This window comes from Aeromonas bestiarum, from assembly GCF_000819745.1.
Lineage (GTDB): Bacteria > Pseudomonadota > Gammaproteobacteria > Enterobacterales > Aeromonadaceae > Aeromonas > Aeromonas bestiarum.
This window is the reverse complement of record NZ_CDDA01000038.1, coordinates 1-57,671: the sequence shown is the minus strand read 5'-3', so window position 1 is coordinate 57,671 and position 57,671 is coordinate 1. Positions and strand designations below refer to the sequence as shown.

Genomic DNA, 57,671 nt, shown 5'->3' with positions numbered 1-57,671 from the left:
ACTGACAGTGTATTCGGCTAACTCGCTGAGACGCTAGACGAATGTCCCCCGCTCTTCGGCGTCTCTCCTGCCATTTTGTAGCCCGCCGCGAAAAATGAAAAATCTGTCTGCCTAAAACGAAAAACCGTGCCCTTGGTACTTTTATCAAACTTGGTGGCACAGGAATCGCCGAGTTTGATAAGCCCGTTAAACCGGCATTAAACCTCTATCTCATAGGTCGGTAAGTCCGGCGCCTCCCCTGCCAGCTCCCCTCACCTGTAAAATGCCTTCTTGCCGATGGCTACCCCGACACCGTGCACTGTGACGGTGCCCCCCGCCAACGTATCCAGGGGGCGTGGTACTGGTCATGGCTGTCACGGTACCGACCAGCAGCGGGTCGGCACCGGGTACCAGTTCCAGGAATCGCTTGAACAGGTTCATACAAATCGCTCCACGCTCAGTTGCTGGCGCACCGTCATGGCCTTGTTCTGCAGTGCAGCGGAAACCCTGACGCCCCGGTTGTAGCTCTTCCAACCATCCACCGCGAGCAACGCCCCCGGCAGAATGAGACCGGTGTCTGCAGATAACGGCAGCTCAATGGTCTGGGTGCGCTTGGGCATGGTCTTGGCCAGCCCCACCACGCCCTGGGCGCGGGCCGCCATCACGTCGTACACCAGCGGATGGGTGATGCTCTGGGCCAGTTGCTCGCCCGCAGTGCCTTGCCGCACTACCCGCGCACTGATGTCTTGATGGCCACCGCTGACCCAGATACCGTTGGCCGCCTGCCCTGGCGGGAAGTCAGTGCCCAGGGTGGTGATGGCGCGGGGGATGGCCACATCGAACGGGCGACCGTCGCGGGCCTTGAAGGGGCTAACCGGCAACAGCTGATACCAGCCATCGCCTTGGGGGGTGAGTTGCGCATCGAGCACCGCCAGCCGCTCCCCGCTGACGGGGTTGGCTTGGAGGATGGCCACGAGGGGCGCTGAGTATGGGATCTTGGATATGTTCATGCCGCCATAGTGCGGCGGCATGAAGGGAGGTGGGGTTTATGGTGGGTTAAAAGAACTATATAGGTGCGTTCAATTATTGAGCCATATCACAAAAAGCTTATTAACCTGGAACTCAGCGTTGAACTTTACTTGGCTACCCCAATGTAGATAGAGCCCGTTTGGGCTCAACATCTCACGAGGTTACAATGCATCAATTTTCATACATGCCAATCTTAAAAGGCAAACGAGCTGAGTTTAAAGCTTTGACACAGCTATCAACAGATATCATTGAACAGATTCGACCACTCATTGAGATCGAACCTGTTCCTCATGACCCTGATACAGAGATGCCGGATAAGAGTTACACCGAACTTCTTACCGGATATGGCGCCAAACTAGCACAAGCATGGCCTAATCAGACACCACTGTTACTAGATGGCAACTTGATTGACGAAGAGGATATTGATGCTGATGAAGCACACCCACTGATTGTGGCTATTCATCAAGCAAGAGAGTCTGGGGTATACATTGTTCCTGTGACGTCACCAACCCGTTCACAACTGTACAAAAATGCAGTACAAAGTGTACTTACTGATGAAGTTTGTTTACGCCTACAGATTGCGGACTTAATGAATCCACAATTAATAAAAAATTACATTGATGAGATTGGCATCTCATTAGAGAAGATAGATATTGTTATTGACCTACATAGTTCGTTAGATGATTCCAACTTACAAACTTCAGCTCTGGTCGCGGTAGGTGGAATAAATAACCTTCCATACCTACAAGATTATCGTAGCATTACTCTAGCTTCTGGCTCATTTCCACGAGACTTATCACTGATTCAAGTTGGTACGGCACAAATTCCTAGGCTTGAGTGGGATCTTTGGAAAAACGTAGCTAAGATGCCAGGGTTAAATAGAAGTGTAGTCTATGGCGACTATGGTGTACAGCATCCAGAATATACTCGTTTAGCGACTAGGTTCCCAAGCGTCACAGCAAGTATTCGATACACTACGGATGATTACTTTCTTATTTTCAGGGGAAAAGTAGCCCGGGTTCATGGTTATGAACAATATGCCGAGCATTGCAAAGAGCTTATTAGCAGGCCCGAGTATCCAGGCCAACATTACTCAGAAGGAGACCTAGATATCTGGAAATATGCTCATGATGAGGTGAAGAAAACTAATGGGGATATAACGTACGGAAGTGCTGAGGTATGGAGAAGAGTTGCAGCTAATCATCACATTACTCTTGTCGTGCGCCAGCTCTCCAGCCAGATCTGGCCTTCAAGGTTATCCTAACTACATCACGTAATTGGGACATATCAAGTTCTGTGGCTAACAACTGCCATAATACTCGGCGAGGCTTATTTCTTAAGCCTCGTTCAAAGCCATACCCTTGCAAGATATTAATTACTTCTTCTTTCCAAAGAAGAGTGGCAAGAGCTAATTTGTCCTGATCTGGGTTTTGACGCTCTTTTCTCAGCGTTTTTAAATGCACTGCCCCCCTGAGACCAAGCGTTGCTAACTTTACTCCCCACCAACTAGGCAGCAAGGGCAAAGCTTTATCGGCATGATTATCCGCAACAACTAAGGTGACCCGATCCATGACGGCTGAATAATGCTGTATTTGAGCAGGCAACCGCTCCAAGGTGTCTGATGCACTCTTCAATTCATAACCGTGAAGCCTGCCATTCAATACTGCAATGTCAACCCTACAAAGCCCCTGGTTTAGCGAGAACTCATCAATAACCAGCGTATCAGGATCCTTATGGTGCTCCATCAGGATTTTTTTGTGAACTGCTCGTCTTACATCTATGTCGCGCATCTAACAACTCACCCTCCTGTGAATAGAGCCGCAGAATGATAGGCCCCATCCGGCCAGTGTCAATACATCATAAGTGTACATCTATGAGTAAGTGAACATAGTCACATCCAAACTGTGATCCCACAATAGGACTATCCACGTTCAAATTCAGTGTTTAACACTGTTTAAATTTGCCTCCCGCAAGCTCCAACGACCAAGCCTAGTCATGCATGCTCCCTAGGGACACACGCAGACATAGCACGTCACACACGCTCGGGGATGACATACCCCTCCAGCGTCTCCAGCACACTTTTCCGGTCCGCTTCCGACAACCCCAGATAAGGGCGCTCTGGCAGGTTGATCTCCTCGCGACCGAACTGGTGGGCGGCACCGTATTCGAACGGAGTGCCGAAATAGAGGGTCTGGGGTTCGGCCTGATAGTTGAGGGTATCGCGCAGGTCGTCGTTGAGGCGTAGCACCTCATCAGCATGGCGTGGCTTGCGGGTGCGGTACTTGTCCGAGAGCGGGGCCCAGGGCTCGCCTTCCGGGCTCTCTTGCGCATCCCAGCGATCCCGGTGGGAGAGTTGCAACCCCTCACCGATATCAGCCAGGGGTTCGCTGAGATCACCTGTGCGTTGGTAGAGGCGGGCCAACAGCTCGTGGGCATCTGCCACCCCATGGTGGCTGATGGCGATAAAGCTGCCCACCATCAGATCTCATCCTCGAAGGTGGTCATATAGTGCAGCGCTTCCTCATCCGCATTCACCATGGCGGCCTCCCAGAGATCCCCCATCAGGTCGGCTTCCGCATCACGGGCTTGCTCGCATAGCGCATCCAGCGCCTTGGCTTGCGCCAAGGTAAAGGGGCCATCCTTTGCCAGCAGGGCACTGGCTTGTTCCAACAAGGTCATCCTCTTTCTCCTTTGCCACTGGCAGCCGTGGCCTGGGCCAACATGGCCTCCACCCGTTTGGCCAGCTCGGGGAAATGCGCCACCATGGCGTCCCTGGCCAATACCCAGGCGGCAAACGCCTCGGCGGCGGCCTCCATCCTGGTCTTGCCGGCATACTCGGTCAGCAAACCAACCCCAGTCAAATTCGGTTCACCGGCCCAAAAGTGGACCTGATGTCCCAGTTCGTGCAGCCAGGTCGATACCCGTTGTGCCGACTCACCTTGCCTGGCCCCCACATTGGCCGACACGCTCCAATGACGGCGCAGGGTCTCACCGCTGGTCCCTCTTGGCTGCCATTGTCGGGGACCGCTGTTGCCCTTGGCATCCGCCACCACCTCGGTGACCGCCGCTTGCACCGCCTTGATATCGACCGCCTTAAAAGTATCGCCCCCCTTTACCTTGATAACCAGATGACCCCAACCTTTGGCGGTAAAGCCATTGGTCATGCTGGCGCGGCGAGAATGATAGAAGGCACGCACCAGGTAAGCATCCTTGCCCAGATACTCGGCAATGGCCGGGGCAACCTTGAGCCCGGCCGCCCCTTTGCCTATCTCGGTATGCTTGATAAACAGGGCCTTGACCGGGTGCGCCTTGAGGAAGGCTGCCAAGGGCTCGCGCTGAAGGGCTGGCAACTGGGCCAGCAGGTCACTCAAGCCCTGCGCATTCACCCCCTTGACACTGGAATAGGCACTCTCCACCAGCCGTTCCGGCAGCCGCTCGGCCAACGCTGGCTTGGCGGCCTCCCGATTGGCAACGGCCTTGGTCAGGGCGGCCGGGGTCTGCGGCCGGTAATCAAAGCCGGGGTCTATGCCTTTGGGGAGCTTGTGCAACTCCCCGGTGGCCTTGTCCACCCACTCATAATCGCCGTCGTCCGGGGCCTTGCCGACCACCAAGCCGCGCCGCTTGAGGTCGGCTGCCGAGAGCAAGAACTTCTTGCACTTGCAGCCATAACCGTTGCTCGGGGAATGGGTATTCCACCAGGGGTGATCCACCGGCAGCACCAGGTTGTTCCACTTGAGGTGCAACTCCCTCGGGTGCTCGGAGTCCCCATGGCGATAGAGGGCATACCTGGTGCTTGAGCCGCGGCTCCAATCCGATGTTGCAGGCCTCCGCCAGCAACACTGCGCAGATACAGACAACCAGCCCCTCGGCTCGGGCATTGGATTCGCTGACATGAGTAAATTCGTTGGCGAAGCCGGTATGAGCATGTATCTCCAGCAACAGCTCAGTGAGATCCACGCTGGGCAGCAAGGACTCTATCTGCTGGGATACGGGGTCAGTATTACTACCTCTATCTGATTGAGGACATTTACAGCCGCAAGGGCATGGGCTGGGAGGTTCATGAGCAAGGGCGCTGTGAGCTGGCGGCAGCCGCTGGGGCGTAGAGGCTAGCCGGTTTTGGCAAGCTGCGAATTCGTTTCGAGCGACGGCTGGATATCCATCTCGCCTTGCTGACGCTGGCTTGTGCCGTTATCTGCCTGCGCTTTGTTGAGCGGTTTTGTTAGTGGCTCCAAATGTTCTCACTCGGCTCGCTGCCGAGGGGCTCCCTCGCGCCTTTTCTCACCCAAACCGTATCGAGTCTCATCTTGTGGTGTAAAACGATGCATTGCCAGGCTAATGGTGCGCATCAAGTTGAACTGGGAGATAAGTCTGGTAGCTCTGTTATGAACAATGCCTGTCCATGCTATTTCCTGATGGTGAAGGGGCGCCCAAATCTTCCTGCATCTGCGGATCCCAATGAGGGGGTGCTACCTGCCCACACCAGATGGCGAAGGCATACCCGGGCGAAGCGTTTTTGGCAAATTGCGCCGTCAAGGCGCAGGGATATGCCAATACGGGCGGGGGGACTCTCTGCCACATTAGGTGTCCCGGACCGGCGCAGGGAGGCGCCAGCAGCGTGACTACACCGGCACGGGCATCTACCCCAACCATGGAGAGTCCTATGCTTGCACTAAAACCCCTGGCGTGTCTGTTGTTGGCTGGCTGGGCCACCGCCCTGGCCGCCACCGAGGCCCCCGTCTCCCTGCCCTCGCCCGCCATGGTGCCGGCAGATCTGGCCGGCGCCGAGCACGGCCAGTCCCTCGCTACCCTGCCGGCGCCGCGGTTGCACCGCCTGCTGCCGCCGCCCGCCGCCCCCGAGCTGGCGCAAGATCCCCACGTCCAGCGCGACCGGGAGCCCGACTGGCGCGCCCAGGCCCAGAGCCTGCTGGTCGAGGGGGGCGATTGCCGCGATCCGGCTGGCTTCCTCGACAAATCCGGTGCTGCCCTGGCCGACTACCTGGAGGGCCTGCCCGAGGTGTCGTGCACCTATGGCCTCTTCTCTCTCACGGCGGACGACGGCGCCCGCATCTATGACACCGCCAACCTGCTGGCGGTGGCCGGACGGTTGCAGGCGCGCGCCGCCGACTATCAGGGCAGCAGCCGTAGCCTCGTCAATCTGGTGCTCTATCTGCGCGCCGGCTATTACAATGCCATCGCCCGCGATCTCTATCCGGAGCCACCGCTCACGGTACGCGACGCGATCCGGGTCGGCCTCGATCGGCTGCTGGACAACCCGGCCCTGTTCATCCCCAACCCGGACGCGGGCAGCACGATCGGGGAGAGCTTCACCCTGATGACCAATCTCCATGATGAGGCCTATTACCTGCCGCGCCTCAAGCCCCTCATCGCTCGCTTCACCAATCGAGACGGGCAGCCGGATGCCGCCGATGCCCTCAAGCACTGGGAGGTGGGGTCGGGTTACACCGGCCTGCTGACCGTCCTGTTCATGTCCCATTACCGCGCTGAGGGGCGCGCCCTGGCCGAGCAAGACGGCAGCTACGCCGAGGCCCTGTTCGCCTTCGTGCAGGGCAACCAGGCCGCCCTGCTCGGCACCAGCTACGCCTACCAGCTCACCGACAGCCTGAACGAGGCCCTGCGCTACATGCAGTATCCGGCCCACTTAGCCGCGTCGCGGGCCAGGATCGAGCAGATCCTGGCAAAGAGCAGTCTGGATGGTCCCGGCGCCGATCTCTGGTTAGTGGCCGCCAGTGCCGTGAAATACTATGACAATGCCCGCTGCGCCGAGTACGGCACCTGTGACTTCGAGCAGCGGCTGGCCGACATAGTGCTGCCGATCAACCACGAGTGCGGGTCGACCCTGCGCATCCGAGCCCAGGGTATGACAGAGCAGCAACTGACCGAGAGCTGCGCAGCCTTGGCCAACGAGGAGCAATACTTCCACCGCATGCTGAAGACCCAGAACCGGCCACTGCCGGGCGACGTCAACGACGCGCTGGAGGTGGTGGTGTTCGACGACTACGCCAACTACAGCCGCTACGCTGGCGTCATCTACGGCATCGCCACCGACAACGGCGGCATGTATCTGGAAGGGGATCCCGACCAACCCGGCAACCAGGCGCGTTTCATCGCCCATGAGGCTTCCTGGCTACGCCCCCGGTTCTCGGTGTGGAATCTGGAGCACGAGTATGTGCACTATCTGGATGGCCGTTTCAACATGGCCGGCGACTTCGCCCGTGCCATCAGCCAGCCCACCGTCTGGTGGATAGAAGGTCTGGCCGAGTATCTGTCCCTTGGCAACGACAACGCCAAGGCGATCGAGACGGCCCAGGCCGGCACCTATCCCCTGTCGACCATCTTCGGCAACACCTATGGCATGAACGACTATGGGACCCGCGCCTACCGCTGGGGCTATATGGCGGTGCGCTACATGTTCGAACACCACAGGGACAGGGTGGACGATACCGTGACCAGATTTCGCGCCGACGACTATGACGGCTACTGGTCGACCATGCAGGATCTGGCCTATGACGACGACTTCGCCGCCTGGGTGCAGACGGCCACCACGGCCGGCCAGCCGCCCGAGCCGGATTGCGGCTATCCCGACGATCAGGTCATCGACGCGACCTGTGCCCGCACCGGTATCGCATCGGATGACATCCGCTACTTCTACGTCTTCGTGCCCCAAGGGACAACGCTGCTGACGGTGCAGACCCGAGGTGGCAGTGGCGACGCCAACCTCTATGTCATGCACCAGGGCTGGCCGAACCGGGACAGCTACGATCAGGACTCGGCCAATGGTGGTAACAACGAGACAGTCACCATCCAGGCCCCCGAGGGCGGCACCTACTACCACATAGCGGTGGACGCTGGTGCACCCTACCGGGATCTGAGCCTCAGTGTGGGGTTGGCTCAATAGGTGAGTACGACGCGCCGCACCGGCGGCGCGTCAATTCCCCCGGCGCAGCAACTGCCGGTACTGGCGTGGAGACAGGCCTGTCAGAGCTCGAAACTGCCGCGACAGGGCGCTCTGATCGCAAAAACCGCACCGCAATGCGATGTCGGCGATGGCCATATCACTGCCCTTTAGCCAGTTGATCGCGATGTCGATGCGAGTCTTGGTGATGAACTGACCGGCGGAGAGCTGGAAGATCCGCCTCATGCGCCGCTCAAACTGGGCGACTGATACTCCGGCCCGTCGTGCCAGCGATTCAATACGCAAGGGGGTGGGATAATGAGTCAGGATGTGATCGACCGCCTCGACGAAGCGATCGTCGATGAAGCCGGCCCGGCTCGGCTCGTGCAGATCGCGTGACATGCATACCAGGCCTACAATAGCGCCACCAGCATCGCGCAGCGGCTCCTTGTTGGTCAGGCACCAGCCGGGGCTGCGGTCGTTAAACAGGGTCAGATCGAGATTGTCCACTACGGGCTCACCGGTGCCAAACAGACGCTCGTCCTGGGCCTGGTAGCGCGCTGCCATGTGGGGTGGGAAGATCTCGTGGGCCGTCTTGCCGATGGCATCATGCCGGCTCGCCAGGCCACAGCGCTCAGTACAGGCCTCGCTGATGCTCACATAGCGGCCGGCCCTGTCCTTGATGGAGAAGACAATGTCCGGAGCCCGATCGAACAGGGCCTCGAGGCACCGCGCGTCGGGTAGCGCCCGAAAAAACTGCTGCCGCCAGGTATCCAGATCGGCGCGCAGATGCCCAGGACTGGGGGGCAGCCACGCCGCGAGGGCGCTGGGAGTCTCTCTCATCGTCAACTTCCTTGTTGGTGTGTCCGTCCGAATCTCTTCGGCCAGTGTAGCAGCCTCCAGTATGGGCTGTTCCGCCCTGTGCCATATCCGGCTCGCACACTCAGGTGCCACCGTCGTCCACGCTCTGTGGCATAGCCATCTACCGGGCCCACCGAGTGCGACCACGCCTTCGCCTGACCCGGTAGGGTCAAGGGCCGGCGGCAAGACTCCACTCCACCCAAGGGGCTCAACATCACGGGCTTGGCAGTAAGCGTCAGGCCAGTACCGATGGCAAGCTGGTGACCGAGTCATTCAAGGATGACACCCGTAACGGAGTATGAATCGTGGGAGCCGGGTCATGGGGATTTGAACCCGCATCCCGAGAAGTGCGTCGCGAGCGCTCGAAGTAGCCGGAGACCTGGCCGGCTTTTTCGCGGGGTAGACAGGTAGGCCTCAATGGCAAAATGTGCGGTGGCTTGTTCGCCAGTAACACCTAAGCTCTTTTCACTAAAAACAAATTATATAAAATCAATAACATGAGTTATGGATTCAGCCTCCCCAGCATTGGAAAGGGCCACTTCGCAAGAAGTGGCCCTTTTATTTGTGTCCGGTTTCCATCCTATGTCGAACGATTGAGCCTTTACTGACGGTGCATTCGGCTAACTCGCTGGGATGTTAGACGAATTCCTCGCTCTTCGGCGCCGCACCTGCCATCTGCACCGTTTTTTGCCGGGAGCTCGCCCTCCATCCTGCACGCCAGACGGGGAATAACACGGCGCTTGGCCCTGCCGCTTATTGTGTCTCCCCTGCCTGGGCGCAGACCCAGTCGACAAAGGCCTGGATCTTGGGGCACTGACGGTTGGGCAAGGTCGCTATGTAGTAACGCTGCTCGCAGCGCACCTCCATGCCAGGGAAGGGGGCCACCAGTTCATGTCTGGCCAGCCGCTTGCTCACCAGATTCTTGCGGCCCATGGCGATCCCGGCGTGGTTCATGGCGGCGATAATGGCGAGATCGGAACGATCGAACCCCATGTTTGACTGGCAGGCGTCGAGGGAGATGCCGCACTGGCGGGCCCAACTGCTCCACTCGTCGCTGTCCGAGTCATGGCCCCAGGCCTGCCTGTCGTGCAGCAGGCGACAGCGAGACAAGTGGTCAGGCTTGTCCAGCAACCCATGCTGCTCGGCATATTCGGGGCTGCACACCGGCACCATGTACTCATCCATCAGCGGGTGGATGGCGAGCCGCTCCGGGGTCTTGTCATCGAAATAGATAGTCAGGTCTATGCCATAGCCGTGCAGATTGATGTTCTCGTTGCCTGTCATGACGTTGAGATCGATCTGGGGATGCAGGCGAGAAAAATCCGCGAGTCTGGGCACCAGCCAGCACTGGGCAATGGAGGGGCGGGAATAGACGGTCAGGGAACCGGACAGTTCCTGATGCCTGATCTCCAGGATCTCTTGGTTGATGAACTCGAGCGAGGACTTGAGCGCCCAGAAGACTCTTTGCCCCTCTGCGGTCAGCATCACCTTGCGGTGAAAGCGCTGGAACAGCTTGAAACCAAGCTCATCTTCCAGCGCACTGATCCTGTGGCTCACTGCACTCGGGCTGAGCGCCAGCTCATCCGCCGCCAGGGCAAACGAGCTGTGACGGGCCGCCGCCTCGAAGGTATGCAGCTTGGATAGCTGATAACCGTTCAGCAGTTTGTTTCTCGATACGTAGTTGTCTTCGGTATACATCTGGCACGCCTCTTCGCCCCCAAAAAACGCACAGATGATAGCCAGAAAACCTGCCTTTGGATGCAACCAAAAAACCCAAATCCCATCAAATCCGATAAATGTGATGGATGTGGCACCTTTGCATCAACACAGATCATCCAAGACGCCATTTTCATCATTTGTCAGCCGCCCGTCATTTTCATTCAATAGGCGCCTAATCATCATTCATGACACATAGAGGCGCAGTATGAATTCTGAAGTGTGGGTCGTCGGTACCTTGCTGACTAGCATCATTCTGATTGTCTTCACCATAGTGAAGGGCAAGGTGCATCCTTTCCTCGCTTTGCTGCTGGCGAGCTTCTATGTGGGCACCATGATGGGGATGAACCCGGTCAAGATGGTCAACGCCATGGAAGAGGGCATAGGCGGCACCCTGGGCTTTCTCGCCGCCGTCATCGGCCTTGGCACCATACTCGGCAAGATGATGGAGGTATCGGGGGCGGCGGAACGCATAGGTCTCGCCCTGCAAAAGTGCCGCTGGCTCTCGCCTCAGGTGATCATGGTGCTGGTTGGTCTGGTGTGCGGCATCACGTTGTTTGTCGAAGTGGGAGTCGTGCTGCTCATTCCGCTCGCCTTCTCCATCGCCCGCAAGACCAAAACCTCGCTGCTGACCCTGGCCATCCCGCTCTGCACCGCCCTGATGGCCGTGCACTGCATAGTGCCGCCCCACCCGGCCGCGCTCTACGTCACCAATCAGCTGGGTGCCGACATAGGTTCCGTCATCATCTATGGCCTCGCGGTCGGGCTCTTTGCCTCCCTGGTGGGCGGCCCGCTGTTTCTGAAGCTGCTCGGTAAACGGGTGCCGTTCAAGGAGGTGCCCGCCGCCTTTGCGAATATAGAGGCGCGCGACGAGGCAAGCCTCCCGACCTTAAGTGCCTCCCTCTTTACCGTGCTGCTGCCCATACTGCTGATGCTGGCCAAGACGGTGGCCGAGCTCAACATGGATCACGCAAGCGGTCTCTATACCCTGCTGGAGTTCATCGGCAACCCCATCACCGCCATGTTCATCGCCGCCTTCACCGCCTACTACGTGCTGGGGATCCGTCAGCAGATGAAGATGGAAGGGCTGCTGAACCAGACCGAACAGTGCTTCTCCTCCATCGCCAATATTCTGCTGATCATAGGGGCAGGCGGTGCCTTCAACGGCGTGCTCAAGGCGAGCGGCCTGGGGGACAGCCTGGCGACCATTCTCTCCCAGCTGGACATGCCCCCCATACTGCTGGCCTGGCTGGTGGCCATAATGCTGCACGCCGCCGTGGGCTCGGCCACCGTCGCCATGATGGGTGCCACCGCCATCGTCTCCCCCATCATGGTGCACTACCCGAACATCAGCCCCGAGATCATGACGCTGGCCATCGGCTCCGGCGCCATCGGCTGCACCATGGTGACCGATTCCCTGTTCTGGCTGGTCAAGCAGTATTGCGGCGCCACCCTGAACGAAACGCTCAAGTACTACACTACCGCCACCTTTGTCGCCTCCCTGATGGCGCTGGCCGGTACTTTCCTGCTCTCCTATATCGTGTAACAAGACCGAGACATCCCATGAAAAACATCGACGTCCAACAACTCATTACCCAATTCCCGCTGGTGCAATCCCTGATCGCACTCGAGCCCGTGACCTGGTTCAACCCCAAGGCCAGCACGCTGGCGGTTGGCCTGCTCCATGTGGGGCTGGATGGCAGCGATGTGGCGGATGCCTCCGCCCGGCTTGCCCGCTTCGCCCCCTACATGTGCGACGCCTTCCCCGAGACCCGCGCCAGCAAGGGCATTCTGGAGTCCGAGATCGCCGCCATCCCGGCCATGCAGGCAACGCTCAATGCGCGTTACGGCGTCGAGGTGACCGGCAAGTTGCTGCTGAAAAAAGACAGCCACCTGCCCATCTCCGGCTCCATCAAGGCCCGTGGCGGCATCTACGAGGTGCTGACCCATGCCGAACAGCTGGCGATCAAGGCCGGGTTGCTCCGCGAAGAAGACGACTATCGCAAGCTGTTCACGGACGAGTTTCGCCAGTTCTTCGGCCAGTACAGCATTGCCGTGGGCTCCACCGGCAACCTCGGCATGTCCATCGGCATCATGAGCGCCAAGCTCGGCTTCACCGTCACAGTCCACATGTCCGCCGATGCGCGGGAGTGGAAGAAGCGCAAATTGCGTGAACACGGGGTCATAGTCGTGGAATACGCAGAGGATTACGGGGTGGCGGTGGAGCAGGGTCGCAAGGAGGCCGAGCGCGACCCCAACTGCTTCTTCATCGACGACGAGAACTCCCGCACCCTGTTCCTCGGCTACTCGGTAGCGGGTGAGCGGGTGAAAAAGCAGTTCGATGATATGGGCATCAAGGTGGATGCCGAGCACCCGCTGTTCGTCTATCTGCCTTGCGGTGTGGGCGGCGGCCCCGGCGGCGTGGCCTTCGGCCTGAAACTATCGTTCGGGGACCACGTCCACTGCCTGTTTGCCGAACCCACTCACTCCCCCTGCATGTTGCTGGGGGTCCACACCGGATTGCACGATGCCATTGCGGTGCAGGATCTGGGCATCGATAACCTCACCGCAGCCGATGGCCTCGCGGTAGGACGCGCCTCCGGCTTCGTCGGCCGCGCCATGGAACGGCTGCTCGATGGCTTCTACACCCTGAGCGATCAGGAGATGTATGACCTGCTGGGGCTGCTGGCACGGGATGAACAGATCAGGCTGGAGCCCTCGGCGCTGGCCGGCATGCCGGGTCCGTGGCGCGTGGCGGCTGATCGCGAGTGGCAGACGGAGCGCGGCATCGATGCCGCTACCCTGGCCCGGGCTACCCATCTGGTATGGGCCACCGGCGGCGGCATGGTGCCCGCCGAGGAGATGGAAAAATACCTGGCCACCGCCAAAATTTGATCTTTTTTCACCCAACAAACCCGCCACCCTGGCGGGTTTTTCTCTTCATGGATCAGCAAGATGGCACACCCTTTGCCCTGAGCGTGAGCACCTCACCTCTCCTCCTTCGGCCGCCAATCCCCCCAAGTTGGTTATTTTGTGATAGGATAGGGACCGTTTTTTGACATCTGCGCCCCGTTAGCACCGTTATCCGGCGAGATCGCTACCCAATCCGGCGATAACAACGAACAGAGGTGCGCAGGAAAACAGTGACCTGGTTGAGTCAGGTCTGGCAGCAGTCGAGAGACTTGTCTGCCAAACGGGCAACCACCAAGGGCACCTTAGATAAGGAGATCGGGCAATGAAACAATATCAAAGCTGGCTGGGACAATATCTGATGAGTCGCCGCGATGGAGATCACGCCATGGCATCCGAGCTCGCCAACTCCATCTGCGAGTTCTGGCAGACGCAGGGCGATGAAGCCGAAAGCAGCAAGTGGCAACAGCTCTATCAACAGCACGTGGAAAAGACCACCTGATCACAGGTGCACCTTCAGGCCAGCGGCCTGTCACCCATAAAAAAACCGGCGCTCATGGCGCCGGTTTTGCATTTCAGTCTCACCGCTTACATCTGATCGACCATGTCCTGGGCGAACTGGGAGCAGGAGCGCAGGGTGGCGCCTTCCATCAGTCGCTCGAAGTCATAAGTCACGGTCTTGTTGGCGATGGCCGCTTCCATGCCCTTGATGATGAGATCGGCCGCTTCGACCCAGCCCATGTGGCGCAGCATCATCTCGGCGGAAAGGATCAGCGAACCCGGGTTGACCTTGTCCTGACCGGCGTATTTCGGCGCGGTGCCGTGAGTCGCCTCGAACAGGGCCACGCCGTCACCTATGTTGGCGCCAGGGGCGATACCGATGCCACCAACCTGGGCGGCCAGGGCGTCGGAGATGTAGTCACCGTTGAGGTTCATACAGGCGATGACGTCATACTCGGCCGGGCGCAGCAGGATCTGTTGCAGGAAGGCGTCGGCGATGACGTCCTTGACCACGATGGTCTTGCCGGTTTTCGGGTTCTTGAAGGAGCACCAGGGGCCGCCGTCGATGAGCTGGGCATCGTACTCTTTCTGGGCCAGGGCATAGCCCCAATCCTTGAAGGCACCTTCGGTGAACTTCATGATGTTGCCCTTGTGCACCAGGGTCACGGAGTCGCGATCGTTGTCGATGGCATACTCGATGGCGGCACGCACCAGACGCTCGGTACCGGCCTTGGACATGGGCTTGATGCCGATGCCGCAGGACTCGGGGAAGCGAATTTTCTTCACGCCCATCTCGTTCTGCAGGAAGGCGATGACCTTCTTGGCTTCGTCGCTGTCCGCCTTCCACTCGATACCGGCGTAGATGTCTTCGGCGTTCTCGCGGAAGATCACCATGTCGGTCAGGTCGGGACGCTTGACCGGGCTCGGAGTGCCTTCGTAGTAACGGACCGGGCGCAGGCAGATGTAGAGATCCAGCTCCTGACGCAGGGCCACGTTGAGGGAGCGAATACCGCCACCGACCGGAGTGGTCAGCGGGCCCTTGATGGCCACGCAGTATTCACGAATGAAATCCAGGGTTTCGGCCGGCAGCCAGGCACCTTCGCCATAGATATGAGTCGACTTCTCGCCGGTATAGATCTCCATCCAGGCGATCTTGCGCTCGCCTTTGTAGGCTTTCTCGACCGCGGCATTGACCACATTCAACATGGCCGGGGTCACGTCCACACCTATGCCATCCCCTTCAATAAACGGAATGATCGGATGGTTGGGAACCTGCAGCTTGCCGTTGGCATCGACTGTGATTTTCTGGCCCTGGGTCGGGATAACTACTTTGCTTTCCATCGGCATCTCCTAACTTCCGTTTGTTATCAATCTGTAAGTTGCGCGCGGCCATCTTAGCCCATTCGTTTTCATAATCAAATGGCGAGCACGCATGTCAGACCATAGTCGAGTACTGGATCACAATGCGTCCAGCCTGCCTACCCCGGATCCACAGCGGCCCCGCCAACGCCTGACTCACGCAGGTTCCAGCGGCATCCCAGCTTATCCCACCAGCCCCTCGCCCTGCCCCTGTGGCTGACTCAGGGAGCGGTACTGGGAAGGGGTCAGCCCGGTCTTTTGTTTGAACACCCGGCAAAAATAGTTCACATCGCCGTAACCGCAGCGGCTCGCCACCTCTTCCAGCCGAAACCGGTACTTTTTCAGCATGAACTTGGCCCGATCGATCCGCACCCAGCTGATGTAATCGGCCAGGCGCATATGACCCTGCTCGCGAAACAGATGGGAGAGATGGCTGGCCGAGACGTTGAAACGGTGGGCGATGGAGTCGCGGGTGATGGGGCGGTGAAAATTTTCCTGGATATAGATGCAGATCCCGTGAAACAGGTCCGCCCCTCTTGGCCGCTCGGCGGCGGACTCCGCCAGCAGCTGGCGGGCACTGGTGAGCAGCGCCTGCAACAAGTGGTTGTCGGTGGGGGAGCGGCCGGGATCCTCGGTCAGCACGTTGAGCGCCGCCAATATGTGTTCGATCACATGGCCGGCCCGCGCCATTATGCTGTGCTTTTGCACGTCGAAAAAATCGGGGTCTTCCCGCCGCTTGCTCACCAGGCTGAACCCCAGCTGGCGCTTGCCAAACAGCAGGCTCAGCACAGAGCAATCCGTGGTCCACAGCGGCTTGTTCCAGCCATTGGGAGGTATGTAGAGCGCCTGCCCCGGCAGCACGCTTATCTCCTTGCAGCCCTGCTCCTTGTCCCAGATCTGGTTGAGGTATTCGCCGCTGAACACCAGTTCGAGGCGGGGAAAGTTGACCTGATAGCTGAAACCGGGCGGCACCCCCTGATCCTGGGCAAACCAGATCTGCTCGAAGGGGGCCTGCTCATGAAGGGCGCCATCGAGCAGTTGGCTGAAGATAAGTGACATGCTGATCCTGATCAAAAGTAGAGAGGCAAGCGGTTGCGGCGGCAAAGGCCGCCCATGTTATAGTCCGGTCCGCAGCAGCAATGCCACCCTTTTCTTCACCCGACTTTCTTCACACCAAATGAGGCGTCCCTTATGAGCAGTCGCGATCTGTCCTCCTTTCTGCCCTCTTTTTTGTTAATGCAAAATCCGATTCAAGGTTACGACTGGGGCAGCCATGACGCCCTCACCACCCTGTTCGGCATCCCAAATCCGGCGGGCAAACCCCAGGCCGAGCTGTGGATGGGCGCCCACCCCAACGGCTGTTCAGAGGTGATGCTGGCGGGCAGTGCCCAGAAGCTCTCGGCGGTGATCGACGCGGCCCCGGCCGCCGCGCTGGGTGAGGCTACCGTCACCCGTTTCGGCAGCCTGCCCTTCCTGTTCAAGGTGCTGTGCGCCGAGAAGGCCCTCTCCATCCAGGTACACCCAAGCAAGGCTCAGGCCGAAGCCGGCTTTGCCAAGGAAGAAGCCGCCGGCATCGACCCCAAGGCAGCCAATCGCAACTACAAAGACCCCAATCACAAGCCGGAGCTGGTGTTTGCCCTCACCCCCTATCAGGCGATGAACGGCTTTCGCGCCATTCCCGCCATACTGGCGCTGTTCGAGCGGGTCAAGCTGGCAGCCATCGCCGATCTGGTCGCGGCCCTTGCCGCCAACCAGAACGAAGCGGGCCTGCAGCACTTCTTCCACCAGCTGCTGATTTTACAAGGGGCGCGCAAGGAAGAGGCCCTGGCGGGCCTGCTGGCCTATGCCGCCGCGCACCAGGATGAGGAGACCTTTGCGCTGATCACCAGCCTGGCCGCCCAGTACCCTGGGGATGTGGGACTCTTCTCGCCGCTGCTCTTGAACGTGGTGACCCTGCAACCGGGTCAGGCCATGTTCCTCGATGCCTGCACCCCCCACGCCTATGTGCGCGGCACCGGCCTCGAGATCATGGCCAACTCGGACAACGTGCTGCGCGCGGGTCTCACCCCCAAATACATAGACGTGGCAGAGCTGCTGGACTGCACTCGCTGCCTGCCCAAGCCGGACGACCAGATCCTGCTGGCCCCCCGCGTAGAGGGTGCGGTGCAGCACTTCGACGTGCCGGTGCCGGACTTCACCTTCAGCGTCTATCCGGCGGGCGAGCATACGCTCACCACCGCCAGCGCCGAGATCCTGTTTGCCATCGATGGCACTGTGACGCTCAAGCAGGGCGACGAGACGCTGCGCCTCGAGAAGGGCCAGTCCGCCTTTGTCCCTGCCGCCACCGGCCACTACCAGCTGCTGGCCGAAGGCCGGGTCGCCCGCGCCGGCAACCGCTGCTAAGGCGTGAACCCGGCACGGGTTCAATGACTGGATAAACCAACAAGGGCACCATCGCCCGGCCAATAAAAATCCCCCACCTCCCTTGCGGGCTGTGGGGGTTTTTATTATCTGCTTGACCGATGGCCATCACGATAGTGGCCGTCGGCGGGCTAGTGTTCTGCCGCTTCCGGCTGGGGCGCTTCTGAACGCTCCCGTTCCCGTTGCAGTTCATCGACCCTGGCTTGCCATTTGTCGTGGGCCTGTTTCTGGCCTTGTGACTCAAACTCCTGGCGCATGGTGTCGATCTCTTGGTCAAGTTTTTCCATCAGGATGTCTCCTTACATCATAGGGTTACACACTGGCTGACGGCACTGTTGGCCAACCTGCTCCCTGATTGGACACCGATCCCGCCTGGATTGTCCAACTAAATAAACGATTGATTATGCAAAAGCTAATCTAAAAATCAGCTAAAAGCCTCTTGTGAGGCCATGTGAAACCATCCGGACCCGGCGTGATGAAATCATAAATTTCCTTTTATTATCAGTATATTGAAATCAAGCACATCAGTTTTCTCACCGCCCTCATCGAGGGCAGCAGGTTATGCACATTTTTTTCACGCGGCTCGGCCAGGCCGGTCTCTCTCCCCTTGCTGATGTGCACTTTGGCTCCCGGGCCGCACTTTTGCCAAGCGGCTCACATTTCAAGAGGTGACAAGGGCGCACAAATCTCCATCCATGCTTGCCGGTTCAGGGGGATCCTGTCCCGCCATCTCTTTATTCTCATCTAGCTGACAAACCCAAGCGTCTGTTTTTAAACAGCTTTAATCAAACATTGGCCAATACCATGGCATAAACAAAAATGCGAACCGGCTCACAGGGTGAGGGGACTGACACAAAAATCCAGTAAAGGGCACATATATCCGATTTCGGTGACATGGCTTGGGAGAAACAATAGGCAGGTCAATCATTTGCTCCATTCGTTACTCATATCACCAGGGCTCGCAGAGCCAGGAGACACCTATGCTCACCACCTTGATAGATGAAGGACTGATCTGCCTCGACATAGCGGCCAACGACAAGCAGGGACTGTTTGTCGAACTGGCCGCCCGGCTCAAAGCCTGCGGCAAGATAGGCAATCAGGATCAGTTCGTGCGCGACCTCTGGGCACGGGAAAACCTCGACAACACGGGTTTTGAACAGGGGGTTGCCCTGCCCCACGCCAAAAGCGAAGCCGTGTTGCAGCCCGCCATCGTCATCGGCATCAGCCGGCAGGGGATCGACTATGGCGCCGAAGATGGACTGCCCTCCAAACTGTTCTTCATGATTGCCTCCCCGGCGGGCGGCGCCAATCACCATATCGAGGTGCTGGCCGAGCTCTCCACCAAGCTGCTGGAACCCGGCTTTATCCCCCGGATGCAGGCGGCCACCAGCAAGGCCGAGGTGCTCAAGCTGCTGGCAGCCACGGCGCCTGTCGGCCTAGCCGGCAAGCAGCCGGTGCGCGCCGAGGCAGCAGCTCAACCGAAAGCCAGTGCACCTGAACCCCAGGATCGCAACATCAAGGCCCAGCTCAACACCCTCAAACAGCACCTGCTGTTTGGCACCTCCCACATGATCCCCTTCATAGTGGCAGGGGGCGTCTTGCTGTCGCTCTCCGTGATGATGAGCGGCAAGGGCGCCGTGCCCGAGGCGGGCGTGCTCAAGGACATGGCCGACATGGGGATAGCAGGGCTCACCCTGTTTACCGCCGTACTCGGCGGCTACATAGCCTACTCAATGGCGGACAAACCGGGCCTGGCGCCCGGCATGATCGGCTCCTGGATAGCGGTGCAGCAGTTCCACACAGGTTTTCTCGGCGCCATCCTGGTGGGTTTCATCGCCGGGCTCATCGTCAATCAGCTCAAACGCATCAAGCTACCGGACTCCATGAGTTCGCTGGGCTCCATCTTCATCTACCCGCTGATCGGCACCTTCCTGGTGTGCGGCATCGTCATGTGGGTGATAGGTGCGCCCATCGCCGCCATGATGGAGGGGATGAACCACTGGCTCTCCAGCATGGCGGGCTCCGGCAAGGTGATGCTGGGCGCCATCCTGGGCGGCATGACCGCCTTTGACATGGGCGGCCCGGTCAACAAGGTGGCGACCCTGTTCGCCCAGACCCAGGTCAACACCCAGCCCTGGCTGATGGGCGGGGTCGGCATCGCCATCTGCGTGCCACCGCTCGGCATGGCGCTGGCAACTTTGCTCTCACCACGTCGCTACAAGAAGGAAGAGCGTGAAGCGGGCAAGGCGGCCGCCATCATGGGCATGATCGGCATCAGCGAGGGGGCCATTCCCTTTGCCGCCGCCGACCCTGTGCGCGTCATCCCAGCCATAGTCGCGGGTGGGATCGTCGGCAACATCACCGGCTTCATGATGCACAGCATCAACCATGCCCCCTGGGGCGGCTGGATAGTGCTGCCTGTGGTGGAAGGCAAGATGGGTTATATCCTGGGAACCGTGCTCGGCGCCCTGACCACGGCCCTTATCGTCAACCTGCTGAAAAAGCCGGTGACCGAGGATGAGACAGTGACAGCCGACGATAGCGGTTATCAGATCATCGAAGCGGAAGGGGAAGCGGACGTGCTCGCCATCACCGCCTGCCCGTCCGGCGTGGCCCACACCTTCCTCGCCGCCAAGAGCCTGCAAAAGGCGGCGGCCAAGGCCGGGATCAAGCTGAAAGTGGAGACACAAGGCGCCAACGGCATCATCAACCGCATCAGCGCCAAGGACGTGGCCAACGCCCGCTGCGTCATACTGGCCCACGATGTGGCCATCAAGAACCGGGAGCGCTTCGCCAATATCGAGGTCATCGATGTGAAGACCAAGGAGGCCATCCACAACCCGGAAGGGCTGCTGGCCCGCACCCAGCCGGGCAGCAAGGTGGCCTGACGAGGGCACTTTATCTGATGTACAACAGGAGGGGCCCAAGGCCCCTTCGTTTATTTCCATCCATAGATTCTCAATGCCAGGCAGGAGCCAAGCACCAACCCGCTAGCCGTTACCCGGACGGGGATAGCGCCCTCACCCTAAGGATCGATAAGATAGGAGCCATATTGTGCCTTCGCCTGCCAGCCGGCCTTGCGACCGCACATGGACGGAGCCTTGCACAACATGGAATTGACGGACGTACTGCTCACCCTGGCGGGTCTGGTGACCGCCGGCATCATCCTCAAGAATCGCGCGGTAACCCAGCCTGACTGGGACAAATTGCCCACCCTGCCCGAGTACCTCGCCCGCCATCCAGAATGCGCCACCGACGATAGTGAAAACGCCAGCTGCTGTGCCTGCGGTTCCCACAAGGTGCTGTTCAGCCCGCTGACCGGCGTCGGTGATGACCGCCTGCGTCACACCTGTCTTGCCTGCGGCAAGGTGCTGTTTCGCAGTCGCGCCATTCTCTGACAAATTGAGGTATCAAGTAGATAGGTGAAGGAACGTCCAGTGAGTGACCGAACAGCCGCAGCCCGTTGGCGCTGGCTTCGCCAACATGTGAAGACATTGCGCACTTCTGAGCAGGAAGCCGAAGACAAGGGGACGACTTGGCGCTTCGCGGGATTAGTCATGGCGGCCATTCCTGCCCTGACAGCAGCGACCTACCTCTTGGGTATGGCCTATCACTATGGCTATACCCTGGCGTTTGGGCTCGACTATGCCGAGTTTTCTCCGCCGGCAGATTATCTTCTGGCCTTTGGCCTCCTCTCTACTCTCAATATGCTTAAACCCTGGATGTGGCCTGTATTGGGTAGCATATTCACAATTTTTTCAGTGGCCATCGCCCTTATCATCTGCCCCCGCTGGCGAATTCATCTCACATGGCTGTGGCAAAGCTCAATGTTCTATCGTTGGCTGATCAAAAGAGCGAAAAAAATTGGGCGCTACCCAGCACCCTTTCTTTTCCGAACACTTGTCTGGCTAGGAGACAACTACAACAAGTTCGCCTTCCTGTTTTTAGCAGTGCTGTTACCTATTTGGCTAGCTCTGGCCTTTTTCCTTCGAGGTGCCTCAGAAGCACAAAGCCAAACAACCCGCCTCGAACAAGGCAAGTGGCCGCTTACCGAGGCCCATAGTCAGTCTCCTCTGCTGGGGGATGAGCCCCATATCCGCATTGCCTGCAACGGCTCTCACTGCGCCTACCGCCTCAAGGGGGGCGATACCCTGATCCTGCGCTTCGATCAGATAGAGCAGACCCGTTACAAGCCCGAAAAGGCGGCCTCGAAATAACAACCGCCGCCCGAGGGCGGCGGTTCTCTATCCGGCAAGCAGCTCCTGCAGCGCCCCAATCAGGGCATCGAGTCCCTGATCCACCTTCCCAGCGGCTGCTGACCCGGATGCAGCAACCGGAACTTGCCCCCAAGCGCCATATCATCACCCCCAATCTGCAAAAACGAGAGTCGGCCTGAGGTCACGATTTTTCCCGTCCATATCCTTGCAGCCCTTGCAGGCCTCCTGTCGTTAAAGGGAGCAAGGGAAGATTATTGGGCTGCGTGTGTCCGCTGCAGGCTGAGGGTCATACCTATGCTCATGCGATCGCCGCGGCCGAGCAAGCGCAAACCGGGGTGACCGGCCACGTGATGTGCATTGGCGGCGTGACTCTGGGGCTCCAGACAGATGAAGCCACTCGCTTCATCGGGCTGATAGAGCATCAGGAAGGCGCACTCGCTTGAAACCAGCAGGTGCTGCTGGCGGGCCGGATGATCGATCTCGGCCTGACCGCGCCAACCACCGTAACAGTGGTTGAGCCACCCTCGCGGCGGCTGCCACTGGCGAAAATCGAGCTGGGGCGCCAGTCTACTCGTCCAGTCGGTCGGCAGATGATCCGGCCCCTCCTGCCAAACGCCGCTCGCTAGAAAGCGAATGCGGGTCTGCTCGTCGCGCCAGAAGAAGGGGTGGAAACCCGCGCCGTAAAGGCAGGGGCTCTCCCCAAGATGGGTCAGGCTGATCCGTGCCACCAGGCTCGATCCCTGCAGGCGGTAATCGATCTCGGCCAGATAGAGAAAAGGGCCATTCTGGCTGGTGAGCTGCAAGGTCACCGAGCTGTCGGTCAACGCTACCGGTTGCCATGGCTGTAGCCAGCCATCTCCATGCAAAAAGAAGTCGGGATCGAGCTCGCTCGCAGGCAACGCACATACCTCTCCCCATAGTTCAAACCGGTTACCCGCCACCCGATTGGCCAGCGGCAACATGGGAAACAGGGCGCTCTGCCCGGGATGCCAGGGCTGCGCAGGGTCAGTGTCTCGCAGCAACGGGCGTCCTTTGTCATCCTCCAGGCCCAGCAGGCAGGCCCCTTGTGCAGAGACCCGCATCCGAAGATGCGGGTTGCTTAATGTGTATACCGTCATGCCGAGGCGCTCGCCTTGGTCGGAGTCAGTTCAACCTTGCCTTGGGCCAGCTGGGCTTCCAGCGCTTCCAGCGTCACCCCCTTGGTCTCGGGCACCTTGCGATAGATAAAGATGAGACCGGCGAAGCAGATGAAGCCGTAGAGCAGGAAGCTGCCTGCAGCACCCAATCCGGCATTGAGCAGCGGGAAAGTGTAGGTCAGTACGAAACAGGCAATCCAGAGCGCCAGGGTACCGGCCGACATCGCCAGCCCGCGCACCCGGTTGGGGAAGATCTCCGAGAGCAGCACCCAGGTGACTGGCGCCAGGGTCAGGGCATAGATGGCGATCGCCGCCAGCACCAGCAGCAACACCGGCAGCCCCAGCATACCGCTGGCATAGGCAGCCGCCATCATGCCGTAGATGATGGTCAGCCCCGCCGAGCCAATCAGCATCAGTTTACGACGACCGATCTTGTCCACCATGGGCAGCGCAATCAGGGTAAACAGCAGGTTGATAAGACCTGTGGCGACGATGGATTTGAGGGTGCTGTTGATGTCAAACCCTGCGGAGGCGAAGATCTCCTGCGCATAGTTGAAGATGACGTTGATGCCGCACCACTGCTGGAAGACCGCCAGCACAATCCCGATGATGAGGATGGGGCGCACTGAGGGTTTGCCCAGCTCCGCCAGCGACACCTTGTGGCTCTCTCCCACCAGGGTCTGACGGATATCGGCCAGAGTCTGTCTGGCATAGGCATCACCGCCAATCTTGCCGAGCATGCGGGAGGCCTTCTCATACTGACCATCTTTGGCCAACCAGCGCGGCGACTCCGGCACGAAGAACATCAGCACCAGAAACGCCAGGGCGGGTACCAGTTCGGCACCGAACATCCAGCGCCAGCCGGACTGCCCATTCCAGGTAGCCAGAATATCGGCCTGAGTGGCGTTGCTCGCCACCGGATCGGCGATCATCAGGTTGACCAGCTGGGCCGCCAGCACCCCGAGGACTATGGTGAGCTGGTTGATGGCAACGAACTTGCCCCGCTTGTCGGCCGGGCTTATCTCGGCGATGTACATGGGGGAGAGTGCCGAAGCCAGACCGATGCCGATCCCGCCGATGATGCGATAAACCACAAACAGATCGAAGTTGCTGGCCGCAGCCGTGCCCCACGCCGAGATGGTGAAGAGGATGGCGGCCAGGATCAGCGGCTTCTTGCGACCGAAGCGGTCGGCTGACCAGCCGGAGATGGCGGCCCCCAGCACGCAGCCCACCAGCGCCGAGCTCATGGCCCAGCCGGACTGGGCCGGATCCGTGATGGCAAAATAGGCCTCATAGAAGGGCTTGGCCCCGCCAATCACGACCCAGTCATAACCAAACAGCAGGCCACCGCAGGCGGCCACCAAACAGATCATCCAGATGTAGCTCATATTGAGCCCATTCGTATCCAATTGATTTTTCGTGCGTTCCATGACTCATCCTTATCATCTTGTCGATTGTAGGGTGCAGTGGCGCCCCTCACCGTGGCGGGGCGCCGGTTTTTGTTATGAGAGTTATGAGGTGAGTGACAGCTCGCGGCAGATCAGGGCAAAGAGGTGCCCCTTGTCGTGGGCCGGGTTGAGGGCGAGCAGCTCTCGCAAGGTCTGTTCACAACCATCCCGCTGACCCAGCCCCAACAGGCCGAGCGCCCTGACCAGCAGGCAGTGCTGGCGATGTTTGTGCTGCGGGTCGTCATCCAGCACTATGAGGTCGGGCAGTGAGACGGCGAAGAAATCCGCCTCAACCCGCTCGCCCATTGCCTGCTCGGCCCAGGCCACCATTCCCTCGAACAGACGCTGCGCCTCCGCAACCCGGCCAAGTCGTGCCAGTGCCATGCCCTGATAGAAGAGGTAATCCACCGGCTGATCGTTGTAGTAACGGCTGGCCCCCAGCGACCCCTGACCGAGACAGGCCTGTTGCAGGCACTGGGCGGCCAGACTCTGGTTGTCACGGGCAAGGTGGCAGAGCGCCAGCAGGTAGTGGATATCGTTGTCGGTTTGTCCCACCAGACGCCCCTCCCCCAGATTGAGGGGGTAGTGCAGCGCCTGTTGCAGCAACGGGATAGCCTGCTCGTGGCGTCCCTGAGTCATCAATGCCAACGCCCGGCGCTGCTGGTTGATGAGGTACTGACCGGTCACCTTGCCCTCGCCCCCCTCCCAGGGGTGGAATTCGCGCAGCCGCAAGATCTCGGCCGCCGCATCCAGTTGTCCCGTGATGTGATAGAGGCTGAGCAGTTCGGCGGTCAGGTCGTCGCGCTTGAGGGCTACCTCACGATGCGCCTCCAGCAGCGCCAACCGCTCTGCGGGGGCCATGGCGCAGCGCTTGTGCAGCTGATCCAGTTCAAACAGCAGACGGGCATCATCCGGCTTGAGGGCAAAGGCCCGGCTCAGACACTGCTCGGCCGCCACCGGATCGCCGCTCTTGTTGAAGTGATAGATGCCGAGGTTGCGCCAGGCCGGGGCAAACCCGGGCGCCAGCTCGCACACCCGCTGCCACAGGGCGATGGCTTGCGGGTAGCTGCGCTTGCTGTAGTGGAAGCAACCCAGCAGATAGCTGGCAAACCAGCTGTGGGGCAGCTGCGCCAGCATGGCCACCTCGCCAAGGGTATTGGGGAAGCGCACCTTGCGGCCAAATGCCTGCTCGGCCCGAGCCAGCAGGGTATCTTGCGCCTCACCTTCCGGCAGCAGCGCGGCCTGGAACAGCAGCGGCAGGGTCTCTTCCACCGGTATTTTTGAGAGCAGTTGCTGCGTCAACTCGGGGCGCCCCAGCGCCAGCAGATTGCTCGCCAGGAAACAGAGGTTCACCCCGCGCCCGTTGCACAGGGTGCGCAGCGCCTCGAGATCGTTCGGCTGCTCGCTTGCCAGCCAGCGCAGGAAGGCCAGCTGATAGTGGAGTGGATAACGGACTCGCTGCTTGTCGATATAGGCGAGGGCCGCCGCCCGCTGGCCAGACTCCAGCAGCGCCAACCCTTTGAGGGCGATGGCACCGTAGTGGGTGCCGTTAACCGCAAGACTCTTCTCGACAAAGGGCAGTGCCTGCAGCGGATCACGGCGCACCATGGCGATGCGGGCCAGCCCAAGGAAGCCACTGTCGCGGCAGTTGCCGCTCCAGGTCGCCTTGTAGAAGTCATCGAAGGCGGCATCGAACTGCCCCAAACGCTCCTCGATATGGGCCCGCAGCAAGCTCGCCTTGCCACACTGGGGGTTCTTGTTGAGCCGATGGGCACGGACCAGCGCCTGATTGACGTAGGCCAGCGCCTGCTCATAGTTGGCGCGGTTGTACTCCAGGGTTGCCAGCGCCAGGTTGCAGCGATAGTCGCCACTGTCTAGCTCCAGAGCCCGCAGGTAGTAATCAAAGGGCGAGCGGCTGGCGTGCAGATACTGCTCAAGATGCTGGCCGATGAAGTAGAGCTCATCGACCGAATCGAGATTGACGGCTGGCTCCGGTGCCGTGGCCGGATCTGGCAGTGCCTCGCCCTCGGGCTGATGCTCGAGATAACTCAAGATCGACTGGCCCTGCTCATCCAGCAGGCGTACCTGCAAGCGTCCCTCGCTGGTGATGGCCTGCGGCTCAAGCCAGGCCTGACCCGGTTGCAACTCCAGCGTCTGGGTGAACAGCACGCCCCCCTCGTCGCTCACCTCGAAGCTGGCGTGGCACAGCGGCGCAATCGCGTAGGCGCCGCACAGCAGACCCTCATCGGTGCGCTCCAGCTTGATGGCGGCGCGGGTGTTGGCATTTTGCAGGGTGCCGAGGGTGTTGTAGGGAAGGAAGTTCTGCACGAACACCTTCTCCTCCCCCGCATCCAGCCAGGTGAAGTCGGGCTGGTTGTCGGTGTAGACCCCGGTCATCAGCTCGATGTAGGGGCCGTTGTGGTCGGTCAGGTTGCGATCCCAGGCCAGACCGAAGTCGCAGTTGCCCCAGCTCCACTGCTTCTTGCCAGGGGATACATGGTGATCCGCCACGTGCAACAGGCCGCCCTGCTCGTCATGGCAGTAGGCGCCGACGAAGTCGTAGTCAGACTTGTCCGCCATGTAGGAGGTGGGCACCGGAATGTTGCGGTAACGGGAGATATCGACCCCGGCTGAGTAGTCCACCTTGTAGTAGGTGCCGCGAGCGATAGGGAAGGCGCTGACATCGCGTTTGCCGTGGTCATAGACGGCGGTGACATCGGGCGGGAAGACGCTCTGATGGGCATCGCCCCCCTTCACCGCCGGGTTGGACCACCAGAGGAAGTGGCGCGGCGTGTCGTTGCCGTTGAACACCTTGCCGGTGATCTCGATGAGCGCCTTGTCGGGATAGAGGGTAAAGCCCGCCATCACCTGCAGACCGCGCATCGGCTCCACCTCGCCAAGCCAGACGGTCTTGGCACCACCCTCGTGATCCGCAATGGTGAAATCCACCGGCATAAAGGTGGTAGGCCTGTGGTGCTGCGGCCAGTTGAACTCGATGCCGCCGGAGATCCAGGGCCCCACCAGCCCCACCAGCGCCGGTTTGATCACTTCGTTGTAATAGACGAAATCCCGCTGCATCACCTTGTCGTAGGCACGATGGATGCGGCCACCCAATTCCGGCAGCAGCATCACCTTGATAAAGTCGTTCTCCAGCCAGACCGCCTGATAAGACTTCATCTGCTTCTGGCCGGTCAGGGTGTCGATCACCCCATAGGGATAGACGGCCCCCGAGGAGCCCTGATAGACCCGCTTCTCGAGAAACATGGGGTTGGGATCTTCGGCGCCCACCTCATAGGTCGGCAGGGTGACGGCCTCTACCCAGACTCTTACATCAGCTCTCATCAATCTCGCCTCATTCAACATTTATTAGTAAACGTTTCGATGAGGCCAGTTTAGAATGGCGATGACAGCGATTTTCGCTTAAAGATCACGCAATACAGTAAGCGGAGTTTAGTAAACTGATGATCATCGGCCTGAACAACCAGAAGGTACGCCACCACAACAAGCAGGTGCTGCTGGCGCTGCTCTACCAACTCAAGGAGGCAAGCAAGTCCACCCTGGCCCGCCACTGCGAGCTCTCCATTCCGGCGGTCAGCAAGATCCTCGACGAACTGGTGGCCGACGGTGCCATCAGTCACAGCGAACAGAACCTCTCATTACGCGGCATCAATGGCGGCAGTTACCGCATCGCCAGCGGCCAGGGGGCCATTCTCTGCCTCAATATCAGTCCCACCAGCCTGGAGAGCATATTGGTGGACAACCTGATCACCCCGCTGGATGAATTCATCGGCCAGAAGATAGCCCCGCAGACTCCGGATGAGCTGCTGCGCCTGATCGAGGCGCACTACTACCAGCACAAACGCCGCCACAAGGGGCTGGCGATCCGGTTGGCTCTGGCGGTACACGGGCAGGTCAACCCGGCCACCGGGGTGTCGCAAACCATGCCACAAGCCCCCTGGCACGCGCCGGTCGAGCTCAAGTACCTGCTGGAAGAGCGTCTCGGCTGCGAGGTGATGGTGGATAACGACTGCATCATGCTGGCGCTGGCCCAGAAGTGGCAGGGCCGGGAAGGAAACGGGGATTTTTGCGTCATCAACGTCGACTACGGCATAGGGTCAGCCTTTATCATCAACGGCCAGATCTACCGGGGTGCTCTCTTTGGCAGCGGCCAGATAGGCCACACCATCATCAATCCGGACGGCAGCGCCTGTGCCTGCGGCCGCTACGGCTGCCTGGAGACGGTCGCCTCGCTGTTTGCCATCAAAAAACGGGCCCGGGTGTTTCTCAAGCAACAAACCAGTGCCGACAACCCGGCGCTGGCGGGGGTGGAGCTGGATACGGCCCAGCTGCTCGCACTCTACCATCAGGGAGATGCCATGATCCGCGCCCTGGTGGACGAAGGGGCCCGCGCCATTGGCCTGAGCCTCTACAACTTCCTCAATATCCTCAACATCAACCGCATCTGGCTCTATGGCCGCAGCTGTGGCTTTGGTGAAACCTGGCTGCAGACCATCATCCACCAGACCGGCGCCAATCCGTTCGATTGCAGCGATGCGGTCAATGCAACCCAACTGCGCGTCGGCACGCTCAACCGCGCCCAACAGGTGATGGGCATCGGCTATCTCTATGTGGAGCGGGCACTGGAACGGCGCAGCGATGCCAGTGTCCCTGGCTGACAAGCAGAGATAGGACGCAGTCCCCTGACTGGCCCCGGTCGCCGGAAAGGTGATCCCGATCCCGATCGGCAAACTCCCTCTGGCGCGGGGGTTGAGAGCCAAGTGGGGAGGAATATGATGGGCGCCCCACTATCTTCACAAGCCTGCACGAGCGCCATCATGACCAGCCAGCACGACCAGAACCCGCCAAGTGAAATCCATCGCTGTGACAAATGCAGGGAGCGCACCCGCCATATAGTGGTACTGGTGCCACGGGATCACAGCCAGGATGTGATGCCCAAAGACCCGCGCAAAGCCTTCTGGCAAGCCTTTCGCTCCAGCAGCCTGACCAATGCGGTATTCGGCCAGACCCTCGCCTATCAGGCCACCCATGTAAAACATCTTATCTGCGAACGCTGCGGCGAGAAGTTTCTTGAGTATTGAGGCCCAGAGGGCGGCGCCCCCGGACAGTCACCTGCACAGAGCAAGATAAAAGCGAGATAAAGATGAAGTTTGTCGAGATGGACCCCGATCAACTGCCGCTGGCGCTGCTGCTGGAAGCAGATCACGCAGAGCAGCGCATTGCCGCCTATCTGCCCGGCGCCTGGGGCTTTGCCGCCCTGGCAGGCAATGAAATGAACGAGGTGGTGGGAGCCTGTGTGGCCGGTCTGGTGGGGGAGCAAGCGGCCGAGATCTTCAATATCGCCGTTGCCCCCAACCGCCAGCAGCAAGGCATCGGCTCTGGTCTGCTGCGCTTCGTGCTGACCAACCTGGCCGGGAAAGGGGTACACCGTGTCGAGCTCGGCACCGGCAGCTTCGGCCATCAGCTCACCTATTACCAGCGCCACGGCTTTCGCGTGGATGGCGTCATCAAGGATCACTTCCTTATCCACTACCCGGAGCCCCTGATGGAGCAAGGCATCCAGCACAGGGATATGCTGCGGCTTTCGCTGGCGCTGGATCCTAATACCCCACTCTTCAACGGCTAGTCACCCGCTGGCACAGGGGCCACCTGACAGCAGCTAATCCATCTTTCTTATCAAGCAATTTGTTGATCTGTGGCTGGTTTTTATCAGCCTCTTGTTTTGCCACCAAATCACCTCGGTTAAGATGCCCACTTGGCAACCATTCTTGCAGAGACACATCTGTGCAGCCGTTTCGCCATCCACCACATCGCCGGATAACCGCAGCAGGCTGGAGGCTGTAATCCACGGGCGGTAGCGTGGGGTTTGTAGGTTGGCGCAGAGCGCAGCGAAGCCCAACAAGCGAGATATTGAAAAACATCGCGAACGTCCGATTACGCTGCACTAATCGAACCTACAGTTCTGCATCGATTTTGGCAACAACGCCAATAACAGCCGAAGATAACTTTCAACAACTGCTGGTGTGGGCATCAGAATATAGGCAGCGAGCCAGTAAAAGCTCCCGCCAATTCTATCACGAGCTGTTTGATCGATTCCCAAACAACAAGCGCCGTTTCACGACTCACGCAGAGGTAAATCTCTATCTTAACCAACTAGTACTAACCATAGAGTTTGAGCGCTGGTCACAACTACAGTGATTAGTTCTTGTGGAGGATAAATATGGGGCACAGAACAGAGTTAATATGTGTAGCATCAGGAATAATCAATTTTTTTGCAAGTAGAAACAATGATATAGATGGATACTGGGGATTAGGAAAGCTGTACAAAGCTCTTGAATCTGAAGAGTCAAAAATCGTTTCTATAGAGTTGATTACCAAAGTCGTAACTCCAGATATAGATGAATTGAAGATCATGTCTCTATCATATTCGGAAATGCTTACTAAATTAGTGTGCAATAAGAAAATACCTATTCACTGGATAATGTCTGTCACAATAATATCTGAATTTGAAGCAGAATATCAACACCACTACCATTTCTGGCGTCGTGATCTTGGTAAGCCTTGCAACCTGACTTGCACTATTGTTGATGATATGGGGAATAATCATACGGCTAAGGCATACGTTAACTGCTTACCACACAATCCACATAAAGAGTTGAGAAGCACAAGAGTTAAATTATTTTTAAAAAGTTAGTGTGAATAAAAAGTTAAAAACCAAGACAAAACATTATTAAAGCACGCGTAATTTACTTATTGTTTTTCCTCGGGTTATCCAGCCAACTCTCATTTTCTAATGAAGCCGGATCTCAAGTGCTACCGCGGAAAGAGGACTATCCGGCACCAGCCGTCTATAAAGGCGAGCCAGCCAAACTTTCTCTAGACTCCGAATTGGCCAGAACATTCCGCACCCGACTTACCGCAGCATTGTCGCAGAAGCCAGTATATGCTGGTGAATATGTACTAACAGGTTGGGGATGCGGTTCATCCGGTTGTTATAATCAGGTCCTTGTCAACAAGCGCACGGGTAAGGTACTGGATACGGTATTTAACGCTTATAGCTCATATGATGTAAGTAATGATTCTGATACCCGTGTGGGAGAATGGATAGAGTCTCCCAAAATTGATAGCAACCTTCTTACTACGACCAAAGTTGAAAATAGCCAAGACGGAGAGTCATTTATTTATTACACCAATTATTATATCGTTGATAAAAACAAGCTCATACTCATAAAAACGGTCCAAGACAGTAAATAAACTACGCAAACAAAATTTTACAAAAATTCAAGTGGCTGAATAAATCAACATGAAAATTATTATCATCATTACCACTTTATTACTATGCTTCTCCATCTCTGCAAGAGCAGAGTCCACATTTATAACTGACGGAGTGAAAATAGAAATTAAAAAAATAGGTGAATGTTTTTACTTGCTAACGGCAGGAAAAGAAAAGCAGCAACTTAAATGTATTGATGATAATTTGGAGTCTGATGTTATCATACAGGACTTCAACTTTGATGGTTATAAGGACATTGCCATTACCAACTATCTTGGCATGGTAAATAATATTTTTTATGTATTCTTATATGACCATGTGAATACAGCATTTAAAGAGCTAAAAATTGCAGACTCGAAGACGCCGACATCTGCCTGTGGCGATCTCTATAACCTTGTGGTTCAACTAGATTCTCTTTCTTTAGTCAGCTCTTGCCGCTCTGGTCCTGTATGGTATTACGACACTTACCGACATAACGCTCAAGGTGAACTCTGGCTATATAAAACAACAGAGTATCAGATCCAAAACTCCGAGATTGATACCTTCCCTCTTTACGAGCACACATTTAATCAGAAGGGAGAGAAACTGGACACCGTTGCGATTGACTTTGATGGCAAGAAAATCCTCTGGTCAGTCACATCCGAGAAAATCTTTCTCTACTCATCACCTGAAGAAACATCAAAGACCAAAGCCTATCTTATTCATAATGACAAAGTAGAAATTCTCGCGCAGAAAGATGATTGGATTAAAATTCGCTTTGCATCTAGAAAAGGCCCTCTTATCCGATGGCTTTATCTTCCAGAAGCAATAGCCAAAAGTTAACCTAGAAATTTTAATATCCAAGCGCATTCAGACATTCGCGTCATCAATTCGGTAGGGTGCAATAAGCGCAGCGCTTTGCACCTCTACCTTTTCTGCCTCCAAAAAAACAAGCGGTGCAATTCACTTCGTTCATTGCACCCTACGGAGCCTTGCCTGTGGTTTCACTGGCCCGTTATGGTGAGCTGTCTGGCTCCAATGGTTCAACCTATTTCTCCACTTTTCCCCTCGCCTGCCTCCCCTTATCAAGCGCCCCACCACCGCCATTTATGTGCGACAGCTCACACCTGACCCCCTCTTTTCACCTCACAAATTTACAGGTTCTCACCTGCTGCGGGCTGGATAACAGCACGCGCCATCACAAAAGTACGTTGGAGGATGGCGTCACAACAGCATGATTTTTAAAAACAAAAAATCACTTCACGATTCAACTTAGACCCATTTTATCAACTGGTCTGCTGTGCGATCGGGGTCACACTCAGGTCAATAGCACACAAAAATCCAGTCATTCGCACATTTGTCCGATAGGGTGGCTTGCTCCCCGGCGCGATAATAGTCGGGTCAATTTTGTCTGCATGCCGTGCCAGCACGGGCGGCATGCCAACAGGCTCCCTCACGGGAGCGGGAGAGCGCCATGATCACCACACTGATCAACGAACATCTGATCAATCTCGATTTGAACGCAACGAGCAAGGAGGAGGTCTTCAGCGAGATGGCCCGCTTGCTGGTCGCGCAGGGCAAGGTCAGCGATGAGCAGCAGTTCATCAAGGACCTGTGGGCCCGGGAAGAGCTGGACAACACTGGCTTCGAGGAGGGCGTTGCCCTGCCCCACGCCAAGAGTGCGGCTGTGAGCACACCGGCGGTGGCCATCGGCATCAGCCGCAACGGCATCGAGTACGGCGCCGAGGATGGCAAGCCGTCCCAGCTGTTCTTCATGATTGCCTCCCCGGCCGGTGGCGCCAACCACCATATCGAGGTGCTGGCCGAGCTCTCCGCCAAGCTGATTGAAGAAGGTTTCATTGCCAAGTTGCTGGCTGCCAAGAGCTCGGCTGCTGCGCTGGCGCTGCTGCTGGAGCGCAAGGAGGAGCAAACCGCTGCCCCGACCACCAACAAGGGCTTCATCATTGGTGTCACCGGTTGCCCGGCCGGCATCGCCCACACCTATCTGGCGGCAGAATCCCTGGAGCGCGCAGCCAAGGAGCTGGGTTACGAGGTGAAGGTGGAGACCAACGGCTCCATCGGCGTCAAGAACAGCCCGACCGCGGCCGAGATCGCCCGCGCCAGCGCCATCGTCGTGGCCTGCGACAAGCAGGTGGACATGGCCCGCTTCAACGGCAAGCCGCTCATCAAGACTGGGGTGAAAGCCCCCATCAAGGATGGCAAGGGTCTCATTGAGCAGGCGCTGAAGGCGCCAGCCTATGTGGCAGGCAAAGAGGACAAGAAGGGAGAGGATAAAAGCACGGGCGGCAGTTCCGATCTCTATCGCTACCTGATGAACGGCGTCTCCCACATGATCCCGTTCGTGGTGACCGGTGGTCTGCTGATCGCGCTGGCGCTGGCCATCGGCGGCAACCCGACCCCGAGCGGCATGCAGATCCCGGAAGGGAGCATGTGGAATCAGATCCTCAACGTGGGCGTGGCCGCCTTCACCCTGATGATCCCCATTCTGGCGGGCTATATCGCCTACGCCATCGGTGACCGTCCGGCACTGGCCCCGGGCTTTATCGGCGGCTGGATCGCCAACAACGGCAGCTTCTACGGCGCTGACGCCGGTACCGGCTTTATCGGTGCCATCATAGCGGGCCTGCTGGTCGGTTATCTGGTGCGCTGGATTGCCACCCGTCACTACCACAAGATGGTGCAACCGCTGGTGCCTATCCTGATCGCGCCCATCGTCGGATCGCTGTTTATCGCCGCCGTCTTCATCTTCATCATAGGTGCGCCCATTGCCGACATGATGACGGGTCTGAACGCCATGCTGCTCTCCATGAGCGGTGGCAGTCTGGTGCTGCTGGGCATAGTGCTGGGGGGCATGGCCGGCTTTGATATGGGCGGCCCGGTCAACAAGGTGGCCTTCCTGTTCTCGGTGGGCATGATAGCCTCCGGCCAGACCCAGTTCATGGGAGCCATGGCCTGCGCCATCCCGGCCGCGCCACTCGGCATGTCGCTGGCGACCGTGCTCGGTCGCAAGCTGGGCATCTTCGATGCCTCTGAAATCGAAGCGGGCAAAGCCGCCGGTGCCATGGGTCTGGTGGGTATCTCTGAAGGTGCGATCCCGTTCGCCGCCCGTGACCCGCTCGCCGTCATCCCCGCCAACGTGCTGGGCAGCATGACAGCCGCGGTGATGGCCTTCCTGTTCGGCATCACCAACAGCGTCGCCCACGGCGGCCCCATCGTTGCCCTGCTGGGTGCGGTCAACAAGCCGCTGCTGGCGCTGCTCTGCATGATCTGCGGCGCCATCGTCACCGGCGTGGTGGCGGTTGCCCTGAAAAAGCTGCGGGTGAAGAAAACCGACGAGGTGGAACTGGCCAAGGCGGCCTGATCACCTTCTTGCTCCCATATGACAAGAGGCCACCTGCGGGTGGCCTCTTTTATTGCACCTGATATTGCGCTGGCACGGCCGTTAATCCGCCGGGCCAACCCACTTTTTGCTCCCTGCCCCCTCATCTCCTGCGCGCCAGATCGCTGCCACAACCAGGCCGCCGTGGGCCACAACCTTGTGATCCCCTTCACGCTTCATGGCCGGATCCCGCCAAACTAGGAAATTTTCCTAATGCCCCTAGGGATGGCTCTCACGCCATTTGCGCCGCGCCTCATTAAAGTCACGCTACCTGATGTAGTTACCCGACCCTCGCAGTGGCGCAGGGAGTGGGCATGGGTTCAATCGACAGGAGAGCGAGGCGCACAGTCCAACCTCTTGCTGTTGTCCTTTCCGTGGCGCGACCTCTAACACCAACCAAAAAGTGAGGGGCGCGGCGGAAATACCGACTATCTCGCAGAGGATGAATATGTTGGATTTTCTCAAGCAGGTGCGGGTCCCGACCCTGGACTTGCCGGTCGCAGCCCGGCGCAAACTCTGGTTCAAGCCCTTTATGCAATCCTATCTGGTTGTATTTATTGGCTATCTGACCATGTATCTGATCCGCAAGAACTTCAACATTGCGCAGAATGACATGATCCAGGAGTACGGTCTCTCCATGACCGAGCTTGGCATGATAGGCCTTGGCTTCTCCATCACCTACGGGGTGGGCAAGACGGTCGTCTCCTACTACGCCGATGGCAAGAACACCAAGCAGTTCCTGCCGCTGATGCTGATCCTCTCAGCCCTCTGCATGCTCGGCTTCAGTGCCAGTATGGGCGGCACCGGTTTCAGCCTCTACTTCATGATCTTCTTCTATGCCCTGAGCGGCTTCTTCCAGAGCTGCGGCGGCTCCTGCAGCTACTCCACCATCACCAAGTGGACCCCTCGCAACAAGCGCGGCACCTACCTCGGCATGTGGAACCTCTCCCACAACGTGGGCGGTGCCGGTGCGGCCGGTGTGGCGCTGTTCGGTGCCAACTACCTGTTCGATGGCAACGTGCTCGGCATGTTCATCTTCCCGTCCATCATAGCGCTGGTGGTCGGCTTCGTTGGCCTGCGTTTCGGCAGCGATTCACCGGAAGCCTATGGCCTGGGCAAGGTGGAAGAGCTGTTTGACGAGGTGGCCAGCGAAGAAGATATCGCCACCGAAGAGCAGAAGCTGACCAAGGGCCAGATCTTCGTCAAGTACGTGCTGATGAACAAGGTGATCTGGCTGCTCTGCTTTGCCAACATCTTCCTCTACGTGGTGCGCATCGGCATCGACCAGTGGTCCACCGTCTACGCTCACCAGGAGCTGGGCTTCTCCAAGGAGATCGCCATCCAGGGCTTCACCTTCTTCGAAGTGGGCGCCCTGGTCGGCACCCTGATGTGGGGCTACCTCTCGGATCTGGCCAACGGTCGTCGTGGTCTGGTGGCTTGCGTGGCACTGGCGCTGATCATCGCGACCCTGGGTCTCTACCAGCACGCGACCACCCAGTTCATGTTCCTGGGCTCACTGTTCACCCTGGGCTTCCTGGTGTTTGGTCCGCAACTGCTGATCGGCGTGGCCGCCGTGGGCTTCGTACCCAAGCAGGGCATAAGCGTGGCCGATGGCGTCAAGGGCACCTTCGCCTACCTCATAGGTGACAGCTTCGCCAAGCTGGGTCTGGGCATGATCGCCGATGGCACCCCCATCTTCGGTCTGACCGGCTGGGCCGGCACCTTCGCGGCGCTGGACATGGCAGCCGCCGCCTGTCTGGTGCTGATGGCCTGCGTGGCCGTGGCCGAGGAGCGCAAGATCCGCCGTATCAAACGGGAACTGAAAGCCGCTACCCTGGCCACTCAATCCGTCTGAACCAGCGTGAACTGAACGCCGCCGAGCTGGCAACCCAGTCAGCCTGAACCCGCGTTAACTGAATGCAACCGGCCCCGCCTTCTGGCGGGGCCGGTTTTTTATTGTCGCTCCCATCGTCAGCAGATGAATCCAGGCTATTGCCATCCCCTGTGCACGCAGGCACCACTGGGCTGCCAAGATCCCATTTTTGCCCCGCAGCTTTGGCAAAGTCCGCCCCTTGGCGCTATCTTGTTGGCCCACTTCTCTTTGCTTCGAGAACCGATGAAGATCCTCGCCGTCACCGCCTGCCCCACCGGCATAGCCCACACCTACATGGCCGCCGAGGCGCTGCAAAAAGCCGCCGACAAGCTGGGGCTGAAGATCAAGGTTGAAACCCAGGGCGCCATGGGACTGGAGAACATTCTCACCGCGCGGGACATCGCCTGCGCCGATCTGGTGCTGATCGCCTCCGACATCGAGATTGAGCAGAAGGATCGCTTCCTCGGCTGCCGGGTTCGCCAGGTATCGCTGGAATCCGTGCTGCTGAACGCCAACGCCGTGCTCAAAACCGCCACCGTCGACGCCTGAATGCTCACCCGCGAGCTCACCTTCTTCTGCCAGCTGGGATTGACCATCACCCAGGCCAAGCAGCTGAGCCGGCTGGCCGGACTGTTCAAGTCCCATATCCAGTTCATCAACGTCAGCCGCCGCCAGACGGTGGAGGCCACCAACCAGCTCTCCCTGCTCACCCTGGCCACCCAGCCCGGCGATCTCTGCCTGCTGCTCATCGAAGGACTGGATGCCGAGCTGGCCCACATGGCCTTTACCTGCTGGTGCGTGGAGCTGGGCCAGCCCCTTGGCCGCCCCGCCACCGCCGCCCAGGCCGAACAGCGTCTCGGCCTCGCCCAGCCCGACTACTGTTTTTCCCTCGCCCAGCTGGGGCACGCGACGGCATCGCTGGACAAATCCCTGGCCCTGAGGGTGCTGGTCGATCTCTTGCCCGTCGAGCTGGTGCGCGACAGGCCCGCGCTTGAGCAGGCCATCGCCACGCGCGAGCAGATCGCCGCCACCATCATCCGGCCCGGCCTCGCCATGCCCCACGTGATCTGCCCCGCCATTCGCCAGCCCGCCCTCTCGCTGCTCAGTTGCGCCGAGCCCATCGAGTGGGGATCGGCGCTCGGGCCTGTGCAGACCATCATATTGCTGGCGATCCCGGCCGGGCTCGCCCCCGAGCAGTTGCGCCCCCTCACCCGGCTGGCCCGCGCCATGATGGACGAGGTGGTCAGCACGGCGCTCTTGCACGCAGGCTCGGCCCCCGCCCGTCAGGCCATCGTCATTGAAGGGTTGCTGAGCTGAGATGCACTGAATCGAGTGCAAATTCACCTCGTTCATTGCCCCCCAGGCCGTTGGCCTGCCGGGTGAGCGCATCCCCATGCCCCATCCACTCGGCCCCCTGTGATACACTGCGCCATCCCCTGTTTTTGGTATGCATGCGATGAAATCTGCCCGCTCCCGTCTCTCCCTCCAAGGCCGCACGACTGCCTCCGGCCGCACCGCACAGGATGACGCCAACCGGCCCGGTCTTGCCCGCTCGCGGGCCGGCACCCGGCACGCACACGAGGCTGAACAGGCCGGGCAGAAACCGCAGGTGGACCCCGCCGATCGCAAGTTGCTGCTGCTGAACAAGCCCTACATGGTGCTGTGCCAGTTCACCGACGAGGCGGGACGGGAGACCCTCAAGGATTACATCAAGGAGCCCGGCATCTATGCCGCGGGCCGGCTGGACAGAGACAGCGAGGGGCTCTTGCTGCTCACCAACGACGGCAAGCTGCAGGCGCACCTCACCCAGCCGGGGGAGAAGACCCCCAAGACCTACTGGGTGCAGGTGGAAGGGATTCCAAGCGAGGAGGCGCTGGCCGCCCTGCGCGCCGGAGTCGAGCTCAACGACGGCATGACCCTGCCCGCCGAGGCAAGGCTCATGGGTGAGCCCGCTGTGTGGCCGCGCACTCCGCCCATTCGCGAGCGCAAGGAGATCCCCACCCGCTGGCTCGAGATCAAAATCATCGAGGGGCGCAACCGTCAGGTGCGGCGGATGACGGCCCATATCGGCCACCCCACCCTGCGCCTTATTCGCTACGCCATCGGCGACTGGACCTTGGGTAACTGGCAAGAAGACGGGCTGGCCCCCGGGCAGAGCCTCAGCCTGCCCGCCCCCGAGTTGGCGCCGGCCCAGCGCCAGCGCAAACCCTCATCACCCCGCCCGGATGGCAGCGCAGCCAAACCGGCAGGCGAGGCGCCACGGCGGGCAAACCAACCGAGACGGGATCAACGGCCCCGCAGCACCGCATCGACCACTAGCCCGACCGGCGGCAAGCCCCGCAGCAGCGGTCGCGGCACGGCCCGCCGTCCCGCCCGTCACACCACAGACAAGGAGTCATCATGATGGATCGCCCGCCGATGGAAGAGAGAATGCAAGCCAGATTGACGGTTGCCGCCCTGGTGCACTGGCAGGGCCGCTTCCTGCTGGTGGAGGAGGAGATCAAGGGCCAGCGCCGCTTCAATCAACCCGCCGGCCATGTGGAACCGGGCGAAAACCTGATTGAAGCGGCCTGCCGCGAGCTGAAAGAGGAGACGGGTCTGACCGCCGCCCCCAGCGCCTGGCTCGGCACCTATCTGTTCAAACCGGCCGACAGCGAGGCCACCTTTGTGCGCACCGCCGTCATCTTCGACCTTGAAAAGGCACCGGGTCAGCACCATCCAGAGGATCCTGACGGCGACGTGCTGGCTTGCCACTGGCTCACCCTGGAGGAGATAGCCGAGTGCAAACCGGCCCTGCGCAGCCCGCTGGTGTGGCAGTGCATCCAGGACTATCTGGGGGGCACCCGCTTGCCACTGTCGGCGCTCAAGGCCTTTATTTGAGGCCATTTGACGCTCTTTTTTGGCCTCAATGGCCAGCAACAGAAAAACGATTTCCTGCCGCTGCGCGCCCGATGGGAGCCAGGGCATGGATATGTGACCGGGGGCGCGAAATTCTGGTAGAATACGCCCCGTTTAAACGAACTGGTAACTTCGACTAATGACAGACAACAGCCAAATCAAGGTGATCGTCGGCATGTCCGGCGGCGTGGATTCTTCCGTCTCGGCCTACCTGCTGCAGCAGCAGGGTTATCAGGTCGAAGGCTTGTTCATGAAGAACTGGGAAGAAGACGACACGGACGAGTATTGCTCTGCCTCCCAGGATTTGGCTGATGCCAAGGCCGTCTGCGACAAGCTGGGTATGAAACTGCATACCATCAATTTCGCCGCCGAGTACTGGGACAATGTGTTCGAGCACTTCCTCGAAGAGTACAAGGCAGGCCGCACGCCGAACCCGGATATCCTGTGCAACAAGGAGATCAAGTTCAAGGCGTTCCTGGAATTTGCCGCCGAAGAGCTGGGTGCCACCTACATAGCCACCGGCCACTACGTGCGCCGTGACGACAGCACCGGCCACCCGCGCCTGCTGCGCGGTCTGGATAGCAACAAGGATCAGAGCTACTTCCTCTACACCCTGAGCGAGAAGCAAGTGGGTCAGAGCCTGTTCCCGGTCGGGGATCTGGAGAAGCCGGAGGTGCGCCGCATCGCCGAGCAGCTGGATCTCATCACCGCCAAGAAGAAAGACTCCACCGGTATCTGCTTTATCGGTGAGCGCAAGTTCAAGGACTTCCTGGCCAAGTTCCTGCCTGCCCAGCCCGGCCCCATCGAAACCGTGGACGGCAAGGTGATCGGCGAGCACCAGGGGCTGATGTATCACACCCTGGGCCAGCGCAAGGGCCTCGGTATCGGTGGTCGCAAAGACGCCACCGAAGAGGCCTGGTACGTGGTCGACAAAGAGGTCGAGCGCAACGTGCTGGTGGTGGCGCAGGGCGAGCATCCCCGCCTCTACTCCGATGGCCTGATCGCGAGCCAATTGCACTGGGTGGATCGCACCCCGGTCCGCGCCCCGCGCCGCTGCACCGTCAAGACCCGCTATCGCCAGCAGGATATTCCCTGCCTCATTCAGCCCATCGACGATGAAACCATCCGGGTCATCTTCGACGAGAAGCAGGCTGCTGTGACCCCGGGCCAGTCCGCCGTCTTCTACGACGGGGAAGAGTGCCTGGGCGGCGGTATCATAGAGCAGCGTTTCAGCCACCCGGTATAAATGAACAACGAGGGCCGCAACGCGCGGCCCTTTGCAGACCGCATTCGGCCCGCAGGCTTGAATGTGTTTTGAATAATTAACAGAAGGCCGCGAACGTGAGCGACAAATTCCAAGACAGAACCATGGCCTTTGCCGGCATCTGCCAGGCAGCCTATCTGGTACAGAAAGTGGCCCGCGACGGCAGCTGCGACGAGGCCTCGCTGCGCGAGAGCCTGCAAAGCGTGCTGGTGACCGACCCCAAGCAGCCGCTGGAGGTGTTCGGCAACCACCTGGCCATTCGTGATGGCTATCGCGCCCTGGTCGAACAGCTGGGCTCCGACGGCAGCCAGAAGAACGCCGAGCTGACCCGCTATGTGGTCAGCCTGATCGCGCTGGAGCGCAAGCTGGCCAAGCGCAAGGACATACTCAACATGCTGGGGGAGCGGATCGGTCAGATCGGCCGCCAGCAACAGCATTTCGATCTGCTCGACGAGCAGATCCTGGCCAACATGGCGAGCATCTACAGCGATCTTATCAGCCCGATTGGCCCCAGGATCCAGGTGGCGGGCACTCCGCTGTTCCTGCAGCAGCCGCTGGTGCAGCACAAGGTGCGTGCCCTGCTGCTGGCGGGCATACGTGCCTGCGTGCTGTGGCGCCAGCTCGGCGGCAGCCGCACCCAGATCATCTTCGCTCGCAAGAAGATGGTGGAATTGGCCAAACGTTTTTAAGAATCGGCTCGGGCTCCGTCGTTAGAGGCCGGAAGCAAGGTGAAGCGCAGCGCAGGTACCGGAGTTTATGTCGATAAATAAGGATGCCGAGCAGCACATGAGCCTTGATAACGGCCTAGCAACAGGCGCGCGAGTTGATGAGAATCCCCCACACCAAACATCAGGAGTTCACCCCATGGAGCTGTCCGCGCTGACTGCTGTTTCCCCGATTGACGGTCGTTATGGCGACAAGGCCGATGCCCTGCGCCCTATCTTCTCCGAATTCGGCCTGCTGCGTTTTCGCGTCGAAGTCGAGGTGCGCTGGTTGCAGAAACTGGCCAGCCACGCCGGGATCCCGGAAGTCCCTGCCCTGAGCGCGGCCGCCAACGCCCTGCTCGACGGCATAGTCCTCAACTTCAACGAGAGTGACGCCGCCCGCATCAAACAGATAGAGCGCACCACCAACCATGATGTGAAAGCGGTGGAGTACTTCCTCAAAGAGAAAGTCGAAGTGAACCCCGAGCTGGCGGCCGTCAGCGAGTTCATTCACTTCGCCTGCACCTCGGAAGACATCAACAACAACTCCCACGGTCTGATGCTGAAAACCGCCCGTGACGAGGTCATCAAGCCTTACTGCGAGAAGCTGATCAGCGAGCTCAAGCGTCTGGCCCATGAGTACCGTGACATGCCGCTGCTGTCGCGCACCCACGGCCAGCCTGCCACCCCGAGCACCATGGGCAAGGAGATGGCCAACGTCGCCTATCGCCTGGAGCGCCAGTTCAAGCAGATCATGGCGGTGGAGATCCTCGGCAAGATCAACGGTGCTGTCGGCAACTACAACGCCCACGTCAGCGCCTATCCGGAAGTGGACTGGCACCAGTTCTCCGCGGAGTTTGTCACTTCGCTGGGCCTGAACTGGAACCCCTACACCACCCAGATCGAGCCGCACGACTACATTGCCGAACTGTTCGACGCCATGGCCCGCTTCAACACCATCCTCATCGACTTCGACCGCGACGTGTGGGGCTATATCTCGCTGGGTCACTTCAAGCAGCGCACTGTGGCGGGCGAAATCGGCTCCTCCACCATGCCGCACAAGGTCAACCCCATCGACTTCGAGAACTCCGAAGGCAACCTGGGTCTGGCCAACGCCGTGTTCCAGCACCTGGCCTCCAAGCTGCCCATCTCCCGCTGGCAGCGTGATCTCACCGATTCGACCGTGCTGCGCAACCTGGGTGTGGCGGTCGGTTACTCCCTGATTGCCTATCAGGCGACCCTGAAGGGCATCTCCAAGCTGGAAGCCAATGCCGGTGCCATGGCCGCCGATCTGGATGCCAACTGGGAAGTGCTGGCCGAGCCGATCCAGACAGTCATGCGCCGTTACGGCATCGAGAAGCCCTACGAGAAGCTCAAAGAGCTGACCCGTGGCCGCCGCGTCGATGCCGAAGGCATGCGTACCTTCATCGACACCCTCGAACTGCCGGAAGCGGTCAAGGTCGAGCTGAAGAAACTGACCCCGGCCAACTATATCGGTCAGGCTCAGCGTCTGGTTGATCTGCTGAAATAAGCGGATAAATGACACTACCGGGGCCCTGTGCATGATCTGCAACAGGGCCCCGGTTATTTTATGTGACACCCTATACACAGTTTGCAAGAGGGCTTGCCCGAGGCCGGCAGCCGCCTCTGGCAAGACCTCTCTTGACCTTTGTCGAACCCTTTGACGAGAAGACCTATGTACGAACTCAATCTGGATATCGCTCACTTCCTCGAGCATCATTGGCAGAAGCGCCCGCTCCTTATCAAGGGCGGCTTCAAGAATTTTCAGGATCCCATCAGCCCGGACGAGCTGGCGGGTCTGGCCATGGAAGAGGTTATCGAGTCCCGTCTGGTGACCCGCTTCGACAACAAGTGGGAAGCGGCCCACGGCCCCTTCGAATCTTACGATCACCTGGGGGAAGAGAACTGGACCATACTGGTGCAGGCCTGCAACCACTGGGCCCCGGAGGTCAATGAGCTGGCACTGCCGTTCCAGTTCATCCCGGGCTGGCGCTTTGACGATGTGATGGTGAGCTTCTCCACCCCTCATGCGGGTGTCGGTCCCCACATCGACAACTACGATGTCTTCATCACCCAGGGCCTGGGCAAGCGTCACTGGCGCGTCGGCGATGCCAAGCCTCTCAACGAGTTTGCCGCCCACGCCGCGCTGCTGCACTGCGAACCGTTCGAGGCGATCATCGACGTCATCATGGAGCCGGGCGACATCCTCTACATTCCGCCTGGATTCCCCCACGAAGGCTACGCCATCGAGCCTTCCATGAACTTCTCCGTGGGCTTCCGGGCGCCGGATGCCAAGGCGCTCATCTCCTCCTTTGCCGATCACCTGATCGACAACGAGGTGCGCACCGAGCGTTATGGCGATGGGGATCTCAAGCCCCGCGCCCGCCACGGCGAGATCCTGCCCCACGAGATGCACCGTCTGCGCGAGCTGATGCAGCAGGCCCTCGATGACGAGACCCTGTTCAAGGAGTGGTTCGGCACCATGATCTCCGAGGCCAAGCACGATCTGGACGTCAATCCGGTCGAGCCTGACTACAGCGCCGAGGAAGTGGCCGACCTGCTGACCCAGGGCGAACCCGCCATCAAGGTGCCAGGCCTGCGCACCGTCTGGTTCAGCGGCGACAGTCAGCAGTGCTATATCGACGGCGAAGCCTGGACCCTGGCAAGCGAAGATGCAGCCGCCATCTCCCTGCTGTGTGACAAGGACATCATCACTCAGGCCGACATGGTTACGCTTACCGATCAGGCCGGTTTCCTGCAACTGCTGACTCGTCTGGTCAACCGTGGTTACTGGTTCTTCAGCTGATTTTTCTGACTGACAGAAACGACAGAGGCGCCTTGATGGCGCCTTTTTTGTTACTCCGCGGCAGTACAATTAACAATCGATTCGCGAAGCTGAACCCACTCTTGACGAACAAACAGATGGTGCTTTCTTGAGCGAAACCGGACCAGTATCATGCGTCCGTCCCTGTTCAGAAGAGAAGCGTCACCATGCAGATCACCTCCCGGCCCATGCCGCTGCCCGATTACAGCAAGTATCCCTCCTACCCCGACGTGACGCCTGAGCAGATCAATCAGGCCCGCAACCAGGCACTGGACAAGAAGGATGAGGTGCAGGCGCAGAGCGAGGAGAAGGCAACCGCCCGCAGAACCATGGCAGTCTCCTATACCGCCCACCAGCAGGATAAAGCCGTGGTGGAGCGTTACCTGCAAGCAAGCGGGCAAGAGAGCAGTGAAACAACCGCCCCCAGCGCCACCGACATCTATCGGATGGAGAATCGCTACCAGCGCCAGCAGGTGCGCATCGACTACCTGCAATACCGGCAGAGCCCGCTTGGAAAACAGCTGGAGGGCATGACGGGTGCCGAGGATCGCAAGGGTAACCTGCTCGATACCAGCGCCTGAGCAAGACCCTGTGCAGAGCGTGGGATGACATAAAAAAGCCCTCGCTGAGGGCTTTTGAGTTTTGCCGATAAGGGCACGGCTTATTTTCGGCACTGTCACGCTCAATACGGGCCCTTCATGGCCCAGGGATTGAGAGGGTACTGGCTGCGTTATTTAGGAATAAATGCATTCTTGTAGAAGGATCTGAATCCATTATCCGGCACCTGAAACTCAACCCCATTGTGCAATGACAATGAGGCATCGCCAGTCTTATTCATAATTGCACCATAGCGCGCATAACCACTTTTGCCATCGTGATACATAAAGTCCATCCGCGAAACCAGATCGTTGGTTTTCTTGAACAACCGGCCAACAATCGGCGAGTCTGAGGACATGGGATTATTGATGGTCCGCAGTAGTTTCATACTGGTATAGTCACCATTGTCATCCCGGGTCAGCAGATAATGGTAGCGGGTCTCGGGAGCCTGCAGACCATTTAACCGATAGATCAAATTCACGTTGGTACCGAGTGCCAGTGCGTTCAGACCATAGGTTATCGGTGCATCGCGCTGACCGACAAAGTCAGATATTATCCTGCGTGCTACACCACCTTTCACCTGATAGATATGTCGGGTAGTAAAGATAAGGAACATGGTCTCATCAAGGCCATTGATGGCAACCACATCCAGCGGATATTCTTGCCACTCCAGATTTAATTGACTCGTCAGCTCATTGCTACTTGTCGGGGCATCTTCCAGGTGAGAGGTCAAGAAAGCGCGTGAAAAGCTTGAGCCGTTGCCCAGCACTACAAATATTGCGGCGCGACTATTATTGCTTGCCTGACTCTCAACGGCATGCCAGCAGGTATGCAAATCACTATCCGGCCACCAGTTATTGATTGGTGTGTTGGCTCCCGCAGTGAAGAAATTCGATATATTACCCTGGCCTGGCTTCTGAATATTGGCAAAGTTATAAATCCTGCCATTTCTTGGGGAGGTTACCAATGCCCCTGGCTGAGTATAAATCGGATTATCATGATCAGCGATACTTGGGACGTAATCCCAATCGGTATTCATGGTCTTTGCATCAAATGCGCATACCAAGGTGCGCTTCCAATGGCTAACTGCACGGCAAATATACGTTCCCAGGTCTTCATACTCAAGCCCCCGAGGTTTAATATACTCGTTGGTATATCTCGCAATCGGGGTGGGTTTGATATCTTCTTTTTTTAGTAACGTGTAGATCCATTGGGCGATGGCCACCACTATGCCTATCACCGCAATAATAATCCCCAGGGGGCCGGCAATGGCAAAGCCCATAAAAGAGGCCACGGCGACGCCCAACGCCACCGTGGCGACCAACATATTGATTGCCGCAAATATAATATCCCCTATATCGCCACCCTCGACAGCCTGATATAGGTTATACGCGGCCAAGGCCGCCCCCAGCGCCGCCAACCCGACAAAGCATATATTGATAATTCGGGTGATATTTTGCGTGGCGAGAAACATCTTGCTGGCTATCTGCCGCTCTAGCACATTCGTGAGATGCTGGCCTTTGGCGGTAAGATTGCTCAAAAATTGACTGAATTTCCCCATGTTGATGGCAATGCTATTGATGATGCCTTCACCATTGCCATAAATAAACATGGTCACTTTATCAAGGAATCGACCGAGTTGGATCAGATTCAATGTCACATCAAACAGGGCCGCCCCCAACTCCATCAAAGGAACAGGGTTGCTCCATTCCTCCCGATCGGTCACCGTCAACCAGGTAAAGTTGCCCACCCCCAGCAACAAGGTGAACACGGAAAGGAATGAATCAATGGGGAAGGCAGCGGGAGCCACACCGGAGAAGGCTGTGGAATCCATACTGCCCGTCGCCCCTGCCAGAGCAGGATATCTTTGAAGAATACGCTGCCGGGCATTCCCATCCTGCAAGGTGCTCGTTCTCAAGCTCATATTATTCAGTTCATTCCAGAAGCTATCCGGGCTATTTTGGTTGAAGAAATTGTTCCAGAAGGTGCGCTGAGTACCACTTTCATTTCTCAACAAGGTCACCACATCATCGAAATTTCTCCTGTTGGCCAGGACTGTGTATTTCTCGCTTTGGTGACCCCAGCTCATGTTCATGGCAAACCCGCTGTAAACAGAACCCGCCATGGTGCGTTCAAATTTTTTCAGCTCATCACTGGAGATGTGACTACCGGATGAGATATTGAGTGCTCTTACTTTATTGATGGTGTTATATACTTTCCACATCGCCTTTTCAAATGATGAGCCTGACCCCACATATTCCTGAACTTTAAAAGAACTGATAAGTTCGTCTAACACCTCATTCTTGGAGTAGTGCCCGATAAGTTGACGAGCCCAGCTTTCTCCCCCTGCTTTGTAGGCGGTTAACTTTCCATTTTGACAATAATGGGTGGCGACAGAGTATAGCTGATCGATAATCTCTTTAAATTGCGCCCCCTTTTCTGCTTGCTTGATATTCGCATTTACCTTCACCATATCCCAAGAGTTATACAGCTTCCGGTCAGCCACTGTGACATCTTTTTGTTTGCTATATGAGTGCTGCAACAAGCCACTCACATATTCAACCATATTATCGGTAAAATAGCGTCGATTGCTGTTGAAAATGGCGTTGACCGAGTTGATGCCATCACTCATTGTCAGCACATTATTATTAGGCTTCATGCCAGCGCCCAAGTCTGCACTTAATGTGCTGTTCTGATACTGGAATTCGAATTTCATCAACTCTTGAAACATCACCTGGGCAAGATATTGAGCCTCATCAGTTTCTTGTACAAAGTTGACCCGATTTGAATCAACGGTGGGCTGGTTAGACGCCATCACGTAAAAGTCGATCGCATCCAGTTCAGAGAAAGTGCCACTATTCAGGATAGAAATGGCGGCCTTCACCGGGGCAGGAAAAACGCTGCTCGCCGCCAAGCCAAGCAATGACATGGAAGAGAAAGTGAGGAAATCGCGACGACCCTGTGAAACTTCACGATGGATTATTTCTGAAAGTTTTTTCATATAATATATCCCTATCAGTGCTCAATGGTTTTTCCAGATTGATCGATATTTTCAGACAATAGCCGGGCAGGCCATATCATCATGACCGAGCATATGGTTGTTGTTTTCCGGTGAGAAAATAAAATAGGTTACCGCATCAGAATGATTGATACGCATATGACAGCAACGCTACCAATATATATAAGACAAGGGAAGATATAGATAATCAAGACCATGGCAATCGCGCCGGGCCTCCTTGTTTATATATTTCACAACCTACCTTTACATCCTCATTTGAGTCAAACATCAATAATGAGGTCAAACCAGAAAGTGTTACCCGTTAGACAAAAACAGATCTTGCCGAGAGCAAAATTGTAACAAGATATTGCAACGAAACACGTCCGGAAAAATGCAACGACGTGCAATCAGACAGCGGGTCAGCACCGTCATATTCAGGGATATGGCGACTTGCTCCGTATATCCCGACACAGGGCCAAGATGTGTTTACTCAATTGCATGGTCGCGGGTACTGCCCAGGATGATGGAGCGAGGGAGAGCAGCGACTCATCGGCTATTCGAGGGGGAAGGCAGAGCACTTGCTGCTCATTCAGATAACAAAACGGCAGCCTCAAGGCTGCCGTTTTGTTGCTCATTGTTCTTCGGGGATCTCGTCAAACAGAGGGTGGTAGAGTACCTCACCAGCCATGCCGGCCAGCCCCCCTTCCTGCAGCTCCATCGCCAGAAAACAGTCGGCGGGCACCTCGTAGATGCAGTGCAGGCCGAACTCGCTGGCGGGACGAAAACCGAAGCGACCGTAATAGGTCGGGTCGCCGAGCACCACCACCGCCTTCCAGTCCATCTCCAGCGCCGTATCCAGCCCTTCACGCACCAGATCCGAGCCTATGCCCTGCCCCTGCCAATCCGGATGCACGGCCACCGGCGCCAAGCCGAGCCAGGGCCCTTCCAGGCCGTTAATGGTGATCGGGCTCAGCATCAGGTGCCCCATGAACTCGTACTCTTCCTCTTCGACCATGGTCACCACGGCGGCGCCACACTCGCGCAGGCGGTTGACCAGTTCGGCCTCATCGGAACGGCCAAAGGCGGCGCTCACCAGTTCATAGACCGGCAACATGTCGCCGGGGCGCTCGGTTCTCAGCATACAGCGTTACTCCTCGTACAGCAGAGAGGGCATTATTCCACAAAGTGCCGGTCAGCCTGAGCACCTTTGTCCAGAAATGGGAGGGTGGGCTCAGGAAAACGAGCCGCAAGTTGCCGCAGCAACCCCAGCAAGGCCGCCGGCGTCAGGGTGTCAATGGCCTCGCGGTAGGCCGCAAACAGCTCGGCATCCTCTCGCTCAAGCCGTGCCAACGCCAGCTCGGGCCCCTGATGCCAATGCCCGGCCAGCTCATCGATGAGGGCAGGCAGCTCCACCAGCAGCCAGAGCTGGCGATAGCGCCCTGCCACCGCGTCCCCGGCACTGGCCCCGGTCGCGGGCAGGCCGGTGCGTCGCGCCATCCTGCCAATCCAGCCGAGCCGCTGCTGTCGCTGCGCGCGGGTGAGCAGGACGGGCCCCTGGCGCCGCAGGCTGGCCAGTTGCAGCAGGCAGGCAAGCCCCTGCTCATCCCTGTCCTTGAGCAGCACACCACCCAGCAAAGGCAGCCGCTCGGGTTCGGCCAGATCCAGCTCACTGAGCGGATAGCAGATGACATCGAACCAGGCCCCATCATCAGAGGCGACCCCCGGCGAGTCGGGGTCATAGCCCAGCTCATCCAGAAACAGGGTGAGCTGCCACGGGCGGCCATGGTCCAACCCTGTCTGTGCATCGGCACCCTGCAGGATAGCCACGGCCACCCGCTCGTCCGCCAGCCAGGGCGCCAATTGCCGATTCACTGGCTCGGGCAGGCTGATGGCCCTGTCCAGTCGCCAATAACTCACCTCGCACGGCTGCTGGGCGGTTCGGCCGCGCAGCCCGCGATAGTGCATGCCGAGCTTGGCCATCACCCGGCCGGAGGCGAGGTTGCCCGGCATGTGGCGCGCGGTCAGCGCCGGCAGCTGCAAGGTGTCGAATGCAAAGGACTTGACCCGCTGCGCCGCCCGGGTGGCCAGCCCCTGGTTCTGCCAGGGGACGCCGACCCACCAGGCCAGCTCGCCGTTCCAGTGCAGCGAGATCACCCCGACCAGCGGGGCCACCTCATCTCCCTGTGGCAGCGTCATGGCCCAGCTCCAGCCCAGCCCCAGTGCCGCCTTGCGCCAGCTGCTGACGAGCCAGTCACGGGCCCCCTCCGGCGGGTAGGGGTGGGGAATGTTGAGGGTATAGCGGGAGAGCGCCTCGTCGCCGCAGTAGCGCACCACTGCGGCCTCGTCGTCGGCCAGCAGCGGCCGCAACACCAACGCAGACAGCGCAGACGAGGAGGACGCAGCAGCGGGCTCGCGCAGCAGGGGCACGGTCAAACGGCGGGCGAGCAGGCGGTTGAGCACGGCGCCCATGTCGTCGTCCGCGGTCAGCACCAGATCGGCCCCGAGCGGACCCAGGGTGAGCAGACCGCTCTCCTTGGCCAGGGTCAGCAGGGAGGCAGAGGCGCTGATGAGGATCTGGCGGCTGGGGTCCGCCTGAACATCCGCGATCAGATCGCCGTCGAGCCAGGCGGCCAGCAGCGACGTCGCCGAGAGGAGACCGTCGGGTCGGCAGGTGGACCAGAGATCCTCCTCCTCTGCCAGATGGGACTCTGCCTCCTTGCTGAGCAACAGTTGCCAGCGATGGCCCTGCCGCTGCCAGGCCTGCAGCACTTGGGCCCAATGGGGTTGCCACAGCGCCCGTTCGATCAGCAGCTCCATCAGCCGGCCTGACAGGCCGCAGGCAGGCTCAGGTGGCGAGGATGGGCTTCTATGCGGGCGATCCAGGCCTGGATGGCGGGCCAGCCCTGCAGCGAGAAGATCCCCTCCTCCGCCACATGGGTGTAGGCATAGAGGGCGATATCGGCGATGGTCGGTGCCTCGCCGCACAGGTAGGGGGTGCGCTTGAGCTGCTGCTCCATCACCGCCAGCGCCCGCTCGCCACCGGCCTTGAGGCCGTCGAGTCGCGCCTCCTGGGACTCGGGGCGGCCCAGATAGTGAACGATAAAGCGCGCCACCGCTATGTAGGGCTCATGGCTGTACTGCTCGAAGAACAGCCACTTGAGCACCTCGGCCTGCTGACGCGGCTCCGCCGGCCAGAGCGCCGAGCCCTGCGCCAGATAGAAGAGGATGGCGTTGGATTCCGCGAGGGTATGGCCGGGGGCCAGCTCCAGCACCGGGATCTTGCCATTGGGATTCATGGCCAGAAAGGCCGGGGTTTGGGTGTCACCGGCCTGGATATCCACAGAGACCCAGTCGAGAGGCAATGCCAGCCAGCGAGCCAGCAGCCACCCCTTGTAGCAGTTGCCGGATCTCAGATCGCCATACAGACGCATACAGACTCCTTGTCAGCACAGGGTTGCAGAGGATAAGCGGGGGATCAGGGGGCCAGCCGCTCTATGTGCCAGCCTTCCCCTTCCCGGCTGTAGTAGAAGCGGTCGTGCAGCCGGTGCTCGCCACCCTGCCAGAATTCGACCGTGTCGATGACCACTCGGAAGCCGCCCCAGAAACTCGGCAAGGGCACCTCGCCCTTGGCGAATTTCTGTTTGAGTTCGAGGAATTTGGCCTCCAGCACGCCGCGGGCCGAGATGCGGGTCGACTGCTGGGAAACCCAGGCGGCTATCTGGCTGTCCTTGGGGCGGCTGTGGAAATACTTCATCACCTCGAAGGTGCTCATCTTCTCCACCCGGCCGGTCACGTGCACCTGGCGGTCCAGGGTATGCCAAGGGAAGAGCAGGCTGATGCGGGGGTTGCCCTCCAGCTGGCGCGCCTTGCGGCTGCCCATGTTGGTGTAGAACACCATGCCCTCTGCATCGTAGTGCTTGAGCAGCACGGTGCGCTGCCAGGGTTGCCCCTCGGCATCCACGGTCGCCACCACCATGGCGGTGGGGTCGGTCAACTTGGCCTCGCAGGCCTGGGCCAGCCACTTCTCGAACAGTGCCAGGGGGTCGGCCGGCAGATCGGCCCGGTGCAATCCGCCCCGGGTGTATTCACGGCGCAGATCAGCCACATCCATCATCTTGATTTTCCTTCTCTCTTGCCGCCGATGCGGCCATGCGTGCTGGCATTGTGCGACGAGCACGCCATGGGTACAAGCCTCAGGGCGGCCAAATGCCAGCGCCCAAAAAAAGAAAGGGGGGCTTGCGCCTCCCCTTTTCTGCCCACACCCGGCTGCGGGCTTATTGCTTGCCGGCGGCCGGTGGACAATGGGCCAGCATGCGCTGGTTATATTCGGCCGCATAGGCCCTCAGCCTGGCCTGAGCCTCTTTCTGATCGGGCTTGATGACATCCCCCAAGCCCTCCAGATAGCGCACGCCACAGCGCGCCTTGGCCGCTTCCTGCTCACCGGTCGCAATGCCGGGCACCACTTCGCCACGCCCGGCTCGCACTATCAGCCGGTAATCCTGCCTGGCAAGGCTGGCGCTGACCGCCTGCTCCAGGGTGTCGGCATCCGCCTGACAGCCCCCGAGCAGCGTGAGCAGCAGCAAGCCGGTGACTCTCATGCCCGCCTCCGTTGCCAGCCGAGCAGGGCCAGCGCCAGGGTCCAGAAACCGAGCGTACCGCCACCACCACCGCCCGAGTTGCCGCCACTTTGCACCACAGGCAACTTGAGCGGGCTGATGGCGAAGAAGATGTTGTCGCTGCAGGCCACTTTCAACCTGACGCTGCTGGTGAGCTTGGCCGGCAGGGTGACGGTGGCCGAGCCGCTGTTGGGCTGGCCGGTGGCCAGGGTCGCCCAGTTTGCTCCCTCATCCTGAGTCACGGACAGGTCTACCTTGCTGCAGTTGATCGGGGCCGCGCTGGTGCCCGCCACATCCCAGCCGACCGCCTGGCTGGCGCCCGGCGTCACCATAACGCCAAGGGGACTGGTCAGGCGGAAGGCGCTGCCGGTGTTGACCACCTGCACCTTCATGTCATCGCTGGCGACGCCGCCCTTGCCGTCACGCGCCGTGAGCCGGAAGTTGAGATCCCGGTTGGTGGTGGGCCAGGCCTCGCCCTTGGCCAGCGAGCCGGAGAGCAGGGATGGCAGGCTCGGCAGGATCCGCTCCGGCGAGCTGGTCGGCGACACGAAGCGGAACAACGGACGGGAGCCGTCATCGATCATGTCGAGGGCGCTGCTGGACGGGTTGCCCAGATCAATCTGCTCCCAGGTGTAGGTCAGGGGATCCGTGTCCAGATCAGCCCCGGCACCCTTGAGCACAAACGGGGTATTGGCGGGAATGATATGGCTGGCCCCGGCAGCCGCCTGGGGAGCATTGTTGGCAAGGGGCAGCGTGGTGCCGCAGGTCGGCACGGTTGCCATGTGCGCCCGCATCTGCTCGATGGATTTGCTGTGGAAATAGGGGTCACTGTGGGGCTGGATGTTCTCGTCACCACAGATACCGGCATAGGCCATGATGGAAGTGCCGCTGCCCGGCTCCCAGGCCTGTGCCGCCTCACGGTTGCCACCGCCACAACTGCCAGTGGTGCCGTTGAAGGTGTGGTCGGCACCGAACTGGTGACCGATCTCGTGGGCCACGTAGTCGATAAAGAAGGCATCCCCCACCGGGGTGGATGAACCCGTCATGCCGTCCGACTTGGTGGCCGTACAGAGCACACCCAATCCGGCCAGACCACCACCGCCCGTGTTGACCACATGGCCTATGTCGAATGGTCCCAGCGCCCCGCTGGGCAAGGTCTGCGCATTGGCCTGCACCGCGCCGTTGACATCGACATCCGTGTCGTCATTGCTGAACGGATCGCTCGCCGGATCGGTAAAGATGATGGCGTCATTGCCGCTGGCCAGCTGGAACTCTGCCCCCACGTCACGCTGGTACACCTCGTTGACCCGGTTGAGCAGGGTGGCGAGGGCGCCCATGGTCAGCACCTTGGAGCCCCCGTGGAACTGGGTGTACTCCCCGGCCGCCGAGATGGCGATGATGTAGCGCTTGCGCTCGTTGCCATCCACTTGCACCTTGCGGGCCAGGGCTTTGGCATCGGCCCCGATCACCTTGTCGGCCTCCTCTTCCAGCCGGCTGTAGGCATCCTGCTGGTAATAGACGGCATAGCCTTCGGCATTGCGCAGCGGGTCGACGAACACCGTCTTGCCCTGGTGGGTGAACATGGCGTGGAAACCTTGCGGGCCCAGGTCGAAGCGACCCGTCTCCACCGGCGCCGCCGGGTTATGGCCCTTGAAGGTCAGGATCTCGGGATACCTGGCGGCGAGATCGGCGGGCAGCAGGTCATAGGCCTGCAGGGTGAAGCTCACCTCACCCCCGTCCGGCAGTGGCAGGGTCAGCTGACGCGCCCCGGCCTGCAGCCCGGCAAAGTAATCGAGGGGCACCTTGGCCACCCGGAACTGGTTGGCCCGCACTTCATAGCCGTCCGCCGCCGTGGCGCGCGCCGCCACCGTGTTCCACTCCTTGGCCGCGAGGCCACCCGAGCTCATCAGGCTGGCCACGACCAGCGCCAAGGGAGAATATTTCATTAACTGCATCTTTTTAGTCCTTTTAAATGCACTCACCTGAACTGCAACCGGCATCATTTTCCTGCTGGTCTGATTAGTCCAGCGCCATCGTCTGTATATTCCCCGAATGGGGAGTGTTGCACCAACCCTGTCTAGCCCCTATCATTGCGCGGATTTATCAGTTTTAGAGCTGCGTCACCATGACGACGGTTCGTCTTTATCTGACCAAGGTTAATCTCATGCTCAAATCCCCACTGTTGCCCCGTTTCGGGGACCTGATCGTTGCCATTGTTGACGATGTGCTGGGCCAGGGTCTCACTCTGGACCGCGCCTATGCCCGTCACTTCTCCGGCATCGAACTCAAACCGCAAGAACAGGCAAGGATTGCTCTGGTCACTGGCGATCTGCTGCGTCGCCTCAGCCTCTATTGCGCCCTGACCGGCATTCAGGTACGTCAGGCCGAGAAGAATGTCTGGCCGCTGCTGCACAGCTGGCACGCTTTTCACAAGATAGCTCAACCCAACCATCCGACCCTGGATCGTTTCAATGAGGAGGCATTCCGTCGCCGCCTGACCGAAGCGAAGAAGAACCCCGTGCTGATGGACGGTTGCCCCAGCTGGCTGGAAAAACTGGGCAGCGAGCAGCTCGGCGAGGCCTGGCCTGCCGAGCGCGCCGCCCTGGCCTGGATGCCCAAGCGTTACCTGCGGGTCAACACCCTCAAGTGCACCCGTGAAGAGCTGCAGGCCATTCTGGCCAAAGAGCATGTCACCACTATTCCCGTTGAGGGCGTGGATACCGCCCTGCAGGTCACCTCGGACGCCGCCCTGTTCCGCACCAAGGCCTTTGCCGATGGCTGCTTCGAGCAGCAGGATGCAGGCTCCCAGCTGGTGGCTGCCGCGCTGGAAGTGGCACCTGGCATGCGCGTCATAGACGCCTGCGCCGGCGCCGGCGGCAAGACGCTGCACATCGCCGCCATGATGAACGGCAAGGGCCGTCTGCTGGCGATGGATGTGGAAGAGTGGAAGCTGGAAAACCTCAAGCAGCGCGTCCGTCGCGCCGGTGCCCACAACGTGGAAACCCGCGTCATCGAGAGCAGCAAAACTGTCAAGCGCCTCAAAGGCACCGCCGATCGCGTGCTGCTGGACGTGCCCTGCTCGGGCCTGGGCGTGCTCAAGCGCAACCCGGATGCCAAGTGGCGCGATACCGCCGAGCGGCTGCCGGTGCTGGTCGCCCTGCAGGAAGAGATACTGCAGCGCTACAGTCAGATGGTGAAGGTCGGCGGCCTGCTGGTCTATGCAACCTGCTCCATCCTGCCCCAGGAAAACCGCCAGCAGGTGGACAAGTTCCTGGCTGCCAACGACAACTATCGTCTGCGGGATGACCACACCGTCAGCCCGTCCGCGACCGGTTTTGACGGCTTCTACATGGCACGGATCGAACGCATCGCCTGATGCCAGTCGTGGAATAAAAAAAGGGGAGCCATTGGCTCCCCTTTTTGCATGATGCAGATACGACCTTATTCGGCGGCAGTGTCATCCTGCTTGTGCTTGGCGGCCGTTTCCTTGATCAGGGTCTGCAGCTCGCCGGCCTGGAACATCTCGATCAGGATATCGCAGCCACCGACCAGCTCACCCTCGACCCACAGCTGCGGGAAGGTGGGCCAGTTGGCAAACTTCGGCAACTCGGCACGGATGTCCGGGTTTTGCAGTATGTCGACGTAAGCAAACGGCTCGCCACAGGACATCAGAGCCTGGGAGGCCTGGGCAGAGAAACCGCAGCTGGGTAGCTTGGGGGAACCCTTCATGTAAAGGATGATGGGATTGTCAGCCAGCTGCTGTTTGATCTTTTCAATAGTTTCCATAGGTGCCTCACTAGAGCGATTTCGGCGGCCATTCTACTGCAATCCGGGCAGACCACAAACTGACAAACCGTCCCGGATGCAAGAAGTGATGAATCAATACGCCGCAGCTTGATCCAAGTCATGGCGAGAATCAAGAGTTGTTAGCCCATCTTTGATGCTGGTACAATCGACGGGCTTTGGGCCGTTTGGCCCCATCATTTCAAGAACAATTCTTTTCAAAATAGAAAAGAGTACGCAATGTCTTGCAACCGTCGCCTTCGCACGGCCAGCCAATGGAGAGTAGAAAATGGCATTCGAACTTCCCGCTCTGCCCTATGCAATCAATGCTCTGGAACCGCACATCTCCCAGGAAACTCTGGAATACCACCACGGCAAGCACCACAACACCTATGTGGTCAACCTGAACAACCTGGTGCCGGGTACCGAGTTTGAAGGCAAGTCCCTGGAAGAGATCATCAAGACCTCCACTGGCGGCATCTTCAACAACGCCGCCCAGATCTGGAACCACACCTTCTACTGGCACTGCCTCTCCCCGAACGGCGGCAACGAGCCGACCGGCGCCCTGGCTGATGCCATCAACAAGGCGTTCGGCTCCTTTGCCGAGTTCAAGGATGCATTCACCAAGTCTGCCATCGGCAACTTCGGTTCCAGCTGGACTTGGCTGGTGAAGAAAGCCGACGGCTCCCTGGCCATCGTCAACACCTCCAACGCCGGCTGCCCGCTGACCGAAGCCGGGACTACCCCGCTGCTGACCGTCGACCTGTGGGAGCACGCCTACTACATCGATTTCCGCAACCTGCGTCCCAAGTACATGGAAACCTTCTGGACCCTGGTCAACTGGGAATTCGTGGCCAAGAACCTGGCTGCCTGATAGCCGCTTCTTGCCAAAACGCCCCGCACTGCGGGGCGTTTTTTTATGGCTCTGTCCCA

The 57,671-nt window shown here is 59.1% G+C and carries 49 protein-coding genes and 2 pseudogenes; 29 read left to right on the top strand and 22 right to left on the bottom strand.

What is annotated here, in order from left to right:
- Nucleotides 1-416 precede the first annotated feature (416 nt).
- A complete protein-coding gene (locus tag BN1118_RS21435; RefSeq protein WP_240485617.1) occupies nucleotides 417-953 on the bottom strand; it encodes a hypothetical protein in 537 nt (178 codons plus the stop codon).
- Between the two features lie 221 nt (nucleotides 954-1,174).
- Here BN1118_RS21435 and BN1118_RS21430 point away from each other — a divergent pair, with 221 nt between their 5' ends.
- A complete protein-coding gene (locus BN1118_RS21430) occupies nucleotides 1,175-2,272 on the top strand; it encodes a beta family protein (RefSeq protein WP_080741111.1) in 1,098 nt (365 codons plus the stop codon).
- Here BN1118_RS21430 and BN1118_RS21425 read toward each other — a convergent pair.
- The 5 genes and pseudogenes from BN1118_RS21425 to BN1118_RS22335 form a co-directional block, all read right to left on the bottom strand.
- On the bottom strand, nucleotides 2,217-2,798 hold the full coding sequence (locus tag BN1118_RS21425) for a sce7726 family protein (protein ID WP_080741110.1): 582 nt from the start codon (nucleotides 2,796-2,798) through the stop codon (nucleotides 2,217-2,219). The genes BN1118_RS21430 and BN1118_RS21425 overlap by 56 nt on opposite strands.
- Before the next feature lie 242 nt (nucleotides 2,799-3,040).
- The gene (locus BN1118_RS19610) at nucleotides 3,041-3,487 is read right to left on the bottom strand and encodes a phage virion morphogenesis protein (protein WP_043137753.1); all 447 of its coding nucleotides are present in this window, start codon (nucleotides 3,485-3,487) and stop codon (nucleotides 3,041-3,043) included.
- On the bottom strand, nucleotides 3,487-3,687 hold the full coding sequence (locus BN1118_RS19605; RefSeq protein ID WP_043137750.1) for a hypothetical protein: 201 nt from the start codon (nucleotides 3,685-3,687) through the stop codon (nucleotides 3,487-3,489). The genes BN1118_RS19610 and BN1118_RS19605 overlap by 1 nt, the downstream gene beginning before the upstream one ends.
- Complete coding sequence (locus BN1118_RS19600; RefSeq protein ID WP_131245235.1) at nucleotides 3,684-4,751, bottom strand: phage head morphogenesis protein; 1,068 nt, start codon at nucleotides 4,749-4,751, stop codon at nucleotides 3,684-3,686. The genes BN1118_RS19605 and BN1118_RS19600 overlap by 4 nt, the downstream gene beginning before the upstream one ends.
- Nucleotides 4,752-4,779: 28 nt before the next feature.
- Nucleotides 4,780-4,998: pseudogene (locus BN1118_RS22335) on the bottom strand (Tn3 family transposase); the annotation flags it as partial.
- A gap of 116 nt (nucleotides 4,999-5,114) precedes the next feature.
- On the opposite strand from BN1118_RS22335, the pseudogene BN1118_RS21415 reads away from it, so the two are divergent.
- Nucleotides 5,115-5,231, top strand: a pseudogene (locus tag BN1118_RS21415) (IS5/IS1182 family transposase); the annotation flags it as partial.
- Nucleotides 5,232-5,668: 437 nt separating this feature from the next.
- Nucleotides 5,669-7,924 carry a M9 family metallopeptidase gene (locus BN1118_RS19595; RefSeq protein ID WP_052449217.1) on the top strand — a complete coding sequence of 752 codons (2,256 nt, stop codon included), beginning with the start codon at nucleotides 5,669-5,671 and terminating at the stop codon, nucleotides 7,922-7,924.
- Between the two features lie 30 nt (nucleotides 7,925-7,954).
- Here BN1118_RS19595 and BN1118_RS19590 read toward each other — a convergent pair whose 3' ends face one another.
- Both BN1118_RS19590 and dsdC read right to left on the bottom strand, forming a co-directional pair.
- On the bottom strand, nucleotides 7,955-8,764 hold the full coding sequence (locus BN1118_RS19590) for an AraC family transcriptional regulator (RefSeq protein WP_084214204.1): 810 nt from the start codon (nucleotides 8,762-8,764) through the stop codon (nucleotides 7,955-7,957).
- Nucleotides 8,765-9,535: 771 nt separating this feature from the next.
- The gene (dsdC, locus tag BN1118_RS19585; protein WP_043557606.1) at nucleotides 9,536-10,480 is read right to left on the bottom strand and encodes a DNA-binding transcriptional regulator DsdC; all 945 of its coding nucleotides are present in this window, start codon (nucleotides 10,478-10,480) and stop codon (nucleotides 9,536-9,538) included.
- A 226-nt stretch (nucleotides 10,481-10,706) separates the two neighbouring features.
- Between dsdC and dsdX the strand changes: the two genes are divergently transcribed.
- From dsdX to BN1118_RS21950, 3 genes are all read left to right on the top strand, one after another.
- A complete protein-coding gene (gene dsdX / locus BN1118_RS19580; RefSeq protein ID WP_043557605.1) occupies nucleotides 10,707-12,044 on the top strand; it encodes a D-serine transporter DsdX in 1,338 nt (445 codons plus the stop codon).
- Between the two features lie 17 nt (nucleotides 12,045-12,061).
- Nucleotides 12,062-13,393 carry a D-serine ammonia-lyase gene (locus BN1118_RS19575; protein ID WP_043557604.1) on the top strand — a complete coding sequence of 444 codons (1,332 nt, stop codon included), beginning with the start codon at nucleotides 12,062-12,064 and terminating at the stop codon, nucleotides 13,391-13,393.
- Between the two features lie 340 nt (nucleotides 13,394-13,733).
- On the top strand, nucleotides 13,734-13,910 hold the full coding sequence (locus BN1118_RS21950) for a hypothetical protein (RefSeq protein ID WP_005328937.1): 177 nt from the start codon (nucleotides 13,734-13,736) through the stop codon (nucleotides 13,908-13,910).
- Between the two features lie 86 nt (nucleotides 13,911-13,996).
- Here BN1118_RS21950 and icd read toward each other — a convergent pair whose 3' ends face one another.
- Complete coding sequence (gene icd / locus BN1118_RS19570) at nucleotides 13,997-15,250, bottom strand: NADP-dependent isocitrate dehydrogenase (RefSeq protein WP_005312750.1); 1,254 nt, start codon at nucleotides 15,248-15,250, stop codon at nucleotides 13,997-13,999.
- Nucleotides 15,251-15,451: 201 nt separating this feature from the next.
- On the bottom strand, nucleotides 15,452-16,327 hold the full coding sequence (locus tag BN1118_RS19565) for a helix-turn-helix transcriptional regulator (RefSeq protein WP_043134753.1): 876 nt from the start codon (nucleotides 16,325-16,327) through the stop codon (nucleotides 15,452-15,454).
- 132 nt (nucleotides 16,328-16,459) lie between these two features.
- Between BN1118_RS19565 and manA the strand changes: the two genes are divergently transcribed.
- Nucleotides 16,460-17,671 carry a mannose-6-phosphate isomerase, class I gene (manA, locus tag BN1118_RS19560; RefSeq protein ID WP_043557603.1) on the top strand — a complete coding sequence of 404 codons (1,212 nt, stop codon included), beginning with the start codon at nucleotides 16,460-16,462 and terminating at the stop codon, nucleotides 17,669-17,671.
- Between the two features lie 149 nt (nucleotides 17,672-17,820).
- Here the strand turns inward: manA and BN1118_RS22105 are convergent, their stop codons facing one another.
- The gene (locus BN1118_RS22105; RefSeq protein WP_167336119.1) at nucleotides 17,821-17,976 is read right to left on the bottom strand and encodes a hypothetical protein; all 156 of its coding nucleotides are present in this window, start codon (nucleotides 17,974-17,976) and stop codon (nucleotides 17,821-17,823) included.
- Nucleotides 17,977-18,669: 693 nt separating this feature from the next.
- Between BN1118_RS22105 and BN1118_RS19555 the strand changes: the two genes are divergently transcribed.
- The 3 genes from BN1118_RS19555 (at nucleotide 18,670) to BN1118_RS19545 (ending at nucleotide 21,906) form a co-directional block, all read left to right on the top strand.
- Nucleotides 18,670-20,577 (top strand): PTS fructose transporter subunit EIIC, encoded by a 1,908-nt coding sequence (locus BN1118_RS19555; RefSeq protein ID WP_043557602.1) that lies wholly within the window; start codon nucleotides 18,670-18,672, stop codon nucleotides 20,575-20,577.
- Nucleotides 20,578-20,799: 222 nt separating this feature from the next.
- Nucleotides 20,800-21,087 (top strand): hypothetical protein, encoded by a 288-nt coding sequence (locus BN1118_RS19550; protein ID WP_043557640.1) that lies wholly within the window; start codon nucleotides 20,800-20,802, stop codon nucleotides 21,085-21,087.
- Between the two features lie 39 nt (nucleotides 21,088-21,126).
- A complete protein-coding gene (locus BN1118_RS19545) occupies nucleotides 21,127-21,906 on the top strand; it encodes a hypothetical protein (RefSeq protein WP_043557601.1) in 780 nt (259 codons plus the stop codon).
- Between the two features lie 251 nt (nucleotides 21,907-22,157).
- Here BN1118_RS19545 and BN1118_RS19540 read toward each other — a convergent pair whose 3' ends face one another.
- From BN1118_RS19540 to BN1118_RS19530, 3 genes are all read right to left on the bottom strand, one after another.
- Complete coding sequence (locus BN1118_RS19540; protein WP_043134743.1) at nucleotides 22,158-23,024, bottom strand: aldose 1-epimerase; 867 nt, start codon at nucleotides 23,022-23,024, stop codon at nucleotides 22,158-22,160.
- Entirely contained in the window at nucleotides 23,021-24,472 is a 1,452-nt protein-coding gene (locus tag BN1118_RS19535; protein WP_043557600.1) for a sugar porter family MFS transporter, read from the bottom strand. Before BN1118_RS19535 ends, BN1118_RS19540 begins: the two co-directional genes overlap by 4 nt.
- A gap of 81 nt (nucleotides 24,473-24,553) precedes the next feature.
- The gene (locus BN1118_RS19530; RefSeq protein ID WP_043557599.1) at nucleotides 24,554-27,832 is read right to left on the bottom strand and encodes a DUF5107 domain-containing protein; all 3,279 of its coding nucleotides are present in this window, start codon (nucleotides 27,830-27,832) and stop codon (nucleotides 24,554-24,556) included.
- 119 nt (nucleotides 27,833-27,951) lie between these two features.
- On the opposite strand from BN1118_RS19530, the gene BN1118_RS19525 reads away from it, so the two are divergent.
- The 17 genes from BN1118_RS19525 (at nucleotide 27,952) to BN1118_RS19455 (ending at nucleotide 45,325) form a co-directional block, all read left to right on the top strand.
- Nucleotides 27,952-29,166, top strand: a complete 1,215-nt coding sequence (locus BN1118_RS19525; protein WP_043557598.1) for an ROK family transcriptional regulator — start codon at nucleotides 27,952-27,954, stop codon at nucleotides 29,164-29,166.
- Nucleotides 29,167-29,325: 159 nt separating this feature from the next.
- Nucleotides 29,326-29,589, top strand: a complete 264-nt coding sequence (locus BN1118_RS19520; protein WP_042872090.1) for a hypothetical protein — start codon at nucleotides 29,326-29,328, stop codon at nucleotides 29,587-29,589.
- Nucleotides 29,590-29,651: 62 nt separating this feature from the next.
- Nucleotides 29,652-30,134 carry a GNAT family N-acetyltransferase gene (locus tag BN1118_RS19515; RefSeq protein WP_043557597.1) on the top strand — a complete coding sequence of 161 codons (483 nt, stop codon included), beginning with the start codon at nucleotides 29,652-29,654 and terminating at the stop codon, nucleotides 30,132-30,134.
- A 594-nt stretch (nucleotides 30,135-30,728) separates the two neighbouring features.
- Nucleotides 30,729-31,202, top strand: a complete 474-nt coding sequence (locus BN1118_RS21405; protein ID WP_084214203.1) for a hypothetical protein — start codon at nucleotides 30,729-30,731, stop codon at nucleotides 31,200-31,202.
- A 116-nt stretch (nucleotides 31,203-31,318) separates the two neighbouring features.
- Nucleotides 31,319-31,762: a hypothetical protein gene (locus tag BN1118_RS21945; protein ID WP_156995155.1), complete on the top strand. Its 444-nt coding sequence runs from the start codon at nucleotides 31,319-31,321 to the stop codon at nucleotides 31,760-31,762.
- A gap of 49 nt (nucleotides 31,763-31,811) precedes the next feature.
- Nucleotides 31,812-32,603 (top strand): XAC2610-related protein, encoded by a 792-nt coding sequence (locus tag BN1118_RS19510; RefSeq protein WP_043557596.1) that lies wholly within the window; start codon nucleotides 31,812-31,814, stop codon nucleotides 32,601-32,603.
- A 631-nt stretch (nucleotides 32,604-33,234) separates the two neighbouring features.
- Nucleotides 33,235-35,142 (top strand): fructose-specific PTS transporter subunit EIIC, encoded by a 1,908-nt coding sequence (locus tag BN1118_RS19505; protein WP_043557595.1) that lies wholly within the window; start codon nucleotides 33,235-33,237, stop codon nucleotides 35,140-35,142.
- A gap of 466 nt (nucleotides 35,143-35,608) precedes the next feature.
- Entirely contained in the window at nucleotides 35,609-37,015 is a 1,407-nt protein-coding gene (gene uhpT, locus BN1118_RS19500) for a hexose-6-phosphate:phosphate antiporter (protein WP_043134733.1), read from the top strand.
- 261 nt (nucleotides 37,016-37,276) lie between these two features.
- The gene (locus tag BN1118_RS19495) at nucleotides 37,277-37,582 is read left to right on the top strand and encodes a PTS fructose transporter subunit IIB (RefSeq protein ID WP_043557594.1); all 306 of its coding nucleotides are present in this window, start codon (nucleotides 37,277-37,279) and stop codon (nucleotides 37,580-37,582) included.
- On the top strand, nucleotides 37,583-38,350 hold the full coding sequence (locus BN1118_RS19490) for a PTS sugar transporter subunit IIA (protein ID WP_043557593.1): 768 nt from the start codon (nucleotides 37,583-37,585) through the stop codon (nucleotides 38,348-38,350).
- A 139-nt stretch (nucleotides 38,351-38,489) separates the two neighbouring features.
- Nucleotides 38,490-39,437, top strand: a complete 948-nt coding sequence (locus tag BN1118_RS19485) for a pseudouridine synthase (protein WP_043557592.1) — start codon at nucleotides 38,490-38,492, stop codon at nucleotides 39,435-39,437.
- Nucleotides 39,438-39,451: 14 nt separating this feature from the next.
- Nucleotides 39,452-39,913, top strand: coding sequence for an NUDIX hydrolase (locus BN1118_RS19480; protein ID WP_098985193.1), 462 nt, complete (start codon nucleotides 39,452-39,454; stop codon nucleotides 39,911-39,913).
- 157 nt (nucleotides 39,914-40,070) lie between these two features.
- Nucleotides 40,071-41,177: a tRNA 2-thiouridine(34) synthase MnmA gene (gene mnmA, locus BN1118_RS19475; protein WP_043557590.1), complete on the top strand. Its 1,107-nt coding sequence runs from the start codon at nucleotides 40,071-40,073 to the stop codon at nucleotides 41,175-41,177.
- A 95-nt stretch (nucleotides 41,178-41,272) separates the two neighbouring features.
- Complete coding sequence (gene hflD / locus BN1118_RS19470) at nucleotides 41,273-41,884, top strand: high frequency lysogenization protein HflD (protein WP_043557589.1); 612 nt, start codon at nucleotides 41,273-41,275, stop codon at nucleotides 41,882-41,884.
- Between the two features lie 175 nt (nucleotides 41,885-42,059).
- On the top strand, nucleotides 42,060-43,430 hold the full coding sequence (purB, locus tag BN1118_RS19465) for an adenylosuccinate lyase (RefSeq protein ID WP_043557588.1): 1,371 nt from the start codon (nucleotides 42,060-42,062) through the stop codon (nucleotides 43,428-43,430).
- Between the two features lie 165 nt (nucleotides 43,431-43,595).
- A complete protein-coding gene (locus BN1118_RS19460; RefSeq protein WP_043557587.1) occupies nucleotides 43,596-44,726 on the top strand; it encodes a ribosomal protein uL16 3-hydroxylase in 1,131 nt (376 codons plus the stop codon).
- 185 nt (nucleotides 44,727-44,911) lie between these two features.
- Complete coding sequence (locus tag BN1118_RS19455; protein WP_043557586.1) at nucleotides 44,912-45,325, top strand: hypothetical protein; 414 nt, start codon at nucleotides 44,912-44,914, stop codon at nucleotides 45,323-45,325.
- A 149-nt stretch (nucleotides 45,326-45,474) separates the two neighbouring features.
- On the opposite strand, the gene BN1118_RS19450 is transcribed toward BN1118_RS19455, so the two are convergent.
- From BN1118_RS19450 to BN1118_RS19420, 7 genes are all read right to left on the bottom strand, one after another.
- Nucleotides 45,475-48,342: a hypothetical protein gene (locus BN1118_RS19450; RefSeq protein ID WP_043557585.1), complete on the bottom strand. Its 2,868-nt coding sequence runs from the start codon at nucleotides 48,340-48,342 to the stop codon at nucleotides 45,475-45,477.
- A gap of 628 nt (nucleotides 48,343-48,970) precedes the next feature.
- On the bottom strand, nucleotides 48,971-49,480 hold the full coding sequence (locus BN1118_RS19445) for a GNAT family N-acetyltransferase (RefSeq protein WP_042872058.1): 510 nt from the start codon (nucleotides 49,478-49,480) through the stop codon (nucleotides 48,971-48,973).
- 32 nt (nucleotides 49,481-49,512) lie between these two features.
- The gene (locus BN1118_RS19440) at nucleotides 49,513-51,156 is read right to left on the bottom strand and encodes a GNAT family N-acetyltransferase (protein ID WP_084214202.1); all 1,644 of its coding nucleotides are present in this window, start codon (nucleotides 51,154-51,156) and stop codon (nucleotides 49,513-49,515) included.
- Complete coding sequence (locus tag BN1118_RS19435) at nucleotides 51,156-51,770, bottom strand: glutathione S-transferase family protein (protein WP_043557584.1); 615 nt, start codon at nucleotides 51,768-51,770, stop codon at nucleotides 51,156-51,158. Before BN1118_RS19435 ends, BN1118_RS19440 begins: the two co-directional genes overlap by 1 nt.
- 44 nt (nucleotides 51,771-51,814) lie before the next feature.
- Nucleotides 51,815-52,453, bottom strand: coding sequence for a pyridoxamine 5'-phosphate oxidase (pdxH, locus tag BN1118_RS19430; RefSeq protein WP_043134720.1), 639 nt, complete (start codon nucleotides 52,451-52,453; stop codon nucleotides 51,815-51,817).
- Between the two features lie 160 nt (nucleotides 52,454-52,613).
- Nucleotides 52,614-52,937: a hypothetical protein gene (locus BN1118_RS19425; protein WP_043557583.1), complete on the bottom strand. Its 324-nt coding sequence runs from the start codon at nucleotides 52,935-52,937 to the stop codon at nucleotides 52,614-52,616.
- On the bottom strand, nucleotides 52,934-54,910 hold the full coding sequence (locus BN1118_RS19420; RefSeq protein WP_043557582.1) for a reprolysin-like metallopeptidase: 1,977 nt from the start codon (nucleotides 54,908-54,910) through the stop codon (nucleotides 52,934-52,936). The genes BN1118_RS19425 and BN1118_RS19420 overlap by 4 nt, the downstream gene beginning before the upstream one ends.
- 209 nt (nucleotides 54,911-55,119) lie before the next feature.
- Between BN1118_RS19420 and BN1118_RS19415 the strand changes: the two genes are divergently transcribed.
- Nucleotides 55,120-56,331: an RsmB/NOP family class I SAM-dependent RNA methyltransferase gene (locus BN1118_RS19415; RefSeq protein WP_043557581.1), complete on the top strand. Its 1,212-nt coding sequence runs from the start codon at nucleotides 55,120-55,122 to the stop codon at nucleotides 56,329-56,331.
- Nucleotides 56,332-56,396: 65 nt separating this feature from the next.
- Here the strand turns inward: BN1118_RS19415 and BN1118_RS19410 are convergent, their stop codons facing one another.
- On the bottom strand, nucleotides 56,397-56,741 hold the full coding sequence (locus BN1118_RS19410; RefSeq protein WP_043557580.1) for a Grx4 family monothiol glutaredoxin: 345 nt from the start codon (nucleotides 56,739-56,741) through the stop codon (nucleotides 56,397-56,399).
- A gap of 286 nt (nucleotides 56,742-57,027) precedes the next feature.
- Here BN1118_RS19410 and sodB point away from each other — a divergent pair, with 286 nt between their 5' ends.
- Nucleotides 57,028-57,612 (top strand): superoxide dismutase [Fe], encoded by a 585-nt coding sequence (sodB, locus tag BN1118_RS19405; protein WP_005319233.1) that lies wholly within the window; start codon nucleotides 57,028-57,030, stop codon nucleotides 57,610-57,612.
- The last annotated feature ends 59 nt before the right edge of the window (nucleotides 57,613-57,671 follow it).

Bases quoted from the DNA above. Each gene is read 5' to 3' on its own strand.
- icd (WP_005312750.1), bottom strand. From the start codon at position 15,250: ATGGAAAGCAAAGTAGTTATCCCGACCCAGGGCCAGAAAATCACAGTC.
- BN1118_RS19455 (WP_043557586.1), top strand. From the start codon at position 44,912: ATGCAGATCACCTCCCGGCCCATGCCGCTGCCCGATTACAGCAAGTAT.
- BN1118_RS19505 (WP_043557595.1), top strand. From the start codon at position 33,235: ATGATCACCACACTGATCAACGAACATCTGATCAATCTCGATTTGAAC.
- BN1118_RS19410 (WP_043557580.1), bottom strand. From the start codon at position 56,741: ATGGAAACTATTGAAAAGATCAAACAGCAGCTGGCTGACAATCCCATC.
- BN1118_RS21950 (WP_005328937.1), top strand. From the start codon at position 13,734: ATGAAACAATATCAAAGCTGGCTGGGACAATATCTGATGAGTCGCCGC.
- BN1118_RS19595 (WP_052449217.1), top strand. From the start codon at position 5,669: ATGCTTGCACTAAAACCCCTGGCGTGTCTGTTGTTGGCTGGCTGGGCC.
- BN1118_RS19515 (WP_043557597.1), top strand. From the start codon at position 29,652: ATGAAGTTTGTCGAGATGGACCCCGATCAACTGCCGCTGGCGCTGCTG.
- BN1118_RS19555 (WP_043557602.1), top strand. From the start codon at position 18,670: ATGCTCACCACCTTGATAGATGAAGGACTGATCTGCCTCGACATAGCG.
- dsdC (WP_043557606.1), bottom strand. From the start codon at position 10,480: ATGTATACCGAAGACAACTACGTATCGAGAAACAAACTGCTGAACGGT.
- sodB (WP_005319233.1), top strand. From the start codon at position 57,028: ATGGCATTCGAACTTCCCGCTCTGCCCTATGCAATCAATGCTCTGGAA.
- BN1118_RS19480 (WP_098985193.1), top strand. From the start codon at position 39,452: ATGGAAGAGAGAATGCAAGCCAGATTGACGGTTGCCGCCCTGGTGCAC.
- BN1118_RS19590 (WP_084214204.1), bottom strand. From the start codon at position 8,764: ATGAGAGAGACTCCCAGCGCCCTCGCGGCGTGGCTGCCCCCCAGTCCT.
- BN1118_RS19510 (WP_043557596.1), top strand. From the start codon at position 31,812: ATGAAAATTATTATCATCATTACCACTTTATTACTATGCTTCTCCATC.
- BN1118_RS19550 (WP_043557640.1), top strand. From the start codon at position 20,800: ATGGAATTGACGGACGTACTGCTCACCCTGGCGGGTCTGGTGACCGCC.
- BN1118_RS19415 (WP_043557581.1), top strand. From the start codon at position 55,120: ATGCTCAAATCCCCACTGTTGCCCCGTTTCGGGGACCTGATCGTTGCC.
- BN1118_RS19610 (WP_043137753.1), bottom strand. From the start codon at position 3,487: ATGGTGGGCAGCTTTATCGCCATCAGCCACCATGGGGTGGCAGATGCC.
- manA (WP_043557603.1), top strand. From the start codon at position 16,460: ATGAGCAGTCGCGATCTGTCCTCCTTTCTGCCCTCTTTTTTGTTAATG.
- BN1118_RS19450 (WP_043557585.1), bottom strand. From the start codon at position 48,342: ATGAAAAAACTTTCAGAAATAATCCATCGTGAAGTTTCACAGGGTCGT.
- BN1118_RS19540 (WP_043134743.1), bottom strand. From the start codon at position 23,024: ATGACGGTATACACATTAAGCAACCCGCATCTTCGGATGCGGGTCTCT.
- BN1118_RS19530 (WP_043557599.1), bottom strand. From the start codon at position 27,832: ATGAGAGCTGATGTAAGAGTCTGGGTAGAGGCCGTCACCCTGCCGACC.
- BN1118_RS19445 (WP_042872058.1), bottom strand. From the start codon at position 49,480: ATGCTGAGAACCGAGCGCCCCGGCGACATGTTGCCGGTCTATGAACTG.
- BN1118_RS19525 (WP_043557598.1), top strand. From the start codon at position 27,952: ATGATCATCGGCCTGAACAACCAGAAGGTACGCCACCACAACAAGCAG.
- BN1118_RS19485 (WP_043557592.1), top strand. From the start codon at position 38,490: ATGAAATCTGCCCGCTCCCGTCTCTCCCTCCAAGGCCGCACGACTGCC.
- BN1118_RS19495 (WP_043557594.1), top strand. From the start codon at position 37,277: ATGAAGATCCTCGCCGTCACCGCCTGCCCCACCGGCATAGCCCACACC.
- BN1118_RS19440 (WP_084214202.1), bottom strand. From the start codon at position 51,156: ATGGAGCTGCTGATCGAACGGGCGCTGTGGCAACCCCATTGGGCCCAA.
- BN1118_RS21425 (WP_080741110.1), bottom strand. From the start codon at position 2,798: ATGCGCGACATAGATGTAAGACGAGCAGTTCACAAAAAAATCCTGATG.
- BN1118_RS19420 (WP_043557582.1), bottom strand. From the start codon at position 54,910: ATGCAGTTAATGAAATATTCTCCCTTGGCGCTGGTCGTGGCCAGCCTG.
- BN1118_RS19605 (WP_043137750.1), bottom strand. From the start codon at position 3,687: ATGACCTTGTTGGAACAAGCCAGTGCCCTGCTGGCAAAGGATGGCCCC.
- BN1118_RS19435 (WP_043557584.1), bottom strand. From the start codon at position 51,770: ATGCGTCTGTATGGCGATCTGAGATCCGGCAACTGCTACAAGGGGTGG.
- pdxH (WP_043134720.1), bottom strand. From the start codon at position 52,453: ATGATGGATGTGGCTGATCTGCGCCGTGAATACACCCGGGGCGGATTG.
- dsdX (WP_043557605.1), top strand. From the start codon at position 10,707: ATGAATTCTGAAGTGTGGGTCGTCGGTACCTTGCTGACTAGCATCATT.
- purB (WP_043557588.1), top strand. From the start codon at position 42,060: ATGGAGCTGTCCGCGCTGACTGCTGTTTCCCCGATTGACGGTCGTTAT.
- BN1118_RS21430 (WP_080741111.1), top strand. From the start codon at position 1,175: ATGCATCAATTTTCATACATGCCAATCTTAAAAGGCAAACGAGCTGAG.
- BN1118_RS19425 (WP_043557583.1), bottom strand. From the start codon at position 52,937: ATGAGAGTCACCGGCTTGCTGCTGCTCACGCTGCTCGGGGGCTGTCAG.
- uhpT (WP_043134733.1), top strand. From the start codon at position 35,609: ATGTTGGATTTTCTCAAGCAGGTGCGGGTCCCGACCCTGGACTTGCCG.
- BN1118_RS19460 (WP_043557587.1), top strand. From the start codon at position 43,596: ATGTACGAACTCAATCTGGATATCGCTCACTTCCTCGAGCATCATTGG.
- BN1118_RS19575 (WP_043557604.1), top strand. From the start codon at position 12,062: ATGAAAAACATCGACGTCCAACAACTCATTACCCAATTCCCGCTGGTG.
- BN1118_RS19535 (WP_043557600.1), bottom strand. From the start codon at position 24,472: ATGGAACGCACGAAAAATCAATTGGATACGAATGGGCTCAATATGAGC.
- BN1118_RS22105 (WP_167336119.1), bottom strand. From the start codon at position 17,976: ATGGAAAAACTTGACCAAGAGATCGACACCATGCGCCAGGAGTTTGAG.
- BN1118_RS19520 (WP_042872090.1), top strand. From the start codon at position 29,326: ATGACCAGCCAGCACGACCAGAACCCGCCAAGTGAAATCCATCGCTGT.
- BN1118_RS19565 (WP_043134753.1), bottom strand. From the start codon at position 16,327: ATGTCACTTATCTTCAGCCAACTGCTCGATGGCGCCCTTCATGAGCAG.
- BN1118_RS21405 (WP_084214203.1), top strand. From the start codon at position 30,729: ATGGGGCACAGAACAGAGTTAATATGTGTAGCATCAGGAATAATCAAT.
- BN1118_RS19490 (WP_043557593.1), top strand. From the start codon at position 37,583: ATGCTCACCCGCGAGCTCACCTTCTTCTGCCAGCTGGGATTGACCATC.
- mnmA (WP_043557590.1), top strand. From the start codon at position 40,071: ATGACAGACAACAGCCAAATCAAGGTGATCGTCGGCATGTCCGGCGGC.